The organism is Rhodococcus sp. 06-462-5 (genome assembly GCF_002258315.1).
Lineage (GTDB): Bacteria > Actinomycetota > Actinomycetes > Mycobacteriales > Mycobacteriaceae > Rhodococcoides.
On record NZ_NOYD01000005.1, the window covers coordinates 55,584 to 113,113 of the forward strand.

Consider the following 57,530-nt stretch of genomic DNA (forward strand, 5'->3'; position numbering starts at 1 on the left):
GCCCACACCCTCACCGGTGACGGCATGAGCATCGTGTTCCGCAAGGGTCTTCCCTTGGAGGACATGGAGTTCCACCAGTTCCACCCGACAGGTCTCGCAGGCCTGGGCATCCTCATCTCCGAGGCCGTGCGCGGCGAGGGCGGCATCCTGCGAAACGAGTCGGGTGAACGCTTCATGGAGCGCTACGCACCGACCATCAAGGACCTCGCGCCCCGCGATATCGTGGCGCGTTCGATGGTGCTCGAAGTTCTCGAAGGACGCGGCGGCGGCCCGAACAAGGACTACGTCTACATCGACGTCACGCACATCCCCGAGGAAGTTCTGGACGAGAAGCTCCCGGACATCATGGAGTTCTCGCGCACGTATCTCGGTGTCGACCCCGTCAAGGAGCCGGTGCCCGTGTACCCGACGTGCCACTACGTCATGGGCGGCATCCCCACCAAGATCCGCGGCGAGGTTCTGCGCAACAACGAGGACATCGTCCCCGGCCTCTACGCGGCCGGCGAATGCGCCTGCGTCTCCGTGCACGGAGCCAACCGCCTCGGCACCAACTCGCTGCTCGACATCAACGTCTTCGGACGTCGTGCCGGCATCGCCGCGGCCGAGTACGCGAACTCGGTCGACTTCACCCCGCTCCCCGAGGAGCCGGCGAAGATGGTCCAGGACTGGCTCGAATTGATCCTGTCGGACCACGGCCACGAGCGCGCAGCCGACATCCGCACCGAGATGCAGCAGTCGATGGACAACAACGCATCGGTGTTCCGTACCGAGGAACGTCTCGAGACGGCGCTCAAGGATGTCCGCGCCCTCAAGGAGCGGTACAACAAGATCACCGTCGAGGACAAGGGCAAGCGCTACAACAGCGACCTGCTCGAGGCGATCGAACTCGGCTTCCTGCTCGAAATGGCGGAGGTCACGGTCGTCGGCGCACTCAACCGGAAGGAATCGCGCGGCGGACACGCTCGCGAGGACTACCCCGAGCGCAACGACGCCGAGTACATGAAGCACACCATGGCCTACAAAGAGGGCGAAGGTCTGCTCACCGAGATCCGCTTGGATTACAAGCCGGTAATCCAAACCCGCTACGAGCCGATGGAGCGGAAGTACTGATATGAGCGCACCCACCCTGGACAAGAAGTCCAACGAGTCCGACCTGCCGCCCGTCCCCGAGGGCGCGGTGATGGTCAACCTCAAGATCGCGCGCTTCAATCCCGAGAACGGTGACGGTCAGCGCTGGGACACCTTCCAGGTCCCCACCCTGGCCACCGACCGTCTGCTCAACCTGCTGCTGTACGTGAAGGGCTACCTGGACGGAACGCTGACGTTCCGTCGCTCGTGCGCACACGGTGTCTGTGGCAGTGACGCGATGCGAATCAACGGTGTCAACCGTCTCGCCTGCAAGGTGCTCATGCGCGACATGCTCCCCAAGGACTCGTCGAAGACGCTGAACATCACCATCGAGCCCATCAAGGGTCTGCCGGTGGAGAAGGACCTCATCGTCGACATGGAACCCTTCTTCGACGCGTTCCGCGCCGTGAAGCCGTTCCTGATGACGACGGGCAACGAGCCGACCCGCGAGCGGATCCAGTCCGCAGCGGACCGCGCCCGGTTCGACGACACCACCAAGTGCATCCTGTGCGCGTGCTGCACCACCTCGTGCCCCGTGTTCTGGAGCGACGGCAGCTACTTCGGTCCGGCCGCCATCGTCAACGCGCACCGGTTCATCTTCGACAGCCGTGACGAGGGTGCAACCGAGCGTCTGGACATCCTCAACGATGTCGAGGGTGTGTGGCGTTGCCGCACCACCTTCAACTGCACCGACGCATGCCCTCGCGGCATCCAGGTGACCAAGGCGATCCAGGAAGTCAAGCGCGCGTTGCTGTTCGCACGCTGACAGCCTCTCGCCCCGACGTAAAGCGCCCCTTCGCACACGCGAAGGGGCGCTTTACGTTCTGTGTCAGACGAACGCGCCGAAGCCCGTCACTCCGCGGCCGACGATCAGGTTGTTGATCTGCGCGGTCCCCTCGTAGGAGTACAGGGCCTCGGCGTCGGCGAAGAATCTGATGACGTCGTGCTCGATGAGAATTCCGTTGCCGCCCAGGATCTCTCGGGCCCAGCCGACGACCTCGCGCAGCCGCGTCGTACAGAACGTCTTGGCCAGCGCCGCATGTTCGTCGTGGTGGACGCCATTGCCCTGCAGCTGAGAAACACGAATCGCCATGCCGAGCGAGGCGGTGATGTTCGCCGTCATGCGGGCGATCAGGTCGGAGATCAGCTGGAACGACGCGATCGGGGATCCGAACTGTTCGCGTTCGCGCGCATAGGCCACGGCCCGCTCGTACGCACCCATCATCACGCCCACCGCCTGGAACGCCACTCCTCCGCGGGTCAGACGGAGCACCTTCGCGGTGTCGGCGAACGAGTTGGCCTCGGCCAGCTTGTTGGCGACCGGGACTCGGCAGTTCTCCAGATGGATGTCCGCGTTCTCGACCGCGCGGAGCGAGTACTTGCCCTCGATCTTCTCGGCCCGGAACCCCTCGAATCCCTGCTCGACGACGAAACCCTTGACCTCGCCGTCGGCCTCGTCCTTGGCGAACACGATGGTCAGGTCTGCGAAGGTGGCGTTTCCGATCCAGCGCTTGCTGCCGTTGAGGATCCAGTGATCACCGTCGAGGCGAGCGGTGGTCTCGAGTCCGCCTGCGACGTCGGAGCCACCGTGCGGTTCGGACAGTCCGAACGCGCCGATCGTCTCCATTCGGCGCATGGCGGGCAACCAGCGCTGTCGCTGCTCCTCGGACCCCAGAATCGAGATACTGCTCATCGCCAGCGAACTGTGCACGCTGAACATCGTTCCGGTGGACGGATCGACCCGCGCGAACTCCATTTCGAGCCAGCCGGTGAGCAGCTTGCGCGAGGCCTTGCGATCGTCGAACCCGTAGCCGAGACCGGCGATTTCGAGTTCGGCGATCTTCGGCATCAGGTGCACCGGAGAGGCGGCCTTCTCCCAGAATTCGTTCGCTCGCGGCGCGACCTCGTCCTGCAGGAACCTGCGGGTACGCAGAACGATCTCGGTCTCGGCGTCGTCGAGCATGCTCTGATACCCGTAGAAATCGGATTCGAGGAAGTCCGGCGACAATGGTCCGAGGGGCTCGTGCTCGCTCATGTTCGGCTCCTTCGTCTGGCACCTCCGTCGGGCACCGCTACCGATCTTCTACCCGCCGCGCCCGATTCTCACGCATGCATCGAGGCCCCGAGATGTCAGCGGCGCAGTTCGTCGGACAAGGTCGCCAGTTCGTCGCCGCCTGCCATTTCCTTGGTGAGGTCGTCGAGCGAGATGTCGTCGCGCGCGCAGTCCAATGTCTGACGTCCACGATCGAGGAGGACGAAGTGGTCGCCGACCATGTACGCGTGATGAGGATTGTGGGTGATGAACACGACGCCGAAGCCCTTCTCCCGGGCTGCCGAGATGTACCGGAGAACCATGCCGGACTGCTTGACGCCGAGAGCGGCTGTCGGCTCGTCGAGAATGAGCACTCGGGCACCGAAGAAGATGGCGCGAGCGATGGCCACGCACTGACGTTGGCCACCGGACAGCGAGCCGATGGGGGCATCGACATCCGGCAGATCGATACCCATCTTGCGGAGTTCGTCGATGGTTCTCGCGCGCATCGCTCGGGTGTCGAGGGTCTTGAAGATCTTGCCCTTGCGCAGCTCCTGACCGAGAAAGAAGTTGCGCCACACCGGCCTCAGGGACACGACCGCGAGGTCCTGGTAGACCGTGGAGATGCCCTGATCCACCGCCTGCTTGGGAGAGCCGAACGTGGTCGCCTCGCCGTCGACGAGCAATTCCCCCTCCGACTGCCGATGCAACCCGGACATGATCTTGATCAGAGTGGACTTGCCCGCGCCGTTGTCACCGAGAACGCAGGTGACCTCACCGGCACCGACTCGGAGGTCTATCCCGTGCAGGGCGATGATGTTGCCGTAGCTCTTGCCCACGCCTTTCAGCTCGATCAGGGGCGTGTTCGCGGAAGACGTCATGGTCACCTTTTCGCCGCGTAGTTGCGGAAGGAGCTGTTCGCGATCACTGCGAACAGCAGCATCGCGCCGAGGAAGAACTTGAACCAGTCCGGGTTCCAGCCTGCGTAGACGATGCCCTGGTTGGTCATGCCGAAGATGAACGCTCCGATGAAGGCACCGACGGCCGTGCCGTATCCACCGGTGAGCAGGCATCCGCCGATGACGGCGGCGATGATGTAGAGGAACTCGTTGCCCACGCCCTGGCCGGACTGAACGGTGTCGAACGCGAACAGCAGGTGCATGCCGACGAACCAGGCGCAGAAGCCGACGAACATGAACAAACCGATCTTGACCCGGGTGACCGGTACCCCGACCGCACGCGCCGATTCCTGGTTGCCGCCGACAGCGAAGATCCAGTTGCCGATGCGGGTCTTCATCAGCACCCAGGTCGCGGCGAGGGTGAACACGATCCACCACACCACGGTGATGCGGACCGAGACCCCCAGCACCGAGAACGAGGACGAGAACGCTGCCTTGGCCGAGTCGAAACCCTCCATGTCCGAGATGGACGGGGTGGCGACCTGGCCGGTGACGAGCTTGGTGACGGCGAGATTGATGCCGGTGAGCATCAGGAACGACGCCAACGTGATCAGGAACGACGGAATCTTGGTCGTCATCACCAGGTAGCCGTTGAGAAACCCGACCGCGAGTGCCAGCAGCAGCGCCAGCGCCGAGCCGGCCCAGACGTTCAGGTGCAGGTTGTAGGCCAGCATGGAGGCCATGATCGAGGAGAACGTCACCGCGACCCCGGTGGAGAGGTCGAATTCACCGCCGATCATCAACAGGGAGACACCGATCGCCATGATGCCGATGGTCGAGGACGCGTACAGCACGGTGGCCAGAGCCTCGGGCGATCGAAACGGCGGTGCCACGATGAAGAAGAAGACGAAAATGGCGACCGCGCCGAACAGCGCCCCGACCTCCGGGCGAATCAGCAACCGCTGCAACGGCTTCTGCTTCTTGACCCGCTCGTCTGTGATCACGGTGTGTTCGGACAGAGCCGGATCGGCCTGAGTGGACATGAGATTCCTTCCGCGCCGAGGCGACGCACTCAGCGCGTGCCGTTACGGGCGTACTCGGCGACCGCGTCGATGTTGGTCGTATCGATGAACGCGGGACCGGTCAGCACCGGGGTGCCGCCGCCGATGGTGTTGCCGTTGTTGAGGTAGAGCCACAGCGAATCGATGGCCAGGTAACCCTGCAGGTAGGGCTGCTGATCGATGGCCCACGCCACGTCGCCCGACTCGATCGAATCGACGAGTGCGGCGTTGGTGTCGAACGTGACGATCGTGGCGTCGCTGCCCGCATTGTTCTTGGACTGCACCGCCGTCAGAGCGATCGGAGCGGCCAGTGCGATGACGTGGTCGATGCTCGGATCCTGCTGCAGCTTGGCGGTGATGGTCGACTCGACGGACGGCATGTCCTTGCTGTTGACGTTGAGGATCTCGGTCGAGCCCCCGGTGAAGCCTTGCCTGACACCGGCGCAGCGGGCCTCGAGTGCCACGGCACCCTGCTCCTGAATGATGCACAGGGTCTTGCGTGCACCGTCCTCGGTGAGCCGGGCCCCGGCAGCCTGTCCGGCGATGGTCTCGTCCTGGCCGAAGTACTGCTGCACTCCCATGTCCTTCCAGGAGTCGTAGCCGGAATTGAACGCGACCACCGGAATGCCTGCGGCGGTTGCCGTCTCGACCGAGGGTGCCATCGCGTCGGGCTTGGCCAGGGTGACCGCGATGCCGTCGACCTGGGAATCGATCGCACTCTGGACGAGGTTGGCCTGGTTGGGCGCTTCTGGATCTGCGGAGTAACGCAGTTCGATGTTGTCCTTGGCTGCGGCGGCCTCGGCACCCTTGCGAACCAGATCCCAGAAGGTGTCGCCGGGAACCTCGTGCGTGATCATCGCGATCGTCGCCGACGGCGTATCGGCTACGCCCGCGTTGCTTCCGTCGTCGGACGAGCGAGGGGCACCACCGGTGCTCGAACAGGCAGCGACAGTCAGTGCCGCGACCGCACAGATCGCTCCGACCGCGATCGGCCCGCGCCTTTGCCGAAACCTCATTGCACTTCCCTTTCCAACAACCGGCTCTCGAACACCGACGAATCCGAGCCGCCGACCTGATCACTGTAAGAAACGATGGATACCCGCCACGCATCTTCGACGATTATTCGTCAGGCGACGCAACCGGTATGCGCAGCACCGGACCTCGGACATGAGAGAACTCTCATCTCCGATTCACGTAGCCACAATCCACCGTCGTCAGACTCGTCCGTGTGCGAACCATCATCGTCTCGGCCCTGGGACTGCTCACGCTCGCCGTGCTCGTCGCAGCATTGCTGACGACTCGATCGACGGGCGAGCAGACCCCGTTGCCCGCACCCATCGTCGCACCCGCCGCACCCGTGCAATCCGCCCCGGGTACTCCGGGGCCCGTTCCCCCTGTACCGGGACCTGGTGATCCCGCGCCCACCACCGTGCCCAACACTGCGCCCGCCACCGCCCCGGAGCCGGTGGCACCGGACGGATTCGTGCCCCCGCCGCCGCTGCCGCCTGCCGACTGGGACGATGACTTCGACGACGACTGGGATGACGATGACGACGACTGACCCTGCTGCGAGACCGACCACGTGATGCGGACGCGACTGCTCGCCCTACGCCCGACGAGCGCTCGGAGCCGCATCTTCTCGTGGGTGCTGCTGCTGGTGCTGGCATCTCTCGCGGCCGTCACCGTGACAACCTGGCTGCTCATGATCCGCGCGACCGACAATCGCATGCGCGAATCACTGCGCACCGAGATCGCCGAGTTCACCACCCTCACCGACGCAGGTGTCGATCCAGGAACCGGCGCACCGTTCGACGACATCAACGACGTGCTCCGCGTGGTGATCACCTACAACCTCGCCCGCCCCAACGAGAAGTTCCTGGGTTACGTGGACGGCGCGTTCGCCGTACAGAGCAGGCAGCAGGCGCCGGTACGACTGTCCGACGACACCGGCTTCACCGCCGAGGTCGGCTCCGTCACCGCACCGGTCGAAGGTTCGTATTCGAGCGCGGCAGGCGAAGTGGTGTACCTCGCGGTGCCGGTCTCGCTGGCGGGCGACTCGGTGCCGGGCGTCGTGGTCGCCGCCTACTTCGCCGATCAGGAACGCGCCTCGGCCGACGAGACCGCGACCCTGATGCTCGTCGTCGGCGGCGTCACCTCGGTGCTGGCGGCAGTAGGGGCGTGGTTCGTCGCGGGACGCATCATGTCGCCGATCAGACACATCACCGCCACCGCCAGAACGATCACCGAGACCGACCTGTCCGGCCGAATCACCGACGCCAGAACGACGGGTCGAGGCGACGACATCGGAGACCTCATCGACACCCTGAACTCGATGCTCGACCGAATCGAGTCCGGCGCGGCGAGTCAGCGCCGATTCCTCGACGACGCCGGCCACGAGCTCCGCACTCCCATCACCATCGTCCGAGGTCATCTCGATGTGCTCGACCACGGCGACCCCGCCGACGTTGGGGAGACCGTCGCGCTGGTCGACGACGAACTCGATCGGATGAACCGACTCGTCGCCGACCTGTTGCTGCTCACCCGGGCCGACCAGACGAGCTTCGTCACGCCGGTGGACACCGATGTCGACGCGCTCACTCGAAGCGTGTTCGACAAGGTGACCACCCTCGCCGACCGGGAGTGGGTGCTGGAGGCGAGCGCAACCGTCCACGCGCCGCTCGACGCGCAACGACTGACTCAGGCACTGCTGGCGTTGGCGGACAACGCAACTCACCACACCATGCCCGGCAGTCGCGTCGGCATCGGATCGCAACTGTCCGACGGTGACATCCGGTTCTGGGTCACCGACTCGGGCCCGGGAATCGAGCGCGACGAGCAGGAACGAATCTTCGAGCGCTTCGCCCGCGGTCGCAACGGAACCAGACGCACCGAGGGCGCGGGGCTCGGACTGTCCATCGTCACCGCCATCGCCCAGGCCCACCGTGGACGGGTGAGTGTCGGCAGCGCCCCGGGGCACGGGGCCACCTTCACCATCACGATTCCACTGACCGATTCCCCTCCCCTGCAGAAGGATCGACCATGGCCCGCATCCTGATCGCCGAAGACGAACCCCGCATCGCCTCGTTCGTCCACAAGGGGCTCAGAGCGAGCGGTTTCAGCACGACGACGGTCTCCGACGGCAGATCCGCATACGAACACGCCCGCAGCGGTGACTTCGATCTGGTGGTACTCGACATCGGCCTGCCGATCATGGACGGCTTCGAAGTACTGCAGCGACTGCGCGGGGAACAATGCGAGATACCGGTGATCGTGTTGACCGCACGCGACAGCGTCCAGGACGTGGTGTCCGGTCTCGAAACCGGTGCCGACGACTACATGGCCAAGCCGTTCCGATTCGAGGAACTGCTGGCGCGCATCCGAGTTCGTCTGGGCAGCAAACGAACCGTGGACACCAACCAGCTCACGGTCGCCGACCTCAGTCTCGACCTGCGTACCCGGAGAGCTCTGGTGGGAGACCGTACCGTCGACCTGTCGGCCCGTGAGTTCGCCTTGGCCGAGACCTTCATGCGCCACCCCGGCCAGGTCCTCTCGCGAGAGCAACTCCTGTCGCAGGTGTGGGGCTACGACTTCGACCCGGGCTCCAATGTCGTCGATGTCTACGTCCGCTACCTTCGGGCGAAATTCGGTGCCGCACGAATCGAGACCGTTCGCGGAATGGGATACCGACTGTCCGAGACATGAGTGGCGTCGGCCGATTACCGACGCCACTGCCCGAGTATCAGTCGTCCCAGTCGTTGTCGTCGTTGTCGTCGTTGTCGTCGTCCAGGTCATCGTCGATGTCGTCGTCCAGATCGTCGTTGCGACCGTCCAGATCGTCGTTGCGGTCGTCCCAGTCGTCGTCACGACCGTTCAGATCGTCGTTTCGATCGTCCCAGTCGTCGTTGCGGTCGTCCCAGTCGTCGTCGTAGCGGTCGTCCGGGATCTGGGTCGGCGCGGGCTGCTGAGGAGCTGCCGGCGGGTTCGGAGCCGAATCGGCCTCCGACAGAGGCTGTTCCACCGAGATCGAGGAGGGGCGCTGCTGGGTGGGGTCGTCGTCGGCGATCGCGAGTGCTCCGACGCTTCCGAGGGTGACGACAACGGCTGCTGCACCGACGATCATGAACTTTCCTGGCATTCTCATGTCTGCTCCTTCGATCCGAGTTCTGTGGGCCACCGTTTCGGTGATGACTCAACGATCGCGGTCGAACGTGAGAACCGAAGGAGCACAACATGAGCGAGTTCTCATACTGGTGGCAGATGCCTACCCGTCGACTGGACCGGCCGATTCAGCGGTGCACAGTGATAACGGACCACCGGACGCGCGGTAGCAGTTCGCCGGTGAGTCGTGGCGTCGACCATCCACGGAGCGCCTATGGTGATTCGCGATGAAAAGGATCAGAAGTTCTGCGGCTGTATGTGCGGTATCGATTGCGCTCGTCGGAATCGGTGCTGGACCTGCCCTGGCACAGCCGGCCGCCGAGCCTCCGGTTCCGACGACGACCACACCGCCGTTCACGACGCCCGACACCGACAGCTGCCCGTTCGCCGCGTCACCTCCCCCGGCGATCGACCTGTCCGAGGTACCGGCCCCTGGAAGCACTGCCCCGCAACCGCTCCCGATTCCCGCCGAGGCCGTCGGCGGGGATCGGCTCGCCGAATGTGGGGCGGTGCTGCCGGACGCGGCTCCCCCGTTGCCTGCCGATATCTCGGCCACCGGTTTCGTGGTGGCCGATATGGACTCCGGCTCAGTACTGGCCGCCAAGGATCCGCACGGGCGTCATCGGCCGGCGAGCACGATCAAGGTGCTCCTCGCGATTGTCGCACTCGACGAGCTGAACTTGAATTCCCAGATCACGGCGACCGCAGAGGACGCCGATGCGGAGGGCAGTGCCGTCGGCATCGGCGAGAACGGTGTCTACACCAATCTCCAATTGATGCAGGGCCTGGTGATGGCATCGGGAAACGATGCAGCGCATGCGTTGTCCAGGCAATTGGGTGGGGACGCGGCCACCGTGGACAAGATGAATGCCAAGGCCGCAGAACTGGGTGCGCTCGACACCCGCACCGCCACGCCGTCCGGTCTCGACGGTCCTGGCATGGCGAGCTCTGCCTACGACCTGGCGTTGATCTACCGCGCGGCCATGCGCAATCCGACTTTCGCGCAATTGATTTCGACCGAAACCGTTCAGTTTCCCGGCTACCCGAAGGACCCCACGATCCCGGACGACCAGGACCGGCCCGGGTTCACCCTCTCCAACGACAATCAGCTGCTCTACAACTACGACGGAGCTCTCGGAGGCAAGACCGGGTACACCGACGATGCTCGCCAGACGTTCGTCGCAGGAGCAGAACGGGGCGGCAGGCGTCTGGTCGTGACGATCATGAAGGGTGACGTGCTGCCGATCCGCCCGTGGGAGCAAGCGGCCCGCCTGTTGGACTACGGGTTCGCGCTCGATTCCAGCCGCGGCGTGGGCGAACTCGTGGAGCCGCAGTCGACGTCCGCGGTGACGAGTACGCGCGCGCCCCAGGCCACTCCGACTCTCGCCCAGCCACCCGCATCGGCGTCCGGGTCGAACTCCCGCCAGTCCGAAATGCAGGCCCAAGGCGACACCGTCGTCCGCATCGCGATAGGTGTCATCGGTTCGATCGTGGTGATCGGGCTGCTGTGGGGAGCTCGACGGCTGTCACGCAACCGCTGAACCGGGTCCTCGGATACAGCGATTGCGAGCAATCAGCGGCGTCGGTTGCGCAATCCCGCGACGCCGAGAGCGGCGAGGGCACCGGCACCCACCAGCGCCAGACCCCCCGTCACACCCGGCCCTTCGCTGACCTCGACCCTCGTGTTGATCACCGCCGGCTCCGGGGCCGGGACGTGAGCTTCGGCCAAGCTCTCGCGAGTCGTCGCGGCGAACGACGTGGAGAACAGCACGAGCCGTGACGTCGTGAACACGAACACCAGCAGACCGATGATGGGTCCGAAGACCACGCCTGCGGGACCACTCGTCACCGATCCCAGATAGATGGCACCGAGCTGCTTGAAGATCTCGAACCCGACGGCAGCGAGCAGAGCGCCTTTGGCTGCGCTGTGCCACGAGACCGGCTCGCGCGGCAGACGCGAGATCACCCAGGTGAACAACGCCCAGGTGCCCGCCAGGGCGAGGAGAACCGAGAAGACGCGCAGTGCGACGCCCACTCCTGGGACGGAATCTAGATTGGCCCACTCGAGAATGCTGCGCATCAGCCCACCTCCGGCCAGTGCCGACAACGCCAACGACAGCACCAGCGCGGTCCCCAGCCCCAGCAGCGCGGCGAAATCCTTGGCCTTGGTGGCCAGAAAACCTCCCTGCTCGTGCTGGCTCTCCCACATGGCGGTCAGTGCCTCGCGCAGGTTTGCGATCCAACCGAGACCCGCATACAGGGCACCGAGCAGACCGATGATGCCGACGCTGGTCCGAGACTCGATGGCCGTCTGGATCAACGAATTGATCGTCTCGCCGAAGCTGCCGGGCACGTTCTCGGCAATCTGCGACTGGATCTCGGCAAGCCATTCGGGCTGATTCACCAGCACGAATCCGGCGATCGCGAAGGCGACCATCAGCAGTGGGAACAAGGCCAACACACTGAAGTACGTCATACCTGCCGCGTAGTAATCGCCCTTCTGACCTTGATACCGCTGCGCAGCAACAACAGTATGGTCGAGCCAGGGCCACCGTTTGCGCCGGTCTTCGAGGATCGCCTTGAAATCGGGCATGGCACTCACCTTTTCGCTGTCGTCGCCTGCTGTCGGATCGTGTCGCCGCGGTGCTGCGCCTCGACGTACTCCTTGCCGAAATGCAGCGCGTCCAAACTCGTTGTGCCGTCGATGCTATGCACCGGGCGGCAGGAAACCCACCCTGTCGTAGACCTGAGCGAGTGTTCTACTCGCCACTTCCCTGGCTCGATCCGCACCGGCCGCAAGGATCCGGTCGAGTTCGGCCACATCGGCCATGAACCCGTCCATTCGCTCCCGGAGTGGAACGACGAACTCGGTCAGAACGTCGGCGGTGTCGGACTTGAGGTCGCCGTATCCCTTGCCCACGTACCCGGCCACGAGATCGTCGACAGTCGCGCCCGACAGCGCAGACTGAATGACCAGCAGGTTGCTGACGCCCGCTTTGTTCTCCGGATCGAACACGATGTCGCGCTCGTTGTCCGTCACTGCCGAACGAATCTTCTTCGCCGACACCTTCGGATCGTCGAGAATGTTGACGATGCCCGCTGGATTCGACGAGGACTTGCTCATCTTCGCGGTGGGATCCTGCAGATCGAAGATCTTCGCCGTGCCCTTGATGATGTGCGCATCGGGAACGACGAACGTCTTCTTGAACCGCGTGTTGAAACGCTGCGCCAGATCGCGAGTCAACTCCAGGTGCTGCCGCTGATCCTCACCCACGGGCACCAGATTCGGCCGATAGAGCAGGATGTCGGCGGCCTGCAGAATCGGGTAGGTGAACAGTCCGACACTGGTGTGATCGCGACCCTGCTTGGCGGACTTGTCCTTGAACTGCGTCATCCGCGCAGCTTCACCGAATCCGGTGATGCAGTTCAGAACCCACGCCAACTGCGCATGCTCGGGCACCTGACTCTGCACGAACAGCGTCGACTTGTTCGGATCGATGCCCACCGCGAGCAACTGCGCCGCGGCCACTCGGGTACGGCGACGAAGCTCCTTGGGATCCTGCGGAACGGTGATCGCATGCAGGTCCGGGATGAAGTAGAACGCGTCGAACTCGTCCTGCAACTCCACCCAGTTCCGCACCGCACCCAGGTAGTTACCGAGATGGAACGAATCGGCAGTCGGTTGGATGCCCGAGAGCACCCGCCGACGCGGACCCTGCGGAGTGTCGATGGAGTCGGAAGAAGACATGCCGCAATCTTTTCACGACCCCGTCGACGCCCACTTCCTGCCTGCCGAGATGGTCACTCCGCAGGCTCCGCTCTAGCGGTAGCGCACTGTCACCGGAGCATGATCGGACCATCGCTGGTCGTACGCCTCGGCCCGCTCGGTGATCGCTTCCTTGGCGCGCTCGGCCAGATCACCGGTGGCCAACTGATAGTCGATCCGCCAGCCGGCATCGTTGTCGAAGGCCTTGCCGCGGTAGGACCACCAGCTGTACGGACCTTCGACACCCGGGTGCAGCGCCCGTACGACGTCGGTCCACGGGGCTTTCTCGGCGAGCAACCGCGTCACCCACTCGCGTTCCTCGGGCAGGAAGCCGGAGTTCTTCCGGTTGGTCTTCCACGCCTTGAGGTCGGCCTCGGTATGGGCGATGTTCCAATCGCCGCACACCACCACGTCGCGATTGTCGGACTTCGCGGCCTTGGCCGTCTTCGCCAGATACTTCGCGAACGCCGCCATGAAACGTTCCTTCTCGTCCTGACGCTCGGTACCCACCTCGCCCGACGGCAGATACAGGCTGGCGACGGTGACGTCGCCGAAGTCGCCCTCGATGTAGCGACCGGCATCGGCGAACTCGACGGCCCCGATACCGGTGCGAATCGCATCGGGAGCCGCCTTCGACAACAAGGCCACACCGTTGCGGCCCTTCGCGGACGGCTCGGCCGAAGCCAGATGCCAGCCCACATCGAGGGCCGGGGCCAGCGCCTTCGTCAGTTCCCCGTCGTTGGCGCGGGTTTCCTGCAGGCAGATGACATCGGCATCGGTGGCCTCGAGCCACGGCAGCATGCCCTTGCGAACAGCTGCGCGAATTCCGTTGACGTTGACAGTGGAAACAGTGATCGGCACGCCGACGACGGTAGCGGAGCCCACCGACAGACGGCAGCTGGGCCGTTCATCCATGGTCATTCCTGCAGGCCGGCTATCGACGCCTCGGCTTGGCTCCGGGTTTCGGCGCGGTGACCGCCGATGTCGCCTCCGGCTCGACACTCGGTTCTCGGTCGATGCGTCGGTAGACGAGGTGCTGCTGGGCGTAGGTCCAGATGTTGTTGCTCACCCAGTACAGCAACACCGCAACCGGAAGTACCGGCCCACCGACGAGCACGCCCGCCGGGAACACCCAGAGCACGAGCTTGTTCATGATCGCGGTCTGGGGGTTGGCGAGCGCCGCTGCGTCCTGCCGGGCGACGGACGCCCGCGAGTTCATGTGCGTGGCCCCCGCGGCGACGATCATCAACGGGACCGCGACGAACGCGATGCTCCACACCGACGGCACTCCCCCGAACGGACCGAAGGCCTCGAGCACCTCCCGAGAGCTGTTGACGGCAGCCGAGATCGGCGCGCCGAAGAGCCGTGCGTCGAGAAAGGACTGCACATCGGCGGCGCTGAAGACGTAGTTCGCGGTGTTCGCATTCTCCTGCGCCGTCATACCGAGATGACCGAATCCGGTTCCGGTTCGGTTGAACGAACGCAACACGTGCAGCAGTCCGATGAAGACCGGTCCCTGCGCCAGCAGGGGCAGGCACCCCATCAGGGGGTTGAAACCGTGTTCCTGCTGCAATTTCCGCATCTCGGTTGCCTGGCGAGCGCGGTCCCCGGAGTACTTCTTCTGTACGGCCTCGATCTGTGGTCGGAGCCTTTTCATGGCTAGCTGCGAACGAATCTGGCTGACGAACGGCTTGATCAGCAGCGCACGCAGCGTGAAGACCAGGAATATCACCGCCAGGGCCCAGGCGAATCCGTTGTCGGGGCCGAGCACGGACCCGAAGACTCTGTGCCAGAACCACAGCACCGCGGAAACGGGATAGTAGACGAAATCGAGCATGGTGGAGCACCTCACTGTGAGAGAAGTCGGTCGGTTGGCATCTCGACCGGATCTCGCAGTGGCTCAGGAGAACTGGAGCCACCGGTCCGGTCCATGGACCGGACCGGGCGCTCTGGGCATGGGGCGACCCGGCGCATCGGGTTGCTGTTGCCTGCGGAACGATCCCCGAAGTCGCCGCCCGTCCGCGCCTGCAGCGCACGACGCCGGCGGTGCGATCACTGCGAGGCCGGACGGCGCACCGAGGACGACCAGGGACGCCGCGACCAACGCACCGAACATCGCTATCTGTGCGGCGGGTTGTGCGTCGACGACAGCGAAGACGACGAGCAGGACGGCCAGGACGCCGACCAGTGTCCCGGCGTCGCGTCGAATCGTCGGGTGAAGGGTTCGAGAATCGAGCATTTTCGGTTCCTCGTGACAGCCTTGCGGACAACGGGTTGCCAAGGCGTGGGGGAACTTTCGAGTTAGAGTGCCCCCACCGATGCACCGGGTGCGCGTGGCTGCGGTCGGCCCGGAGCATCCGGGCGATGTTGACGCCGGAACGCACCTCGAAGGTGGCGTTCCTCTGCGGTGGGGCCGACATTCGGTAGTGACCGCAGCAGTGCCGGAACATCGACACGGTGCGCGAGCACCATCAGCGTGGCCAGCGCCGCGACGAGAATCAGAGCCACGTCTGTGGTTGCGGTCGGCATCGTCAGGTACAGCGACACGAGGAGAAGCGAAGTGACGACCATGCTCTGGTATCTCATTCCGCACCTCCCTGGTGTGCCGCTGATCCGAGTCGTTGCTCAGGGTACAGATACGGAGGGGTCCGTGCACAGGTGCCAGGTATCGCCGAGTAACACCGGACCGCGAGCCTGTACACACGGACGCACGTACTCGGGCAGTCGGTCGAGCTCCGCGTCGGCGTCGGCCGACAACCCACCCACGTAGGACGTATCGATGCGTCCGGTCTGCTCGAAGCGATCGACGTTGTGCCGGGCGATGTACGCATCCGGGTTCAGGGCGGCCAGCGCGAGGACGGTCAGAACGGCACCGACGCCCACGGCTCTCGGTAGCCAGCGCCCCGACATCCGCACGCCCGACACCAGAACCAGTACGAACACCGATCCCAGCCACCACTCGACAGCCGTGACGAACAACCTGAGCGTCGTGTAGCCGTACTGCTGCTCGTACAACGACATTCGATGCAGGGCCGACGCAACGATCACCAACGACAGCAGGCACAGCGCTCCGAGCAACGCCCGCAGTGCAATTCGATCTCCCCGGTCTTGTCGACGAGCCTTCGCGACCGTCACAGCGATGACGAGCAGTGTCAGTACCGTGACCGCGAGCAATTGCCAGAAGCCCTGCCGGGCGTATTCGGCGTTGGTCAGCCCCTCGGTGGTGAGGACGTGCCCCTGCCCGCCGAACAGCGTCGGCACCTGGAACCCGACGAACACGACGAACAGGGCCACCACCGCCCCGAGGGGAACCATCCACTCCCACAACTGCACTGTTCGACGCGGCGACGGTGCGAGGCGATCGAACCGAGGCGGATGCAGCGCGACGTAGGCGACGGCGAGCGCACCTGCTGCGGTGAGCACGAAGACGAGAATGCGCCCGACGACGGACGCGGCATCGAACTCGGGTGTCACCGCACTCAGCGCATCCGCAAAACGCTTGTCGGCCGCACCGAACAACGCTGCGAACACGACCAGGAGCGCGATCGTGACAACCGAGACCATGCCGATCCGCACCGGCCGTGGCCCCTCCAGATCGATCGAACCGGCTCCGCGTCGGGTCCACCGAGCCACGCGCAGCGGCAGAAACACCGGCACCAGAGCGCCGAGTGCGATTCCCGTCCACGTCCAGGCACGAGAGAGCACCACCATTGCGACCACGATGGCGAGCGTCGTCGACATCGTCACGATCCACTCGGCCGCTCGCAGCGCAGACACGCTCGCCAATGCCAGCACTCCTGCCACTCCTGCCCATTCCCACGGCGTGAGTCTGCCGCTGCGCGCTGCGAGCACGACGGCCACGAAGGCGAGGGCAGTGATCAGCACACCGAATGTGTTGTCCACCAACGTCACCGAACCGATCAGCGCGGCGACAGCGGATCCGATCAGCGCCGCACGAGGAGCCTGCGCATACCGCAGCACCGGCCAGGTGCGAGGCCCCCAGAAAGAGTGACCGTGCTTCGCTATCGGGTCTACCGGAGTGTCGATCGTGGTCATGGCGCTTCCTTCTTCTGTGTTTCGGGCATGGAAGGTCGGCGGCTGCGGTACGGGGACATGCAGTCGCGTTTCGGGTGGATCGAGAGAGTCAGTGCTCGGGGATGGCCACTCTGATGTGGCAGCCGAATTCGCTGTCGAGGACTTCGATGGTTCCGCCGTGCAGTTCGGTGGCCCAGCGGGCGATGCCGAGGCCCAGACCTGTTCCGCCGTCGGTGGATCCGCCGCGGGTGAATCGGTCGAACACCGCGTGGCGATCGGCGAGCGCGATGCCTGGACCCTGGTCGACGACGTCGAATGCATACGCTCCACCGATCCGATGGGCCCGTACCGTCACGGTGCTCGAATGGGGGGAATGCCGCACGGCGTTGTCGACGAGGTTGGTGATCACCTGTGTCATGCGAGATCGGTCGGCCACCACAGTCGAATCACCGGGCGAGACGACGATCGACACTCGTTCTCGGTGAACGGCTGTCGCATCCTCGAGGAATTGCCGAACCGCGAACTCCTCCGGGGCAATGGTGAGCACACCGCCCTCCACCCGCGACAGGTCGAGCAGTTCGCTGACCAGATCTCCGAGTCTCTCGGTTTGGCGCAACGCCACCGCCAGCGTTGCGGGATCAGCGTCGGTGACCCCGTCGACCACGTTCTCGAGCACTGCACGCAGGGCAGCGATGGGCGTCTTCAACTCGTGCGAGACATTGCCGATGAGTTCGCGGCGGTACTTCTCGGCGGCTTCGAGATCACTTGCCATGGTGTTGAACGCCGTGGCGAGCTCGCCCACCTCGTCCCTGGATGTTGCCCGCACTCGCGTCGAATAATCGCCTCGCGCCATTGCTTTGGCGGCCGATGTCATTTCGCGCAGCGGTGACGTCATCCCGTGGGCGACGAATTGTGTTGCGGCCAAGGACACGACCAGCGCTGCGAGGAGGGTGTAGCGAAACTGCCAACCCGCTCCGATCCAGAAGACGACGCTCGCGAGCACCAGCACGATGCCCACGACGAGTGAGACCTTGAGCTTGAACGACCGCAACGGATCCAACGGGCGCGGCAGCATTCGCGTCATCGCGGCGACTCCACGGCGTAGCCCACGCCGTGCACGGTGCGGATGAGATCGCCACCGAGTTTGCGACGCAACGCTTTCACGTGAGAATCGACCGTCCTGCTGCTGGCCGAATCGTCCCAGCCCCACAGTTCCGACAGCAGCGTTTCGCGCGAGACCGCCGTACGCGGCCGGGCGGCCAAGTAGGCGAGGATATCGAATTCGGTTCTGGTCAAATGGATGTCACCGGAGGGATTGGTCACCCGCCGTTCGCGGTGATCGATCTGCACGTCACCGACTCGAACTGCCTGGGGTTCGGCGGCCACCGTACGCTCGGCACGCCGAACCAGGGCGTGCACGCGAGCGACCAACTCGCGCATACTGAACGGCTTACCCAGGTAGTCGTCGGCGCCGACGCCCAGGCCGACGAGCATGTCCGTCTCGTCGGACTTGGCCGTCAACATCAACACCGGCACCGGGCGGGCCGCCTGGATACGGCGGCACACTTCGAGTCCGTCGAACCCGGGCAGCATCAGATCGAGCACCACTACGTCGGGATCGATCCGGGCGCACGCGTCGACGGCAGACGGGCCGTCGGCGGCCGTGACGACCTCGTACCCTTCGCCGCGCAGCCGAGCAGCAACGGCCTCGGAGATCGTGGGCTCGTCGTCGACGACGAGAACTGTGCGGCTCATGAGAACTGACCCTAGAGGGCGTACATGGAGGAGCCCGTCGGGAAATGTGGAGGTTCGGTGAAGGTTCGAGCAGGGCGTTCGGCGTCGCAGCGGCAACCGAGCGCGGTCACACATCGAAATTAGGGTGGGCTACCCTTCCCGGTGTTAGCCAACCCTCACGAAAGGCGTCTCGATGCACATCCGACCACTTCACCGAACCTTGGCGGTGTGCGCGATCGCGCTGACCACCGCGGGGATGCTGACTGCATGCTCGAACTCCGCCGACGAGGCGTCACCGACGGCCAGTACATCCTCCGATTCGGCGGCCTTCCCGGTCGCCATCGAGCACGCGTTCGGTGAGACCGTCGTCCCGGAAGAGCCCACTCGCATCGTGGTGGCCGGATACACCGAGCAGGACACGGTTCTGGCACTCGGCGTGATACCCGTCGGCGTCACCGAGTGGTACGGCGACCAGCCCTACGCCACCTGGCCCTGGGCCCAGGCCGCGCTGGGCGACGCGCAGCCCGAAGTGCTCTCGAACGACGACGGATTCGAGACGGAGAAGATCGCCGCACTCGAGCCCGATCTGATCATCGCCACCAATGCGGGCCTCACTGCGGAGAGCTACAGCGTGCTCAGCGACATCGCACCGACGCTCGCACAGTCCGACGCATCGACTGCCTACTTCGAGCCCTGGGACGTCCAGGCGGAGAAAATCGGCCGCGCATTGGGCCAGAAGAGCGAGGTCGACGCGTTGATCGACGGCGTGAATCAGAAGTTCGCCGACGCCGCGGCCGCGCACCCCGAATTCGCAGGCAAGAAGGCGATCTTCCTCCAGAACGCGTTCTACGAGGGCAAAGCGATCGCGTACCAGAACGGGTTGAGCACGGACTTCCTGACCAAAATGGGATTTGTCATTCCCGACGACATCGACGCCTACGTTCCGGCGGACGGCGGCGGCCAGGCGAGCATCCCGCTGGAGAATCTGTCGGTTCTCAATGCGGCCGACGTGCTGATCTGGGGAACCGAAGGCCCGGGCGACCGCGCCGAATTGGAGAAGGAAGCGGTGTACGACGCCCTCGAGCCGGTGAAGGACGGCAACCTCGTGTTCACCGACGGCGTGACGGCGGGCGCGATCTACTTCACCAGCGTGCTCAGCCTGCCGTACGTCATCGACAAGCTGACCCCGGCGCTGGACGAAGCCCTCGGTGGATCGGCAGCGACGATCACCGGCTGATCCCGGGCGCTACCGAGCGGCGGAACGCTTGTCCATCCACATGGCGGTGGCCAGTACACCGAGACCGGCCACCGCCAGGCCCGAGCCGACGGCGGCGGGTGCCGTGTAGCCGAATCCTGCGGCGATCACGGCACCACCGACGGCAGCTCCGATGGCGTTGGCCAGGTTGAACGCGGCATGGTTGAGCGATGCGGCGAGCGTCTGGGCGTCCTCGGCCACATCCATCAACCTCGTTTGCAGACCGGGCACCACCGAGGATCCGGACGCGCCGATGAGGAACACCAGCAGTAGGGCGCTGATCGGATTGTGTGCGGCCACGACGAACACCGCAAGGAACACAGCAGTGGCGGCCAGGCCGACGAAGGTGCCCTTGAGCTGGTACCGGTCGGCGAGCCATCCGCCCGCGTAGTTTCCGGCGACCATTCCGAGTCCGTAGATCATCAGGGCCACGGGGACGAGGGCGCGGGCCAGACCGGCCACGTCGGTCAGAGTCGATGCGATGTAGGTGTACACCGCGAACATGCCGCCGAATCCGACGATGCCCACGAACAGGGTCATCCACACCTGGCTGCGACGCAGTGCGCCCAGCTCGGTGATGGGGCTGGTGGTCGGCATCGCGTCGAGTCGTGGCATCCACAGAGCCAGCGCAGCGACGGTGAGCGCACCGATGACCGCCACGAGAGTGAATGCACTGCGCCACCCCAGGGCCTGCCCGATCCACGTCGCCACCGGTACGCCGACGACGTTGGCGACCGAGAGTCCCATCATGACCATCGCCACGGCCTTGGCTCGCTTGCCGGGTTCGGCGAGGTGGGCGGCCACCAGAGCCGCAACACCGAAGTACGCGCCGTGCGGCAGACCGGCAACGAATCGCGAGGCCACCAATTCGTTGAAACTGGGCGCGAAGACCGTACCGAGGTTGCCCAGAGTGAAGGCCACCATCAGCGCCAGCAGCAACATCCGCCGGGGCACACGTGCCGCAAGGGCGGCGATGGTGGGAGCGCCGACGACGACGCCGAGCGCGTACGCGGAGATCATGTGGCCGGCCGAGGGCTCGGAGATCCCCATCGTCGTGGCGATGTCCGGCAACAGACCCATCGATGCGAACTCCGTGGTGCCGATCCCGAAGCCGCCGATGGACAGTGCCAGCATCGCGAGCTTGCGTCGGGTCGAGTGCGGTCGGTGACTGACACTCAGGCCACTCGACACCTTGCCGCGCACAGCGCTGACTCGGGCAAGAGCGGAATCGGTGACAGTCACAGCAGTACAACCTTCGTGTGCGAATCGGGGGCAGAAGAAGCGGCCGGGAGTCGAGCCTGCGATCGGAGGCCGACCGAAGCAGGAACGTCGCTCCGGTCAATTGTCTTCCCGAAGGTGGCTCGTTTTCGCGTCTATGAGCGGTGATAGTCCTCACCCGAGCATCTGCTCGAGTTCCGGCCGAGCCCTTGTTCCGGTTATGTGCCGTCACCCGCTAGGATATTCGCCAGGTCATGAGTGCCAGCATCGAGCCCCGGCTTGCTGGCCGGCAACCCTCCAACCGCGGTGGGGTGCCCCGGGTGAACGACCGGGCCGGTCCGGCATGCGAGTGCCGTATCGACAAGCGCGGGTCCGCAGGAAGCGGACCCACTGAACCTTCGGTCCCCCGGGTCCGAAGCCTGTCAGGAGGTTCTCTCATGTGTTGCTGTACCGATACGCCCCGTAGCGCTCGACTTCTCGAGCTTCATTCGACATTCGATTCGTCTTAGACAGACTCGTCTAAAGAAAACGGAGTATCACCAGCCATGACCGATTCCACCCCCGACGTCGTCGACGCCACCGGAGCGCCCACCGAGGATCCGTTCACCGATCCCGCAGCCGACTGGAGCTTCGAGACCAAGCAGATCCACTCGGGTCAGACCCCGGACGGCACCACCAGGGCTCGCGCTCTGCCCATCTACCAGACCACCTCGTACACGTTCGACAACACCGATCACGCAGCTGCGCTGTTCGGCCTGGCAGAACCCGGCAACATCTACACCCGCATCATCAACCCGACTCAGGATGTCGTCGAGCAGCGCATCGCCGCCCTCGAGGGTGGCGTGGCGGCACTTCTGCTCGCGTCGGGTCAGGCCGCCGAGACGTTCGCGATCCTGAACCTCGCGGAGGCGGGCGACCACATCGTGTCGAGCCCGCGTCTTTACGGCGGCACGTACAACCTGTTCCACTACACGCTCCCCAAGCTGGGCATCACCGTCTCGTTCGTCGACGATCCCGACGATCTCGAGCAGTGGCGTGCGGCGATCACTCCGTCGACCAAGGCGTTCTACGGCGAGTCGATTTCGAACCCGAAGAACGACATCCTCGATATCCCGGGGATCTCGGCAGTGGCCCACGAGAACGGCATCCCGCTGATCGTGGACAACACCGTGGCGACGCCGTACCTGCTGCAGCCGTTGAAGCACGGTGCCGACATCGTGGTGCACTCCGCGACGAAGTACCTCGGCGGACACGGAACGGCCATCGCGGGCGTCATCGTCGACGGCGGGACGTTCGATTGGACGCAGGGCCGGCATCCCAACTTCACCACCGCGGATCCCAGCTACCACGGCGTCGTGTTCGCCGATCTGGGTGCGCCCGCATTCGCACTGAAGGCACGCGTTCAGCTGTTGCGTGACATCGGTGCTGCGGTCTCGCCGTTCAACGCCTTCCTCATCAGCCAGGGTCTGGAAACGTTGAGCCTGCGGATCGAGCGGCACGTGGCGAACGCACAGAAGGTTGCCGCCTTCCTCGCCGGTCGCGACGACGTCGTCTCGATCAACTACGCCGGACTCGAATCGTCGCCGTGGTACCAGCGCGGGCAGGAATTGTTGCCGAAGGGGCAGGGCGCGATCATCGCGTTCGAGCTCAAGGGTGGTGTGGACGCGGGCAAGAAGTTCGTCAACGCACTCACTCTCCACAGCCACGTCGCTAACATCGGAGACGTGCGTTCACTCGTCATCCATCCCGCATCCACCACGCATTCCCAGCTGACTCCGGACGAGCAGCTGGCGTCGGGCGTCACTCCCGGCCTGGTGCGCCTCGCCGTGGGCATCGAGGGAATCGACGACATCATCGCCGATCTCGAGGTCGGATTCAGCGCGGCGGCATCTTGAGTCACAGCTGCGACACAGGCGTTCGTCCGGAGGCGGTTCTTCCGTCTCCGGACGGGCGGTTGGGAACGATCGACATCGGTGGTCTCGATCTCGAGAACGGCTCTCGAATCCCCCAGGTCACCGTCGCGGTGCAGCGGTGGGGCGAACTCGCCACCGACCGCAGCAACGTCGTACTCGTCGAACATGCCCTGACCGGGGACTCACATGTGTCCGGTCCACCGGACGGCGATCACGCTCTGCCCGGTTGGTGGAACGGAATGGTCGGTCCCGGCTGCCCCATCGACACCGACGAGTGGTGCGTGGTGGCGACCAACGTGCTCGGCGGCTGCGGCGGGACCACGGGCCCGAGCAGCGTCTCTCCCGACGGCACGCCGTACGGGTCTCGCTTTCCGGACATCTCCATCCGCGATCAGGTCGCTGCCGAGGCGGCCGTGGCCGACGTGCTCGGAATCGAGCGGTTCGCAGCCGTCGTCGGCGGCTCGATGGGCGGGATGCGCACCCTCGAATGGATCGTGGGCCATCCCGACCGAGTGGCGGCCGCGTTGGTACTCGCGGTGGGTGCCAGGGCAACTGCCGACCAGATCGGTACCCAGACAACGCAGATCGCCGCGATCAAGGCCGATCCGGGGTGGCTCGGCGGCAACTATCACGACACCGGCACCTCGCCGACGGCCGGACTCGGCATCGCGCGGCGCATCGCGCACCTGACGTACCGGACCGAGAGCGAACTCGACATCAGGTTCGGGAACTCACCGCAGAACGACGAAGACCCGTGGGCCGGCGGCAGATACTCCGCACAGAGCTACCTCGAGCATCAGGCTGCCAAGCTCGTCAACCGGTTCGACGCGGCGACGTACGTCCTGCTCAGCGAGGCGATGAACCGTCACGATGTGGGCCGCGGCCGCGGCGGAGTGGCCGAAGCTCTTGCGTCCACACCGGTTCCGACGATCGTCGGCGGAGTCGACTCCGATCGCCTGTACCCGCTTCGACTGCAGAAGGAGATCGCTCGCGAACTCCCCCAGTGCCGCGGACTCGAAGTGATCCAGTCGCGCGACGGACACGACGGCTTCCTCACCGAGGCCGATTCGGTGGCGAAGCTGCTCGCCGAGACGATGGAGCTGGCCCGCCTCGGACGGCGCTGACACCGCCAGGGCCCTGGTCCGGTCGCTCCCGCAGGGTCCGCTCCTGGTGTCAGTCGGTGCCCAGCGGATCGATCGACAAGGACAGAAAGACGATCGCTCCGCCGACGCAGCCCAGCGCCAGCACATCGAACACGCGACTGCGCACTTGCAGTGTGCCGACACGTGTTTCGGGCAGGAACAGCCGCAGGACGGCTGCCAGCAGCGCGGCGCATCCGAAGATGAATGCGCCGCGCCGCCAGCGATCGGCCAGCACCAGAATCAGTGCGGCGAGGACGACGACCGAGACTGCGACGATCGGTAGATTGCGAGCAACTGCCGCGCGAAATCCCGCGTCGGGCTCGCTGCGTGCATCCTCTGCATCGTTCACGTCCGGTTCGCTCAGCTCTCGGCGGCGACGCGTTCGGCGCGCTCGACGACATTGGTGAGCAGGAAGGCCCGCGTCAGCGGTCCGACGCCACCGGGATTGGGCGAGAGGAATCCGGCCACCTCCGCGACACCGTCGGCGACGTCGCCGCGCAGTCCGTCCTCGGTGCGGGTCACCCCGACGTCGAGCACGGCCGCACCGGGCTTGACCATGTCCGCAGTGATCAACCCGGGCACTCCGGCAGCGGCGATGACGATGTCCGCACGTGAGACCTCGGCGGCCAGATCACGAGTTCCGGTGTGGCACAACGTGACTGTCGAGTTCTCCGAACGCCTTGTCAGCAGCAGGCCGATGGGTCGCCCAACAGTCACTCCGCGGCCGATGACCACCGCGTGCGCACCGTCGACAGCAACGTCGTAGCGGCGCAGCAGGTGCACGATCCCGCGAGGTGTACACGGCAGTGCGGCATCCTTGCCCAGCACCAGGCGACCGAGGTTGATCGGGTGCAGACCGTCGGCGTCCTTGTCGGGATCGATCCGCTCGAGCGCAGCGTTCTCGTCGAGATGCTTCGGCAACGGCAGCTGGACGATGTAGCCGGTGCATTCGGGGTTGGCATTGAGTTCGTCGATGACGGCTTCGAGATCTGCCTGGGTGACGTCCGCGGGCAGATCGCGACGAATCGAGGTGATGCCGACCTTGGCACAGTCGTTGTGCTTGCCCCGGACGTACGCGGCCGAACCCGGATCATCGCCCACCAGCACGGTCGCCAGACCTGGGGTGATGCCCTTCTCACGGAGCGTTGCCACGCGGGCGGTGAGATCGACGAATATCTCGTCACGGGTCGCTTTGCCATCGAGAATCGTTGCAGTCACCCGGTCATTGTTCCAGGTTCGGCGTCAGCGGCGGCGCACCGGTCCGATCACCACCGTCAGCCCTCGACGACGAGCCCATGAGCTGCCGCGTAGGCCACCGCCTGCATCAGCTCGATCTTCGCGTTACGCACGCTCGCGCTCACCCACAACGATGCGTCGGCGACGGCTCCTCGCAGATCCGCCTCGTCGAGCTTCGCATCGACGGTGCGGGCACCTGAGAAATCGACCGAGCGCACGGTTGCCTTCCGGAAGTCTGCGGATACGAGGTTCGCTTCCCGCATCCGGCACCCCGTCAGATCGAGGCCGCGAAGGTCCGCGTTGCCCAGCGATGCGAGGGTGAAGTCGACCTCGTCGTAGGTCGCTGGACGCATGCGACTGTCGACGAACATGGAGCCCATCATCGTCGAGTGACGAAAAGTGCTGTGCTGCAAGTTGGTCCGAGTAATGGTGCACGAGCGAAATGCTGAGTTCGTGTGAACCGATTCGGTCAGGTCGGTACCGGTGAAGTCGCATTCGGTGAACACCACCGAGTCGGTTCGAACGCCGCTCATGTCCGCGTCGCGAAAAGTACATCGGACGAACTGCCTGCCGGTCCACTCCTGCCCGTCCAGTCGTGTGTCGGAAAAGTCCTCACCGATTGTCTGTTCGTCGTCCACCTGCCCCATACTTCCCGGGCTCGTGATGGCAGAGTGAACCGGGTGTTTCGACTCATGTTCTTCGAGCCCCGCATCCCACAGAACACCGGCAACGCAATCCGCCTGGTCGCCGGGACAGGCTGCGAGCTGCATCTGGTGGGCCCGCTCGGCTTCGACATGTCCGAGCCGAAGCTCAAGCGGGCAGGCTTGGACTACCACGATCTGGCCTCGGTCACCGTGCACGCGGACCTCCCCTCGGCCTGGTCTGCGCTGGCACCGACTCGTGTGTTCGCCTACACCGCTCACGCTGCCCGGTCCTACGCCGACGTCGCGTACGAACCCGGCGACGTCCTCCTGTTCGGACCGGAACCCACAGGATTGCCCGACGACGTCCTGGACGATCCGCACGTGACCGATCGCCTTCGGATCCCGATGATCCCGGGCCGTCGATCGTTGAACCTGGCGAACGCGGCAGCAGTGACGATGTACGAGGCATGGCGACAACACGGGTACGAAGGCAGCGTCTGACGGGTTTGCGTTCGAGCGCGCTCGAAGTCATAGCGTGCGTTTCATGACTCGAATATCTACTCCACAACGCACTTGGCTCGTCACCGGGGCATCCTCCGGTCTGGGGCGCGCTCTGACCGAGACCGCCTTGGCAGCAGGCGACACCGTGGTCGCGGCGATGCGTCGACCCGAACGCATCGACGACCTGCTCGTCGAACACGCAGGGTCGCTACTGCCGATCGCCTTCGATGTTCGGGACACCCAGTCCGCGCCCGCCGTCGTCGAGGCGGCGATCGACCGGTTCGGACGCGTCGACGTACTCGTCAACAACGGTGGCGTCGGCCAGATCGGTTCCGCCGAGGAGGTCGACGACGCTCGGCTGCGCGACATGCTCGAACAACACGTCGTCGGCCCTGCAGCCCTGACCCGGGCGGTGCTGCCGGGAATGCGAGCGCGGGGCACCGGAACGATAGTGCAGATGAGCAGCCAGGGCGGTCGCATATCGTTCCCCGGAGTCGGCTCCTATTCGGCTGGCAAATTTGCACTCGAAGGTTGGTCGGAAGCGCTGGCCGGCGAGGTCGCACCGTTCGGTATCCGAGTTCTGATCGTCGAGCCCAGCCGATTTCGGACCTGCTTCAACAGCGCCGACGTACTCGAACGCGCCGCACCCGTGGGTGTGTACGCCGACCTCCTCGGCGAGTTCAGGGCCGACATGCTCGCGGCCGACGGTAGACAGGAAGGCGACCCGCACCGAGCGGCTCTCGTCATCCGTCAGTTGGTCGGGGCCGAGTCCGTTCCCCTGCGCCTTCCTCTTGGACGCGAGGCCGTCCGGCGGCTGCGCGAGGCGTACCGCCGCGAACTGGCGTCTCTGGAGACCTATGCCGAATTGTCCTCGAGCGCCGACTTCCCGGGTGTACCCGAATCCGTCCGCCCGGTCTGACGGCTCCACCCGGACTATCTTCTGTACTCATGGCGACGACGGATTTGATGAACAGGGCGCTGGCGGCCGTGGCGGATTCGGACGCACAGTTGACCGTCGAACTGGTGCAAGAGCTGATCGAAACCCGGAGAGCTCGCCGAACCGCTCGGCATCGCCGAGGTTGCCGAACTCCTCGACATCTCTGCGCACACTCTGCGGTACTACGAGCGATGTGGCCTGATCGAGGTTGCGCGTGACCGACTCGACCATCGACGGTACGACGACGCGGCCGTCCGGCGCATCGTGTTCCTTACTCGCATGCGTTTGTCGGGGATGCCCATGCGCGACCTCCAGCATTACGTAGAACTCGTCGACGGCGGAGAACACACCGTTCCGGAACGACTCGACATGCTCGTCCGGCATCGAGACACCGTCCGACGACGCATCCGAGAACTGCAACTCTCGCTCGTGGCAACCGAATACAAGATCGCGACGTATGGCGGTGCCACCGGTCCGTGAAACTCGTGAGGTCAGGTTCCCGGCCGCCGACGGAGGTGGACGGGTTCGTGGGCGGCCGCAGCGATGCCGGCACTTGCGGTAGCGCGGCACCGTAGGCTCGCATTGCGTTCCAGAAGTTGTCCGGGCTAGCCGGTGTGTCGGCGTCGGAGGTGGATCTTGTTGTGAGCGTCGACAAATCGATCGGGCCGGAGAGGTAGTTCTTCTGTGACACCGAACTGTCGAGGTCGCCGTGGCGGCTCGACAGGGCCGATTCCGCTTCGATCCGTCTGCCTGTGGCCGTGACCGTCATCGTCTCCACTGCGCTGCTTCGGCGGCGGTCGAGAGCTGCCCGGTAACGATTTTTCGTCGTTCGCCCCGCACCCAGGATTGCTGCCGTTCGGAGTCCCCGGCCATCTCGAGCAGGAGCACGAGACCTGTTTGATTCACCGAAATATCAAGTGATGGAACAGATTTCGACGTATCGGACACGGAACACGACAGCGACCCGAACGTGCATCGGACGGCCACGACCGCGGCAGCCGGGGTGCGAGAAACCGGACTTCCACGACGATTCATCCCCGGATGCCAGTGGCACCGTTACACAAAGTGCACCGGCCTGCTGCCATGGACTCGCGGGGCGGGGTACCGTGTGCCGCACCGGCCCGTTTCGCTCGTGAAGGAGCTTTCTTTTGTTCTCTGTTTCCCTGCCCCGTCTCTCGTCCCCCAACTCCTCCTCCGCGCGCACGTCCAGTCGGTTCAGTAGTCGAATTGCCCGCACCGCAGCGATATTCGCCATGGGCTCGGGATTGACCGTCGCAGCCCTGTCTGGCACGGCCACTGCGTCGGCAGCCCCCGTCAACTGCGTGTCTCCGCCTTCGGCCAACGACATCCAGGTCGACGACACCGCAAGCTGCGGAGCCACCTCGAACGGCACCGGACGGGCCACCGCAGGTGCTGCCGACAGCGGCACAGCAGTCAGCGTCAACGACGGACCCGGCGCGACGACCACCTACGCCAACGGATACGGCGTCGCCCTCGGAGCGAGCAAGAATGCAGGCACTGCCTACGCACTGGCACTCGGTGGCGGAATCGCTCACTCGTGGGCCGACGCCGGACAGACGACTCTCGCAGTCGCCGGGTGGGGATCCGGCGCTACCTCGGAGGCTCAGGGCGTCGATTGTGTCGGACCCCTGTCACTGGCACTGAACCTCACGAGCGGCCAGTTCTGCGTCCTCGGTAGCTGATTGCCCGGTTCCACAACACGAATTCAGTCGAACGAAGCCGATTACCCCGACACGAACTCGTCGAGGTAATCGGCTCCGCCGACATATACGGTGTGGCCGGACTTCTCGATCGGCGTGACGACTGCCGCTGCCACGGCCGCAGCAAACTCGGCGACGGTCGGGAGCGGACCGTGCGCGGCGCGGGCGGCCACCGCATCGGGATTTCGTCGCTCCAGCAGAGTCACCACGATGGTGCCCTCGATCATGTCGCCGGACACGACGACCAGGTCGATTCCCCGAGAATTCAATTCGGGAATCATTTCGCGCAGCGCATCCTCCCCTGCTCGCTTGCTTGCAGCGATGGGCTCGTACTCGACGGGTACGGGCTTCCTGCCGTAGAAGTGCGCCTGATGACTGGTGAGAAAGACGATTCGTGAGCCTGGTTTCATGCGCTCGGCGACCGCTAGAGCCATCGCCACTTGCGCGTCGCGATTGATGCTCATGGCGTAGCCGGGATCTGCACCGAGTTCGAGCCCACCTGACGCATTGAGAACAAGAACGTCGATTGCGCCGAATTCGGCTCCGACGGCGCTCAGCATCGCGCCGACTGCGTCGGGGTCTATGACGTCGGCACCGACGGCGAGTGCGCGTCCTCCGCCTTCCTCGATCACGCGCACGACAGCATCGGCTCTGCGCTTCTTCTCTCGATAGTTCACGGCAACCATCGCCCCGGCCGCACCCAACTGCACTGCGGTCTCCGCTCCGATGCCACGAGACGCACCGGTGATCAACACCGATTTTCCTACCGCGCGATATTTCACCGACACCCTCCACTTCGATTTTCGAACCACTTCGATTTTCGAACCACTATGATCGAGCGCGATGGAAATGGCAAGCGCACCCCGACAATCGATGATGGCGGTACTCGATCTCCTGGGACAGCGATGGAACATGCGCATCCTCTGGGAGCTGCAGAGCGGGCCGCTCGGCTTCCTCGAACTCAGGCGACGCAGCGACGACATCTCGTCCAGCGTGCTCGCGACGCGACTGCGGACCCTCATCGACGCGCGCGTATTGATCAAGGACTCCGACGGCTCCTATTGCCTCACCGAACTCGGCGATGAGCTGGGGCCTGCACTCGAGCCACTCTGGCAATGGGCACAACGATGGAACGAGGGCACAGGCTCGGCCGACCACCGCCCCTGACCTGACGAGTCGGTCCTCCCGAATCGCCTTTCCATTTCTTGTCGGTGGCCCGGGTTAGTCTTCCTTCAGTTCGAACGCACGTTCTGAATTGTTGCTCACCGGGGGGTGAAAAGATGGGTGCACTGCCAGCTGTGTCACTGGAGGCGTTGACCGCTGCCGCACGTGAGGAGAATCGACAGGCGGCCCGCAAGATCACCGCCTGCTACCGCGTGCACTGCGACTGGATCACCCTCGACACCGAACACAAGCATTACAGCCGCTACGGGCGCACCGAAATGGCGGTCGCGTTGGGCTGTTCGGCGACGGTCGCCGAATCGTGGGTTTCCGTCGGTGTCGCTTTGCACACCCGGCTCCCGCTACTCAAGGTCGCGTTCGAGACCGGTGAAATCGACCTCCCGCGGGTGCGGACGGTGTGCCGGATCCTCGACAACCTGAGCGACGAGATCGTCAAGAAGGTCGAGGACGAGATCGTCGAAGCGGCCCGACGGTCCTCACCGGGTCCGCTCGAGAAGGAGATCTGGGACATCCTGGTGCGCGTCGCACCCGAGGAAGCCGCGGCACTGCGGGAGTTCGCGAAGAAGTTCCGCACCGTCACCTACACCCCGGCCGGGGAACTGGCCCGCATTCGGGCGGAGTTGACCGCACCCGAAGCTGCCGCCGCGTGGCAGCTGCTCGAGGAGATGGCCGACACCCTGTGCCCGAAAGATCCGCGCGGGAAGAAGGGACGCCTGTGCGATGCGTTCATGGCCCGCATGCACGGCGAACCCCGCCTGGAATGCCTGTGCCAACGGGAGAACTGCCCCAAGAAGGATGCGGTGTTGCCGGATCGGCGGGTGCCGTTGACGATGATCACCGTCGACATCGCCACCCTCATCGGACTACTCGCCAACCCTGCGTATCTGGCCGGTCATGGTTCCATCGACCCCGACCTCGCGCAGGAACTTGCACGCAACAGTCAGTGGCAGGTCCTGCTCACCGAAGCGATCACCCTCGCCGAATCCCTCGGACTGGCTGTTCGGAACCCGGAGACCGGGGATTGGGAACGAACACCGAAAGAGCGGAAGCAGGAGTCGGACTCGGGGTCGGATCCGGACGAAGATGCTGATGCGGCGACAACGAACACGAACACGGACACGGACACGGACACGGACGCCGACTCGGCAACGGCAAGGTCATCAACGACGAACATCGACTCGACAACACACGAGGCAACGGACCGCACGATCACCGACACCGGTTCGCCCGAGACGCCGGCCACGGACACCGAGACCGAGACCGAGACCGAGACCGAATTCGGCACGCACACCGACACGTTGACCGACACCGAGTCGACGACCACACCATCGCCGACCACCGTGGCCCCGTCGCCGGCATCAGCCCCGTCGCCGGCGACGGCAGCGGACTCTGCTTCCGGCCCGGACGCCGAAGCCGGCCGTGGCTCCGATTCAGCACCAGAGCGTGCAGCATCGGCCCGAGGTGCAGCGAGAGCTTCTGGTTCGACACCCGATCCGACCGGCGAATCACCTCGAACACCGGATCCAGCACAAGCACCTGCGCCTACGCCTACGCCGACAACTGGACCACCGCCGACAACAATCCCCACTCAGGGAACAGTTCCCGCGCCGGAACCGGGGACAACGCCAGCACCGGATCCGATGGAGGGCCAGACGGACGACGCCCCTGCCCATTCAGCGTCCGATCCAGCTCCACCCGAGACCGCAGGATGCGCAGACAGACCACGACGGACACAGTCACTGACCTCCGCCGCAGCGATGTTCTGCACCCATACCCCCGTCGGCAGGGGCACACGGCACAGCTCTGCCCTCGACCTGGACGCCATCACACATCCCGCCCACAACATGAGGGCACCCGACCTACCCTCGACGATCCGGTCAGGCAACCGGACCCTCCACACACCCTCCGGCATCTACCTCGGCTCGGCGACCCTTGCCGCTGCACTCGAAGCCGCCATCGCCGCCGACCCCACCCTCGGAAAATCCGTCCCCCGCGACCCCCTCACCGACCGCGCCCTGATCTACCGCCCCGACACTCTCACCACCGCAGCGGTCCGACTCCGCGACAAACACTGCCGCTTTCCCGGCTGCCACCGACCCGCCGCCCGCTGCCAACTCGACCACATCAACCCTTTCGACCACACCAACCCCCTCGGCGGCGGCTGGAGCACCGTCAACAATCTGCAGTGCCTCTGCGAATACCACCACACCGTCAAAACCGCCGGCTACTGGAAAGCCGTCATGCTCCCCGGCGGAGCGATCCTGTGGACCTCGACCTCGAAGACCACCCGAATCACCCTGCCCGCCAACGGCACAGCCGTCCCCATCATCGGCAACGACCTCAGACCACACATCCCCACCACACCCCGAAACTCCGGAATCATCGCCTACCCCAACCCACCCGACAACCACGAGCCGGTAATAGAACCAACCGCCGAAGACACCGACGCCCCGCCTTTCTGAAGACCGGACTCTCCGGGGAGGCCAGTTGACCGCGTCGACGTCGGTCCATGCGGCCTGCAGAACGGTCGTCGCTCGTCGACCGGCATACTCGAGAAATGAGCAATCAACGTGCAGCCGCTCGCCCCCGAGCACTGTCGTTGCACGGCCGCATCCGAGTGTTGACGATGAGCGTGGCAGCCCTGGCGGTCGCAGTGAGTGCTCTCGCGATATACCTCGTCGCGGAGCAGGCCCTCCGCTCACAGATCGTGGACCGCGTGCAACGCAACAGCGACGCTCTCATTGCCAGCGCTGCATCCGGCGTTCCGGCAGGTCTCTTCGGGTTCGGTATAGAAGACACCGAGGGCACCGCCGTGAAGGCCGCTCTGGTGACGCCCGACGGCACGTTGGTGACGTCCACGACTGGCACCGAACCGTTCACCAATTCCAACGGGATTCTGGACGACGCAGAGAAATCTGTCGTCGACGGCACCGTCGAGCAGTCGCTGCGCGAGGTACGAGGCTATTACCTGTCGGCAGCACGCACCGGCTCCGGCGGAACGATCATGGTGGCCGAGTCGCTCAGTGAAGCGTCACCGCTACTCGGCAAGCTCACACTCGCCCTCGTCATCGTCGGAGCATTTCTGGTCGCGCTTGCCGGCGTCGCCGGTGCAGCCGTGGCCCGTACCGGACTCAGGCCGGTGCGCCGACTCCGCGCGGGCACCGAACGAGTTGCCAGGACCGGGGATTTCGAGCCCATCGACGTCAACGGAGACGACGAGCTGGCGTCGCTCGCCAACAGCTTCAACGAGATGTTGGCGTCCCTGTCTCGATCGCGCGCACGGCAGGGGCAACTGATCGTCGACGCAGGAGCGGAACTGATGGAGCCGCTGACAGCGTTACGCACCAACATCGACCTGTTGATGTCCCTGGACCGACCGGACACTCCTCATATGCCGGAGGAGCAGCAGGACCGATTACGCGTCGAAGTCATCGCTCAAATGGACGTCATCATCGGGTTGGTTCACGACCTTGTCGACCATGCCCGGGAGCCAGCACCCAACCCGCAGTGACGGCCGAGCACCGTCGAGAACCATTGTCGTTCAGGACGAGAGCCGCACACCGGTCAGCTGTTCCGAGGCCTCCCACAAGCGACGCGCATCGTCCATGCTGGACATCGGCTTCCACATGTCGACCTCGGTCGGTGGCCCGCCGATGAGTCGCTTCGGGCCGAAGAACTGATCCCCACCCGCGTCACTACACGCGGCTGCAATCAATCCCGGCTGCGCTGCGCTGTCCACAGTGCCCGCAATGCCGACACGGGCAAGAACGCCGATCAATCGTCTGCTGCCCGAATCCTTCGGCCGCCCCAATCCCGGTTGTGCTGCAAGCAGATTGGTCGGCGACACTCCCGGGTGGGCGATGTTGCTGGTGATCCCCCAGCCGCCTGCCCTGCTGCGTGCCTCGAGTTCGCGTGCGAACAGAGCCACCGCGAGCTTCGATTGGCTGTAGGCCTTCATGACGTCGTAGGAACGCTCCCAGTTGAGGTCGTCCCAGTTGATGGTCCCCGACCGTGCCGCGATGCTCGTCTGATGCGTGACCCGCGCATGACCTTTCCGCAGCAGCGGCAGCAGACCGAGCGTGAGCGCGAAGTGGCCGAGGTGATTGGTGCCGAACTGCAGCTCGAATCCATCCTGGGTGACCTGACGCGCAGGTGGCTGCATGACACCGGCATTGTTGACGAGTATGTCGATCGCCCGGCCATCGGATGAGAAATCGTTCACCAGAGCGGAAACGGATTGCAAGGACGACAGATCCAGCGCCCGGGTGGTGACCTTCGCTCCCGGTACCGCGACTCGGATCGATTCGGCTGCCCGCTCCCCCTTGGTAGCCGAGCGCACCGGCATGACGACCTCGGCACCGGAGCGGGCGAGCTGCGTGGCGATGACCGTTCCGATCCCGTCGCTCGCTCCCGTGACGACGGCGATCTTTCCCGTCAGATCGGGAATGGATGTGTGTGCTGTACGGCCCATGACAAGCTCCTGTGCTGGTGTTGATCGTGCGGTTTCGACCTGCAGAACCCATGTTGGACGATTGCCACAGGCTCATCCAGGACTTCCCGATCCACTGATACGACCGCCACCGTTGAATCGTGTCAGGACAGAACCTGAGTTCCCACCACCGCGAGCAGTTCCAATTTGGCGTAGCTCTCGCTGCCGGGCACTGCCGTGTACACCAGCAGTCGATGCGCTTGCTCGGAGTCCAGCAGGGTCTGGCAGTTCAGTTGCAGCAGGCCGACCGTCGGGTGCAGAAACCGCTTGGACTCGGGTGGGTGAACTCCCACTTCACGCTTCCCCCACAGGGTTCGGAATTCCTCGCTGACTTCGAGCAGCTCTGTGGACAGGTGCGCCGCTCTCGAGTCGGGTCCGCGAAGAGTGACGATTTCACGCAGCCCCGACGCATACACCCGAGACAGAACAGCGCGCTCTTCGGGCGGATACGACAGCCGGGCCTCGGGGTCGGTGAACCATCGGTATCCCAGACTCCGGTTCGGCCCAGTGCGTAACGACGCATCACCGGTCAGTGCTGCACCCAGCGGCGTCTGGCGGAGCGTCTCTCCGATTTCGGACACGATCTCGGCTGGTGTGTCGTTCAGGCGGTCCAGAATGCGTAGCATTCCTGGGCTGACGTGCTCGCTCGACGTACCGCGGGCAGGAGGATTGTGCCCGGCGAGTCGAAACACGTGGTCACGCTCACCGAGCGACAGATGCAGTCCCTGTGCGATGGAGGCGATCATCTGCGCCGACGGAGCGGGTCCTGTAGCCCGTTCGAGTCGCGCGTAGTAGTCGGTCGACATGTGGCACAACTCAGCGACCTCCTCACGGCGGAGACCCTGTGTGCGTCTGCGCTGCCCACGTGGCAACCCCACGTCCTCCGGTTGGAGCGACTGCCGTCGCTGCCGGAGAAACGCTGCCAATTCCGATCGATCGATCACGTCGGCTCCTTCTTTCCCGTGCGTGCGGATCGCGCCTGCAGTGAATTGTGCCTGCTGCGCGGTGGCTATTGTCGAGAGATGAGCGCTCCCTTGACCGTCGTCACCGGCGGAAGTCGCGGAATCGGCGGTGCGGTGTCCAGGCGGCTGGTGTCCGACGGGCACGATGTGGTGATCGGCTACCGGACCGATTCTGCTACCGCTCGAGCAGTGGCGAGCGAGTTGTCGACCGACGGCCGAACGGTGATCGCCGTACGAGCCGACACCACCGACGAGCAGTCGGTGGTCGATCTCTTCACCGCAGCCGCCCGTGTCGGCACCGTCACCGGTCTGGTGAACAACGCCGGCTCGGCGCGCGCCGTCGGGGCGCTGGTGGACAACGACATCGAGACCATCAGAGCGGACCTCGACGTCAACCTCGTCGGGGTACTCACCTGCTGCAAATACGCGATCTCGGCGATGGCCGAATCGGGTGGCTCTATCGTCAACATCTCCTCCGCTGCCGCCACCCTGGGCAGTCCGGGAATGTACGTCCACTACGCGGCAGCGAAGGCCGCCGTCGATACGCTGACGGTCGGACTGTCGAAAGAAGTTGCTGCGCAGAACATCCGCGTCAACGCAGTGGCGCCCGGGATCATCGAGACCGACTTTCACCGAGATCGGGACCGGCCACGGAAGATGGCGTCGAGCATCCCACTCGGCCGCCCCGGTGTGCCGGACGAGATCGCCGGGGCGGTGTCGTGGTTGTTGTCCGAGGATGCGCGATACGCGACCGGAACCGTCGTCAGAGTGGCCGGCGGAATGTGAGTACCTCGCATCGCCGCTATCGAGGGGCGATGCGATGCAGCTCCACGTTCGTCAGCGCACCGCCTTCGGCTGTGGCCGTCATGTACGTACAGAACGGCTGCCGACGCCGATCCGTCGGCGATCCCGGGTTGAGAAGCCGAAGACCGTTGTCTGCGACCGTGTCCCACGGTATGTGACTGTGACCGAACACGAGCACGTCCGTCTCCGGGTACGCCGCCGCCATACGTCGTTCCCGTCCCGTCGCGGCACCGGTCTCGTGGGTCACGGTGAACCGCACCCCGCCGAGTACGACGTCGGCGCGTTCGGGCATCACAGCTCGCAGTTCCTCGCCGTCGTTGTTGCCCCAGCACGCGACCAGTCGACGCGACCGCTGCGAAAGTTGCTCGAACGCAGCCAGGTTCACCCAGTCGCCGGCATGGATCACCACATCCGCGTCGTCCACGGCCGCCCACACCTCGTCGGGCGGGTCGCGAGCACGCTTCGGGAGATGAGTGTCGGCGATCAGCAGCAACTTCACCCCTCGATTGTGCACGTCGCCGATCGACTACCGCACATAGACGGCAGTGCGGTGTCCCTCGACGACGTGGACGCGAACCGGGGTGTCGAACACCTCGCTCAGCACGTCGTCCTGCATCATCTCCTCAGCAGTGCCCGTGTTGACGATGATGCCGTCGCGCATGGCGACGATACTGTCGGAGTAGGCGGCGGCGAAGTTGATGTCGTGCACGATGAGCACGATGGTCTTGCCCAGTTCGTCTGCAGCACGGCGCAATTGCTTCATCATCAGCACCGAATGCTTGAGATCGAGATTGTTCAAGGGCTCGTCGAGCAGAAGATACTCGGTGTCCTGGGCCAGCACCATCGCCACGAACGCTCGCTGCCGTTGCCCGCCGGAGAGTTGATCCAGAAATCGCCCTTCGAGGGCAGCCAGATTCAAGAATTCGAGGGCCTCGTCGACGTGCGCTTCGTCCTCGGGACCGAGCCTTCCCTTCGAGTGCGGGAACCGGCCGAACCCGACCAGCTCACGGACCGTCAACCGCGCGGTGATGTGGTTTTCCTGACGCAGGATCGACAGGTGCTTGGCAAGTTCCCGAGACTTCGCGACGCGAACGTCCATCCCGCCCACGGTGATCGTGCCCGTGGTCGGGTCGAGTAATCGCCCGATGACCGTCAGCAAGGTGGATTTCCCTGCTCCGTTCGGCCCGACGAGAGAGGTGATCCCTCCCTTTGCAATAGCACCGGTGACGGGACCGAGAACGGTGGTGTCCTGATAGGACTTGGTCACATCACGAAAGTCGATCACAGCGTCCCCTTACGAAGAATCATGATGAGGAACAAGATGCCACCGGCGAATTCGATGATGACGGTGAGGAACCCGCCGGCATAGAAGATGTGCTGCATGACGAACTGCCCCAGTAGCAATGTCAGGAAGCCCAGCAGGAACGCCATCGGGAGGACGTAGATGTGCTTGTAACTGCCGGTAACCTGGTAGGCCAGCGTCGCGACGATGAAACCGAAGAATGTCATCGGTCCCACGAGAGCCGTCGAGAACGCCACCAGCAGCGCAATGAGCATCAGCATCGACATCAGTTCGCGCTTGTAGGACACCCCGATCCCCATGGCTGCCTCCCGTCCGAGCAGCAGAGCGTCCAGGTGGCGTCGGCGCTTCCACAGCACTACCGCGGCGAACAGGCACACCCCGAACGCCAACGGCAGGTAATCGCCCTTCACAGCGCTGAGTCGGCCGAACAGTTCGACCGACAGCATGTCGTATTCGGTGGGTGAGAGGAGGCGTTGCAGAAACGTCGAGATGCTGTCGAATGCCAGCCCGAGCACAACTCCGACGAGCAGCATCAGGAACAGGCTGCCGAGCTTGCCGGAGAACAACCAGCCGTACAGAACGGTCGCGAGCGCGACCATCAATGCCGTCTGGGCCAACAGCTTCGGGATGCCTTCGGTGTTGGCGATGACGGTGCCACCGAAGACGAACACCATGATCGTCTGCATCAGCGTGTAGAGCGAATCGAACCCGATGATCGACGGCGTCAGAATGCGGTTGTTGGTGACGGTGTGAAAGACCACCGTGCCGAGGCCGTGCGTGAACGCCGCAACGGCCATGGCTCCCACCATGTTCAGCCGCCGGGGAAACGCGAAGGCGAACGATCCGCGCACGAACAGGAACAGGAAACACACGACGGCGATAGCCACGATCACCGACAGCACCGCCAACCGCATCCTCGGCGTGAAGCGCGACGCCTTCGGTCCGCGCGGCATCGGTCCGGTGATGCGCGGGCCCACACGAGAACTAAGCACTGACATACCGACGCTGCCTCACGATCAGAACGACGAACATGATTGCCCCCAGAACTCCGAGTACAACCGAAGCGGGAATTTCCATGGGTGCCACGACCGTTCGCCCGACGAGATCACATGCCAACAGGAGACCTGCACCGACGAGCGCCACCCAGGGAAGGTTCTTGCGAACGTCGTCGCCGAGCATCATCGACACCAGGTTGGGCACGATGAGTCCGAGAAACGGAATGAACCCGACGACCACCGTGGTGACGCCGGTGGCCACGGCGACCATCGCGACGCCGACCAGAACGATCTGCTCATACCTCATCCCGACGTTCGTGGCGAGCTCCTTACCGAGTCCGGCAACGGTAAAGCGATGCGCCAGCAGGTATGCCAGCACCGCGATGACGATCACTGCCCACATCGGTTCGTAGAACCCTCGCACGATGCCGCTGAATCCGCCGGACCGCCAGGCCGACATCGCCTGCAGGAGATCGAAAGTCCCGGCGAGGAACGTGGTGACGGCCCCGACGACGGCACCCAGCATGATGCCGACGAGCGGGACCACCAATGTGGTCCGGACCGACAGCCGCCGGAGCACGCCGACGAACAGCAGCGTGCCGACCAGAGCGAACACCGTGGCGACGAGCATCTTGGTCATCGGCGGTGCGTCGGGCAGCACAATCAATGTGGCCAGGACGCCGAGTCCGGCCCACTGCGCCGTGCCGGCGGTGGTGGGTTCGACGAACTTGTTCTGGGTGATCATCTGCATGATCACCCCGGAGATGCTCATGGCCATGGCTGCGAAGATCAAAGCCAGAGTGCGCGGAACCCGCGAGATCAAGAACATGTTTCTGGCCGCGGGATCGTCGATCATCGTGGCGACGGTGATGTCGTATCCACCGACGAGTAGTGACGCGGCGGTCAGCAGGGTCACTACCCCCATGATCGCGGCAAGCAACAGTCTCTTGTTCGTCATGTCGGTGATCCGACCTACGGTGTTCGTCCGGCCTACGCGGCGTTCTCGAACGCATCCGAGATCGACTGGAACGCTTCGGTGTACGCCTGGATTCCCTCGCGGGTGTAGAAGAACGGATCGAGGTAGATGATCTGGTCCTCGGTGGTGAAGGTGGTCCCGGCGAACGCTTCCTGTGCGTCGAACACGGCCTTGGCCGGGGACGAACCGGGCTCACCGGCTGCGGCGTCGCGGTCCAGAACGATGACCCAATCGGGGTTGGCCTGAGCGATGGTTTCCGGTGCCAGACCCGAGTCACCGTGGACATCGCCTGCCTCACCTGCGAAGACGTCGGTCAGGGTCAGGGGTTCGAGCAGACGACCGATGCGCGCAGCACCATTGTCGATCTTGCCGCCGTTGACGTTGGCGAGAAATACTGTCTGTCCGGTGGTCTGCGCCGCAGCAGAAGCCTCTGCAGCGTCGAGCGCCGCGATGATCTCGGCCGCTCTGTCCTGCAGGCCGAAGATGACGCCGAGAGTTTCGGTCTGAGTCTTCAGCGTCTCGACGAAGTTCTCGTCGTCGGGCGAGATGTCGATGGTCGGCGCGATCTGGCCGAGCTCCTCGGTGTATTCCTGGAATCGATAGCCGCCGATGATGAGATCCGGTTCTGCTTCGCTGATCACTTCGAGGTTCGGTTCACGATGGGTGCCGACGTCCAGGATGGCGTCGTTGTCGATCCACTCCTCGAAGCCCGTCGACGGCATGATGGGTTTGGGCAGAGCAACCGGCTCGACACCGAACGCCCGAAGCGTCTCGAACGAGGTGTTGTCCAGTGCTGCCACGCGCACCGGATTTGCCGGAACCTCCATGCTGCCGTTGTTGGTCTCGATGGTGACGGTTGCGGCGTCGGCAGATTCGCCCGTGGTCGAATCGGTGCTGCACGCACCGAGTACGAGCATCGAGGTCGCGGCGGCTGCGATGAGTAGACGGGGGGCGCGGAACGTTCTCACTTCGGTGTACTCCATTGCTCGATGTTTACCGGGGCTTTGGTTGAGCAGTAAAGTATCACTTAGGCAAGGCTATGCAAATTCAGGCTGCTTGGTCAGCGAAAATCCCTCGATCTGGACCCGACTCGTAGATCCATCAGTTGCAGATGATCGGCCACCACGGTCACCGCACCCTCGGCATTCTGCACTTTGCCTCGAATCAGCAACGCTGGAGCCGTGATCGCCAGCTTGCGATACTTTGCCCACAACCCGACCGAGCACACCACGTTGACCATGCCGGTCTCGTCCTCGAGGTTGATGAACGTGACGCCTCCGGCAGTTGCCGGCCGCTGACGATGCGTCACCGCTCCGCCGACGAGCACTCGGTCGCCGTCCGGAATCTGCAGCAGCCGGTTCGCGGGAATCACGCCGAGCGAATCGAGCCGATCCCGAAAGAACTGGGTGGGATAGGAATCCGGCGACACTCCGGTTGCCCAGACGTCGGCCGAGGCCAGATCGAGATCCGACATTCCAGGTAGTGCAGGCGCTTTCGTCGACGCTCCGATGCCGGGGAGCAGACCCGGCCGCTCCCCCGCCGCAGCACCCGCAGCCCACAGCGCCTCTCGACGGGTGATGCCGAAACACCCGAGTGCGCCTGCCGTTGCCAGCGCTTCCGCCTGCGCCACCGACAGTTCGACGCGTCCCGTCAGGTCCAGGAACGAGGTGTACGGCCCGTGCGCGTCTCGCGCGTCGACGATCTTCTGGGCCACTGCGGTACCGATGAATTTCACATCCGCCAAACCCATGCGGATCTCGAGGCCGTTTCCCTCCAGGTTCGCGTGGCCGAGACTGGCATTGACGTCGGCACCGTGGACGAGCACCCCGTGCCGCCTGGCGTCGGCGACCAGGGATTGCGGTGAGTAGAAACCCATCGGTTGGGCGCGCAGCAGTCCGGCACAGAATGCCGCCGGGTGATGCAACTTGAACCAGGAGGAGTAGAACACCAGTGAGGCGAAGCTCTGCGAATGGCTCTCGGGGAAGCCGAAATTGGCGAAGGCCGACAGCTTTTCGTAGATTCGGTCCGCTGCCGCGCCGGTGATGCCGTGCAGATCGCGCATCCCGTCGTAGAACCGACCACGCAGCAGTTCCATCTTCTCCGGTGATCGCTTCGACCCCATGGCACGGCGCAGTTGATCGGCGTCGGCAGCACTGAAACCCGCGACATCGATGGCCATCTGCATCAGCTGTTCCTGGAACAGCGGCACCCCGAGAGTTCGATCGAGCGCCTTCTTGAGTGACGGGTGCTCGAAGATCACCGGCTCTAGTCCGTTGCGGCGCTTGATGTACGGGTGCACCGAACCACCCTGGATCGGACCGGGACGGATCAGCGCGACCTCGACCACCAGATCGTAGAAGTTCCGCGGCTTGAGCCGCGGCAGAGTGGCCATCTGCGCGCGGGACTCGACCTGGAACACTCCCACCGAGTCGGCTCGCTGCAGCATCTCGTACACCTCGGGCTCGGACAGGTCGATCGAGGCGAGGTCGATGTCGATGCCCTTGTGCTCGGCGATCAGGTCCATCATGTAGTGCAATGCCGAGAGCATGCCGAGCCCGAGCATGTCGAACTTCACCAAACCCACTGCGGCACAGTCGTCCTTGTCCCACTGGAGCACACTGCGGTTCTCCATCGTCGCCCATTCCACCGGGCAGACGTCGGCGATCGGCCGATCGCAGATCACCATGCCCCCGGAGTGAATGCCGAGGTGCCGAGGGAAGCCCTCGATCTGCCGCGCGAGTTCGAGAACGGACTCGGGAATACCGTCGCCCTCCTGATCACCGATTCCGGACCAGCGGGTGATCTGCTTGCTCCATGCGTCCTGCTGCCCCTGCGAAAAGCCGAGCGCGCGGGCCATGTCTCGCACCGAGGACTTGCCGCGATAGGTGATGACGTTGGCCACCTGAGCGGCATGGGTGCGGCCGTACTTGGCGTAGACGTGCTGGATCGCCTCTTCTCGACGATCGGATTCGATGTCGATGTCGATGTCGGGCGGCCCATCGCGTTCGGGTGCGAGGAACCGCTCGAACAGCAGCTTGTTCGCCACCGGATCGACGTTGGTGATGCCGATCGCGAAGCAGACAGCCGAGTTTGCCGCCGAACCTCTTCCCTGACAGAGGATGTCGTGTGTCTTGCAGAAGTGGACGATGTCGTGGACCACCAGGAAGTAGCCGGGGAATTCGAGCCTCTCGATGATGTCGAGCTCGTACTCGAGCTGCGAATAGGCGGCCGGGTTCGCCGACTGCGAGCCGTACCGGCGGGCGGCTCCCTCGAACGTGAGTCGACGCAAATAGCTGATCTCGGTGTATCCGTCGGGCACATCGAAGGGTGGCAGACGCGGCGCGATCAGGTTCAGATCGAACGAACACTCACGACCGAGCTCGACGGCACCGCGCACCGCGCCCGGATAGTGCTGGAACAGTTCGGCCATTTCCGCCCCGGACCGTAGATGTCCACCGCCGGTCGGTGCCAACCACCCGGCAGCCTCGTCCAAGCTGCTCCGTGCGCGCACAGCCGCCATCGCCATGGCCAATCTCCTGCTACGCGGCCCGGCGTAGTGCGCGGCCGTGGTGGCGATCGTCGGAAGTCCGTACCGCCGAGCCAGCGTCGCGAGAGCGTCGTTGCGCTCGTCATCGTCTGCGACGCCGTGCCGGGTGAGTTCGACGGTGACACGATCGGATCCGAACCGATCGACGAGAGTGCGCAGCGCGGCCTCTGCTGCCTCCGGACCACCACGCGAGAGCGCCTGGCGAACATGCCCCTTCCGGCAACCGGTGAGAATCTGCCAGTGACCGCCCGCCGATTCGGTGAGTTCGTCGATGTCGTACTGCGGCTTACCTTTGACCCCGCCCGCCAGGTGTGCAGCGGCGATCCGACGCGAGAGCCGGCGATACCCCTCCTGTCCGCGAGCGAGCACCAGTAGGTGGGTGCCGTCGGGATCGGTCTCTCCGGCTCGGGATCGATGGGTGTCCAACGAGAGTTCGGCACCGAACACGGTTCCGATACCGAGAGCTCTGGCTGCCTCGGCGAACCGCACGACCCCGTAGAAACCGTCGTGGTCGGTGATGGCGATGGACTCGAGGCCGAGGCGTACCGCTTCCTCGACCATTTCCTCGGGCTGCGAGGCACCGTCGAGAAAACTGAACGCCGAGTGCGCGTGCAATTCCGCGTAGGGAGTCACCGACAGAGTGGGCTTGTCGATGGTGCGGTCGTAGACGTCCCTCTTTCGTGACCAGGCCGGGCTGTCGCCGCCGTCGCCCTCGGCCACCGGCTTGGGGCGCCCGGACAGAACTCGTTCCATCTCCGACCACGTGGGTGGTCCGTCGTTCCATCCCATCGAGCCCACCCACCTTCACACTGCCGTCTCATCGAACACTTGTTCTAATCAGAACACGAGGGTCCGACACGGATCAACTAGAGTCGAATCGCCATCGATCCCTTTCACCGAATCCCCTTCACAGAGCCGGAGCACAGACGTGACGCGTTGGGCATCGTTCGTCGTATCGCACAAACGATGGGCACTCGCTGTTGTCGTCGCCGTCGTAGCCGTCGGCGGGATCTTCGGACTCGGCGTCTTCTCGAAACTGAGCGAGGGCGGTTACGCCGACGCAGGCAGCGAATCGTCCGAAGTCGCGCGACTGGTGCAGGGCATCGGCCAACCGACCCCCGACATCGTCGCGATCTACACCGCCCCCGAGGGCGAGTCGATCGACGACATCGGACCACAGGTGCAGGCGACGCTCGACGAGTTCAGCAGTCGATACACCCTCGGCAACGTCAGCTCGTACTGGAGCGCAGACCCGATCAGCAAGGAATTCCTGGTCTCCAAGGACCGAACCAAGGCGTTGGCCACGGTGTACCTCGGTGCGAACTCGGGCGTCACGTTCAACACCTTCGGCGAGCTTCCACCACAGCTCGAAGTGCCCGGCATCGAATCGCAGTTCGCCGGCGCTACGGTGGTGGGAGTCTCGCTCAGCGAAACCCTCGAACGCGACCTGATCCGCTCCGAGATCATCGCTGTTCCCATCACCCTGCTGCTGCTGATCTTCATCTTCGGCGGCGTGATCGCAGCAGCGGTTCCGGTGTTCGTCGGCATTCTGAGCGTGCTCAGCTCCCTGGCAATCCTGCGAGTGCTCACCGAATTCACCGAAGTCAGCTCGTTCTCCATCAACGTCGCGTCGTTGCTGGGACTGGGCCTGGCCATCGACTACGGACTGTTCATCGTCAGCAGGTTCCGCGAGGAACTACGCGGTGGACTGACGCCGATCGACGCGACCATCCGTACCGTCGCCACCGCAGGCAAGACCGTCGTCTTCTCCGGACTGCTGCTGATCTGTGCATTCGCCGGGATGCTCGTCTTCCCGCAGGCAGTGATCCGATCTCTCGGGTTCGGGGCCATGGCCGCAGTGGCGAGTGCAGCCGTCCTGTCCCTGACCGCCGTTCCCGCCCTGCTCGCCATTCTCGGTACCCGCATCAACTCCTGGACGTGGTCGCGCACCGCGTCCGATCGAAGTGACGCACGCGCACACAGGTTCTGGGGCGGCATCGTCACCCGCGTCATGAAGCATCCCGGCATCGTCGCTGCCGTCATCGTCGCCGGGTTGCTGATCATCGCCACCCCGATCCTGAAGGTATCGCTCGGAGAGGTCGACTACACGGCGCTGCCGAAGGACAACCCTGCGCGCATGGCATTCGAGACACTCGGCTCCGACTTCGAGTCCACCGGCGAGGGCGCAACGGTGGTTCTGCGCGGCCTGGACGGCGTCAAGCCCCAGGGCGCACCGATTGCAGCGCTCACCTCCGCCGTGGAATCCACGCCCGGTATCGCCCGAGCCGAATTCCTGGGCTCGAAGGACGATTTCGTGACGCTGCAGGCGTCCTACAGCGAACCGGCCGACGGACTCAGCGAGGCCGAATCCCAATCCGAGGCAGTGGCGGCGCTGCGCTCGATCACTCCCCCGGACGGCACCGAGATCCTCGTCGGCGGCGGACGAGCCAATGTCGACGACGGCAATGCGGCGATCGCGAAATGGCTACCGGTGATGATCGCGATCATGGTCGTCTCGACGCTGGTGTTGCTCTTCCTCGCGTTCGGATCGATCGTGCTGCCGATCAAGGCGGTCCTGATGGCCGGACTGAGCCTGGCTGCCACCTTCGGCGCACTCACGTGGGTGTTTCAGGAAGGCCACGGAGCCGACCTGCTCGGCGTCACCCCCGGACCACTCGAGTCGACGTTCGTGGTCCTCATTCTCGCGGTCATCTTCGGCTTGTCGACCGACTACGAGGTGTTCCTGATGTCGCGCATGGTCGAGGCTCGCGCGGCTGGAGCGAGCACCGAGGAAGCGGTGATCTTCGGCGCTCAACGCACCGGACGCATCGTCACTGCCGCAGCGCTGATTCTGATCGTCGTCACCGGGGCCTTCACCATCTCGGGTCTGTCGATCATGAGATTCCTCGGCGTCGGAGTGATTCTGGCGCTGATCATCGACGCCACCATCATCCGCATGCTGTTGGTTCCGTCCTTGGTCAAACTCATGGGCGAGGCCAACTGGTGGGCACCGGCCTGGATGAAGAAAGTGCACGAAAAGGCCGGTATGGGGCACTAGCACCGGAACTTACTTAAGAGTAAGGTCGGCTCGCATGGCGAACTACATCGTAACCGGCGGTACCGGGTTTCTCGGGAAGAACGTTGTGCCCCGATTGCTCGAACGTGATGCGCTCGCTGCGATCCACGTGCTGGTGCGTCCGAACTCGGTGGCTCGTCTCGAGCGACTCGCACAGCACCTCGACGGCGGCGACCGAATTCACCCGCTGGTCGGCGATCTCACCGAGCCGGAGCTCGGACTCCGAGACGTGCCTGCCGACATCGACCACATCCTCCATCTCGGAGCCGTCTACGACCTGACCGCAGGCGACGAGCAGACCCCGACCAACGTCGCCGGAACTGCCTCGGTGATCGGCCTCGCCGAGAAGACCGGGGCCCGCCTGCACCACATCTCGTCGATCGCCGTTGCGGGCGACTATCGAGGAACGTTCTCCGAGAACGACTTCGACCTCGGCCAGAAATTTCCGACTGCCTATCACCGCACCAAGTTCGAGTCCGAGAAGTTGGTGCGCGACAGTGCTGCGGACTGGCGGGTGTATCGGCCGGCCGCGATCATCGGACACTCGGAGACCGGTGCGATCGACAAGGTGGACGGACCGTACTACTTCTTCCCGTTCTTCGCGGAGCTGGCCAAGCTGCCCTCCGTCGTACCGATCACGGTGCCGAAGATGGGCGCCACCAACCTGGTTCCGGTCGACTACGTCGCCGACGCCATCGTCGAGCTCGTGCATCGAAACACCGCACCCGGCAGCGTGTTCCATCTGGTCAATCCGACGCCTCAGTCGATGGCAGAGGTCTACGCCGCGTTCTCGTCGGCAGCCGGATCTCGCGCGAGAATCGTCGACGTGCCAGGAGCGCTGGTCGCTCCCGTGGTCTCCCCCAAGTCCAAGGCCGTGCGCAAGCAACGCGACGCCGCCCTTCGTGATCTCGGAGTACCTCCGGTGATGCTCGAACACCTGACTCTGCCCACCGTGTTCGAGTCGGAATCGACACAGAAAGCGTTGCAGGGCAGCTCGATCACACCGCCACCGCTGCGCACGTACGCCGATCGCGTGTGGACGCACTGGCGGGAGAACTTCGATCCCAAGCGCAATCGCCGAAACGACCCACGCGGGCCGCTGTTCGGCCGTCACATCGTCATCACCGGTGGCTCGTCCGGAATCGGCCGAGCCAGCGCCGAAGCAGCTGCCCGCAAGGGCGCGGTGGTCATTCTGCTCGCGCGTGGCCAGGATCAACTCGACGAGGTGGTCGAGCACATCCGCGAATCGGGCGGCACCGCCTACGGCTACTCGTGCGACGTCACCGACAGCGAATCGGTTGACCAGACCGTGAAAACCGTTCTGAGCGAACATGATCACGTCGACATGCTGGTGAACAGCGCCGGCCGATCCATCCGCCGCGCACTCTATCGATCCACCGATCGATTGCACGACTACGAGCGCACCATGGCCGTCAACTACTTCGGGGCGATCCGTTTGGTGCTGACACTGTTGCCACACATGCGTGAACGTCAGTTCGGGCACGTCGTCAACCTCTCCAGCGCTGCCGTTCTGGGGCACCCTCCCCGCTTCTCGGCCTATGTTGCCAGCAAGGCAGCACTGGACGGCTTCACCGATGTGGCTGCCGCAGAGACACTCTCGGACGGAATCACCTACACCACCATTCACATGCCGCTGGTGGACACACCGATGATCACCCCGACGGGCGACAAGAACGTCGGCCCGGTCTTCTCACCGGAGAAGGCTGCCGCCATCGTGATTCGCGCACTGAGCGACAAACCGAAGCGAATCGACACTCCGCTGGGAACACTCGGGCAATTCGGTGCCATGTTCGCCCCCAAGGGCAAAGACCGCACGATGCACCAGCACTACCGCAAATTTCCCGAATCCGCTGCAGCCAAGGGTGAAACGCCGGTGATGATCGAGAACGGGAAAGTGCCCTACCGAGTCCGCCGGTACGATCCGAAAACTCCGACCGCACGCATCGGCAAAGTGATCCGACGAGTCGGAAGACTGGTCCCCGGCACCAGTTGGTGACCGGCAGAACTCAGCGCAACAGAGCCTTTGCCCAGACTCGCAGGAATCCCTGACTCAGGTATGTCAGAGTGCCGATGGCCAGAACCCATTTGACGGTACTGACCACGGTGGTGGTGCGAACGACGGTGTCGGTGATCTGTTCGCGGTTGTCGACCAGTATCAATCCGACGATGTTCTCGATGTAGTCGCCGGCAGCGGAGGCCACGGGCGCAACGGCCAATGCCGTCGTCGCCGCGGGGCTGAGCGAGGTCTTCGCCGCCAGGCTCCTCGCGCCTGCACGTAGTGCGATGGCGTAGATCGCCGGATGCACGAAGTCGGGCAGATAGTGGCTGCGGAACCGAACGATCTCGGTCTCGTCCATGCTCGCCAGGATCTGCCGATAACGCTGGGCGGACCACGCCGTCTGCACGGCAAGCACTTTCGGGGCTGCAGGACCGAGCAGTCGGGCAATGTTGGCCTGGGATACGACGAACAGTGCCGACCAGCCCAGCATCCGACGATCCAGCGCACCGAGAGTCATGCCTGCAGACCCTAGCGCGTCAGGAACGGGAGAACGGCGGCCTCGAACGCCGAGTACCCGTCGCGATGGATGCTGTGCCCGGTGCGGAATGCCTCGACACGGCAGGTCGGAATCTCGGAGACCATCGCCTCCAGCCGAATCGGATCGACCATGCCGCCGGGACCGCCCCGAAGCACCAGCGTCGGAGCAGTGATGTCGGCCAACGACTCCCACCACTGCGGATTCGGCCGACGGAACTGTTCGAGAGCAGTGGTGGTCATCGAGCGATCGAAGGCGAGTACCGCGCGGGGATGCAGAAAGACGCTGGTCGCTGCGTGCCAGAGTTCGGTGATCGACGGCATCTTGCCGGTCAGTGTCGGCGGGGCATCCCCCGGCCGAATCGGTATCGGGAGCTCTTCGAGGACCAGACGGCGAACGAGCTGCGGGCGACGCTGAGCGACGAGTGAGACCGCGTATCCGCCGAGGGAATGGCCGACGAGATCGACTTCGTCGAGCCCGAGGTGGTCGATCAACGCCAGCAGGTCTGCCCCGAAGGAATCGAACTCGTACGTGGACGTGTGCGCACTCTTGCCGTGTCCGCGCAGATCGACGGTGATCACCCGGCTGCCCTGCGCGGTGAGTGCACGGGTGAACCGATCCCAGGTCGTGCTGTCGCCGCCCATGCCGTGCACCAGCATCACCGGTGCCGAGTTCGAGTTCGCATGCCCCCGCGGGGTGAACGAGCGATACGCGATATCGACGCCATCGAGGTCGACCGTCTCCGACATCATCTGCATTCCCTCGACGGTAGCGGTGCCGCTATTCGTAGATTCCCTCCACCCGCCACCGACCCTCGTCGAACACCAGCAGCAGAGCCCTTTCGTCGTCGAGTACCACCTGGGCTCGCGCCGTCGGACCCGTCGACGCGTGGCCACTGTCCCACCATCGCTCGTCCACCGGCCACGGTCCGGCCAGACCCGTCAACTCCCATTCCTTGGTCCCCCAGCGCAATCTCGACGGCGGCGCATCGAACACACCACGATCTGTGACGCCGATTCCGGTCCCCGCCCGATTCATCAGCGTCACCGTCGGACGTGTCTCGATCACTGCCGCCGGGGCAGGCTCCGGTAGCCGCCCCGGCCAGGGATCCGACGGATCGGACATCGGCACCAGTTCGTCGCCGAGCGGACGCAGGGTGATCCGCTCGGCCGGCCCGCGGCCACCGCTGAGCACACCACCGAGCACCGATTCGCCGCCGAGCAGCCCCTGCACGCGCACCAACGCCCGACGCGCCCTCTCGTCCTCGTCCCCGACACTGCCCCACAAACCCAGCTGCAGCTCACCGGCTGCCACCACTTCGATCGGTTCGAGCCGCAGCACGGTGATCGCGGACGTCGGCTTGTTCTCGCTGCGCCCGGTGATCCAGCCGTCGAGTTGCCACCGCACGCGGTCGGCTGTTCCCTCCGGCGTCAACGGCTCCGCGCAGCGCCAGATCCGCGACAGATTCTCGCCGTTACCGGTACTGGCATGCACCAACAATCGAGTGCATGCAACGGCAGCGGCAGCGAGCTTGGTGTGCAACTGCTCGGCCAACCCACGCCCGGCGAACGCAGCTGCGTCGACCCGATCGATCGGTGGATCGCACTGGTACTCCACATCCAGGTCCGGCGGTAGAGCTCTGGCCGACGGCGGACGTTCGGGCTCACCTCGAGCACTGCGATGCGCCAAGACGGCATCGGTACCGAAGCGCGACGCCACATCCCCGGGAGACAGTGCCGCGAAGTCACCGATGGTCCGTAAACCCAAGCGGCGCAACAAGTCCACCAATTCACCGCGATCGGCAGCGGACATGCTCGGTTCCGCCGAGAGTTCGGCCACCGGCAACGGTGCGAGAAAGCCTGCACCCCCGCCGCGCGGCACCACCTGCGCATACCGCGCGGCGACGACCGCGGTGGACAGCTCGTCGGCGATACCGATCTGACATTCCACACCGGCAGCCGACGCTTCGTCGATCAACCGTTCCGCTGCCCGATGCTCGGTACCGAAATACCGTCCGACGCCGCGGGCAGAGAGAACCAGCAGGCCCGGCCTGAGCACTTCGACTCCCGGCGCGATGGCGGCGACGGCCGAGACCACGGGCTCGAACAGTCGCGCATCACGATCGGTATCGGCAAGAGCGACATGCACATCCGGGCACCGTGCCTGCGCTTCCCGACGCCGCAGTCCGCGCTTGATACCCGACGCCCGTGCCGTCGCCGAGCAGGCAACGACCCGATTGGCCGAGGTGACGACCACCGGATGCGTCGCAGGCAGATCGGCCTGAGCCGCTGCTGCAACAGCAGGCCAATCGGGACACCACAGTGCAAGAACACGGCTGGCAAGAACACGGCTGGGACGGTCGATGCTCATGTGGAAACCGCGATCGACAACGGATTCTGTTCGAGCTTCTCGGCATGCCACTCGATGCGACCGTTCTCCGAACGCAGGTCGAGTCGAACGGTGCGGGGCCGCATCGCCTTGCCGCGAGCGCACACCGACAATCGGACGCCGCGCAGTCGGCCGCGGCCCAGCTCCCGGCCCGTGCCGAGGCCGTCGTATCCGTGCACCGATGCGTCCAGTCGTAGCTCTGCCCCGTCCCAGTGCCCATCGGTCACCAGCAGCGTCGACCCCTTGCTCCGCGCTCTGGCCACCACGGCCCTGGCCCGAGTGGGCGATACCGACAGACCGCCGAGACCGAGTACCACCAGGTCGACGCCGTCGAGCAGAATGGCCGCCACTTCCACCGGGTCGGGACCGGGATCGGGAATCAGGGCCAGCTTGCTCAACTGCGCGCCCATCTCCACCGCGGCCAGAATCCCGAAACGGGGCTGCCCGATGACGGCGACATGCCCACCGGCACCGGTCACCGCAGCGACCAACCCGATCAGGAGCGAGCCTGCACCGGACACCGAGGCCACCGTTCCACGCACCAGTCCGCCGTGCGGTAGCACCTCGATCAGCGCAGACGGCACCGGAAGAACGGGCCGTTGACGGGTTGGACGCTGTGTCGACGGTCCCGGGTGCACGGGCTCGACGGGGTCCGAATTCTCGATGCGCACCGACGCCGTTTCGCCCCGGGAAGGCACGGCAGCCATCCGGCTACGCAGCAACGCCACGCGCTCCGGCAGCGACAACCCGTCGAGCGCATCCGGCGTGACGGAAGCTCCCGATACAGTCATGTCACTCCCCTTCGCGGCGTGGAAAATCGAGCCGAAACGTCGGTGTTCGACGAACGCGGGAAGTGGCGTATTCGAACACAATTTCGATCTGCACTCAGTAAAGCCGCTCGGACGGCAACTCGTCAAGGCGATGCCGAAGCCCCTGGTAGATGCCTCCGTTCCTCGGCTGCAGGCACGTCCCGCCATCGTCAACTAACCTGTGGGCGTGACGGATCAGCAGCGTGTTCGACGGGGCGTCGGGCCCGACTACCTCCTGGCAGGCAGATACCGCCTGGCCGGCAAACTCGGCGGCGGAGGCATGGGCGCGGTATGGCTCGCCACCGACACACTTCTGCACCGTCAGGTGGCCGTCAAGCAGGTCACGTCCACCACTCGGTTGACCCCACAGCAGGCCGTGGAAGTGCGCAACCGGGCCATGCGCGAGGGTCGCATCGCCGCCCGACTCTCCAGCCCCCACGCCATCGCGATGCACGACGTCGCTCTTGTCGACGGTGAGCCGTGGTTGGTCATGGAGTACCTGTCCTCGCGCAGTCTCGCGCAGGCACTCGGCACCACCGATTCGCTACCACCGTTCGAGGTCGCTCAGATCGGCGCGCAGATCGCCGACGCCCTGACCGAAGCGCACGAGGCCGGGATCGTGCACCGAGACATCAAGCCGGGCAACATTCTGATCGCCGATCGCGGCAAGGATCTGGGCATCGTCAAGATCAGCGACTTCGGCATCTCCCGCGCCAAAGGCGACGTCGAAGCGGCCGACGACAGCGTGATCACCGGCACCCCGGCATATTTCGCACCCGAGGTCGCACGCGGACAGGATCCCACCGCGGCCAGCGACGTGTTCTCCCTCGGCGCAACGCTGTACACGGCCATCGAAGGAAAACCACCGTTCGACATCGATCACGATTCGATCGCGCTGCTGCACCGAGTTGCCAAGGGGCAGATCATCGCTCCCACCCGCAGCGGTGATCTCACGGGTCCGTTGCTGCACATGCTAGAGCCCGATCCTGCCCGACGTCCCACCATGGCGCAGGCCCGCGACGAGATCATCGTCGCCGCGATCAGTAAGCGCGGCACCATAGCTCAGCTGCGCGGGGTACCCCTGACGTCTGCGGACGGCGTGGTGCCGGCGTGGGCGAGACGCTCGACGCCGGTCTCCGAATCTCGCCGGCCGTCGAGGGAGTTCGGAAGAACAATTGCGGGCCTACCGGCCGTGCAACCCGGTGAGAGCCAAGCCAATCCGGTCCCGTCGACGTATTCGCCACCGCCGTTCGACCTGCCGAAAAAGAAGAAGAACCCGATCGACGACATCCTGATGCGCATCGAGGACGTCATCGGCGACCGAACGTCGATTCCGTCGACTGCCGTCCTCGCCGCACTCGTGCTGGCCGTCGTCATCGTTGTCGTACTGCTGATCACACTCGTGGTGTAGCTCGGCTGCCGAGTCGCGAGATGGCGTCGGTGAGCACCGATGGCGCAAGCCTGCGGTGCACCGCGGACAACGGCACCCACACCCACCTCCCGAGACCGCGGTCGTATCGAACGAACGTCGTCAATTCGAGCCGTCCGTTTGCTGCGTGGATCACCAGATGCACAGTCAGAGAATGCGATCGGGTTTCCAGGCGAATCCACTGCGAGGTAGCTTCTGCGATGCGCCATCCTGCCACCGAAGTCGGCGTCCATCCTCCGATCAGCTTCAACTGCAACAAACCCTGCCAGATGAATCGTTCCGCGGCGGTAGGAACATCGCCGAACATGGCCCTTGCCCACCGCTCCGGCGTGGCCGCTACAGCGACGTCCACGAAGAAGTGGTCGACGTAGTCAGCGTGCATGGTCGAGCGAGCGAGTACGTCCTCGGTCATCTCACCGGCTCCGACCAGACTCTTCACTCGATACCGGTCCTGCTCTTCGGTCTTCGACACACTCGACTCCCCTCAGGTATACGGTGGCGTACAACGTGATCGTATCCCTTTTATACGGTGCCGTATAGATCGATTTCGTCGACGCTCAGGAGGGCACCTTGCCTCGTGCACGCACCCCACGTGACAGGTGGATCGAGGAAGGCTTGGCCCTCCTCGTCGAAGGCGGTCCCGATGCTGTCCGCGTGGAGGTTCTCGCCACACGCATCGGAGTGACCAAAGGCGGCTTCTACGGCCACTTCTCGGACCGTCAGGCCCTCCTCGATGCCATGCTCGACCGGTGGCGCACAGACAGCGTCGACGAAGTACTCGCTGCCGTCGAGCGAGTCGGCGGGGCTCCGGCGGACCGGGCCGTCCTCGCCGGCCACCTGACATTCGACGGCGGACACCTGCCGACGGACATGGCCGTGCGCGAATGGGCGCGCCGAGACTCGGGCGTCGCCGAGCGGCTACGAGAAGTGGACAACCGACGAATGGAGCTGTTGCGCACATCGTTCGCGGGCAACGGCACCGAGGGGGTCGAACTCGAAGCTCGCTGCCTGATTGCCTTCTGTGTCGCAATCGGCAGCCGACTGCTCGACGCCGATCATCCCGGCTTCACCCGTCGGCAGGTTCTCGACGCTGCCACCGAATTGGTGATCGCCCCCGTCAGCGCGCCTCGTGCACGATGATCGCAATCTGAACCCTGTTGCTGCACTCCAGTTTCGTCAGAATCCGTGAGACGTAGGTCTTCACAGTAGCGACACTCATGTACAGCTCCGCACTGATCTCCGCGTTGGACTTTCCCGATCCGACGGCGACGGCCACCTCACGTTCGCGATCGGTCAGCGCATCGAGCAGTGTCCTAGCTCGTTCGGTGGCAGCATCATGCGATCGGGCATCCTGCTCGCGCCAGTGCGCAACCAAGCGTCCGACGGCCGTCGGCGACAGCATCGACTCCCCGGTTCCGACGCGATGCACCGCGTCGATGATGTCCCGTGGCGGAGTGTCCTTGAGCAAGAACCCATTGGCACCCGCCCGCAGTGCTCGCAGCAGATACTCGTCGGTGTCGAAGGTGGTCAACACCAGGATCGCGGCTGTAACTCCCTCTGCTCGAAGCATTTCGGTGGCCGCAAGGCCGTCGACGACCGGCATCCGCACATCCATCAGAACCACGTCGGGAGACAGCGCGTGCACCGCCTCGATACCGTTGCGCCCGTCGGACGCCTCGCCGACCACAGTGATACGCGGATCCGAACTCAGGATCAGCGACAAACCGGCCCGGACCAACGCATCGTCGTCGACCAGCAATACTTCGAGTGCATCGGCCTCGGGAACATCGGTCAGTTCGGGCACGGTAACCACGCTTCCAAACGGTAGACCACACCGACACTGCTACGGGCGATACCGTACTCGATTCGTCCGCCAGCCAGCTCGATTCGCTCGGTGAGACCGATCATCCCCGAGCGAGAACCGGGCACTGTCGCGAAACGCTCTGCACTGATCCCGTTTTCGAGCCACACCCTGATCTCGTTGCCCGTCGGAGCGATTCCGCAGCGAACCGGCACACCCGGCGCATGCTTTCTGGCGTTGGTGAGCCCCTCCTGGATGACACGGTGAACGGTGCGAGAGGCCGAGGCAGGCAGTGAGAAGCTCGCGGGCATCTCGTCGACGAACGTCACCTGCGTACCGGCCTTCTCCGAATCCTCGATCAGCGCAGCTATGTCGCCCACACCCGGTTGTGGACGCGGCACATTCGCGTCGCCCGATCGCAGAACTCCCAATATCTCTCGCAAGTCCTCCAATGCACCGTGCGCGTTGGATCTGATGGTCGACGCGAGCGCTTCGACCTCGCGCGCACCGACATCCGGCCGGACCTCGAGCGCACCCGCATGGAGACTGACCAACGAGATCCGATGTGCGAGAGCGTCATGCATCTCCCGCGCGATCCGCTCACGTTCGAGTCCGCGAACGGTCTCGGCTCGCAGATTCGATTCGGATTCTGCTCGCTCGGCCCGTTCACGTAGCGAGTCGATCACTTCTTCACGCGCTTTGACGACCAGCCCCCATGCTGCCGGGATACTGAGCAACGCGGCACTGAGTATCCCGATGTACAGGACGGTCTGCTCGGTCCACGCAGTTGCCCACATTATCGACGCCAGCACATGTAGAACGACCACTGCAGTGGTCACCCGCCACGACTTCCGGGAGGCCACGGTGAAGATGGCCACCAGTTCGGCCCCACCGACCGCATCGGTGAGGATCGTGCAGACAGCCAAAGCCACGGCGATCTCGATCGGCCACCGTCGACGCCACCACAACAGCACGGCACCGAGAACGCCCACGACGATCGAGACGACCGTGCGGGTGGTGGTCATGCCCTCGGTGCCCGCCGCCACCGACAACACCAACAACAGCGCGAACGCGATCGCGGCGACATCCCATGCGCGTTCTCGATGCCGTCGCAGCACGGTCATGATCCGACCGTCACGATCGAACCAGGGGGCGCCAGTATTGGCTGGTCTTCTTGTCGCGCACTACTACGCCGAGTCTGTCCAGCTCCGAACGCAATTCGCGTGCATCGGCACCCGCCTTCTTCTTCAGCGCCATGTCCCGAGCTTTGAGCACCGCATTCACCTCCGGTGCCAGACCCGGGGTCTCGGGCACCCACAGGTGATACAGGTCGTCGTAGGGATCACCGGGCGCAACCGAGTAACCCCGCTGCTCGAACACCGCCTCGATCGCCTCACGCTTCTCCTCGCTCGGCACTCGAACCAACTGACGCGACGCCGCGTCCAGCAACACCAGTTCCTTGCCGTCGACGAACGCCGTGCCTACCTGCGATCTGGACACGGTGACGGTCTCGCCCTTCTCGGTGATGCGTACGTCCGCCTCCGACACCGCAACCCGCGCGGTGTCGTAGAACGCGGCGGCCACCAGTGCCAGCCCGAGCAGTACCCCCACCCCGATGCAGACGTACCGCACCCACCACTGCGACCACGATGCGATCAATTCCAACGGACCCTGGAACGGTATCCAGGTGAGCGACGCACCCCATTCCGCCACATACGGGACCGCCAATCCCAGCAACCCACCGATCACCACGGCACCGGCGATCAGGAAGAACCGATCACCACGGGAGAACCACAGCACCGCCGGTGGCGCATCCCCGAGCATCTTCTCGTCC

The 57,530-nt window shown here is 64.6% G+C and carries 55 protein-coding genes, 1 pseudogene and 1 riboswitch (1 of these 57 only partly in view); of the genes and pseudogenes, 21 read left to right on the forward strand and 35 right to left on the reverse strand.

Features of this window, described 5'->3' with window-relative positions; translation table 11 throughout:
- On the forward strand, positions 1–1,110 hold a 1,110-nt coding region (locus tag CH251_RS02645), incomplete at its 5' end, for an FAD-binding protein (RefSeq protein ID WP_143544960.1).
- A 1-nt stretch (position 1,111) separates the two neighbouring features.
- Entirely contained in the window at positions 1,112–1,894 is a 783-nt protein-coding gene (locus CH251_RS02650; protein WP_037188150.1) for a succinate dehydrogenase iron-sulfur subunit, read from the forward strand.
- 63 nt (positions 1,895–1,957) lie between these two features.
- Here the strand turns inward: CH251_RS02650 and CH251_RS02655 are convergent, their stop codons facing one another.
- From CH251_RS02655 to CH251_RS02670, 4 genes are all read right to left on the reverse strand, one after another.
- The gene (locus CH251_RS02655; RefSeq protein WP_094611728.1) at positions 1,958–3,163 is read right to left on the reverse strand and encodes an acyl-CoA dehydrogenase family protein; all 1,206 of its coding nucleotides are present in this window, start codon (positions 3,161–3,163) and stop codon (positions 1,958–1,960) included.
- Between the two features lie 95 nt (positions 3,164–3,258).
- The gene (locus CH251_RS02660; protein WP_094611924.1) at positions 3,259–4,041 is read right to left on the reverse strand and encodes an ATP-binding cassette domain-containing protein; all 783 of its coding nucleotides are present in this window, start codon (positions 4,039–4,041) and stop codon (positions 3,259–3,261) included.
- Positions 4,042–4,043: 2 nt separating this feature from the next.
- Positions 4,044–5,102, reverse strand: coding sequence for an ABC transporter permease (locus CH251_RS02665; protein ID WP_094611729.1), 1,059 nt, complete (start codon positions 5,100–5,102; stop codon positions 4,044–4,046).
- 29 nt (positions 5,103–5,131) lie between these two features.
- Positions 5,132–6,136, reverse strand: coding sequence for a substrate-binding domain-containing protein (locus tag CH251_RS02670; RefSeq protein WP_094611730.1), 1,005 nt, complete (start codon positions 6,134–6,136; stop codon positions 5,132–5,134).
- A gap of 212 nt (positions 6,137–6,348) precedes the next feature.
- On the opposite strand from CH251_RS02670, the gene CH251_RS02675 reads away from it, so the two are divergent.
- Genes CH251_RS02675 through CH251_RS02685 form a run of 3 tightly spaced genes read left to right on the forward strand, consistent with a single transcriptional unit; the run spans position 6,349 to position 8,822 of the window.
- Positions 6,349–6,681, forward strand: a complete 333-nt coding sequence (locus CH251_RS02675) for a hypothetical protein (RefSeq protein ID WP_094611731.1) — start codon at positions 6,349–6,351, stop codon at positions 6,679–6,681.
- A 24-nt stretch (positions 6,682–6,705) separates the two neighbouring features.
- Positions 6,706–8,175: a cell wall metabolism sensor histidine kinase WalK gene (locus CH251_RS02680; protein WP_094611732.1), complete on the forward strand. Its 1,470-nt coding sequence runs from the start codon at positions 6,706–6,708 to the stop codon at positions 8,173–8,175.
- Positions 8,160–8,822, forward strand: coding sequence for a response regulator transcription factor (locus CH251_RS02685; RefSeq protein WP_094611733.1), 663 nt, complete (start codon positions 8,160–8,162; stop codon positions 8,820–8,822). The genes CH251_RS02680 and CH251_RS02685 overlap by 16 nt, the downstream gene beginning before the upstream one ends.
- Positions 8,823–8,859: 37 nt before the next feature.
- On the opposite strand, the gene CH251_RS02690 is transcribed toward CH251_RS02685, so the two are convergent.
- The gene (locus CH251_RS02690; RefSeq protein WP_094611734.1) at positions 8,860–9,261 is read right to left on the reverse strand and encodes a hypothetical protein; all 402 of its coding nucleotides are present in this window, start codon (positions 9,259–9,261) and stop codon (positions 8,860–8,862) included.
- Between the two features lie 244 nt (positions 9,262–9,505).
- Here CH251_RS02690 and CH251_RS02695 point away from each other — a divergent pair, with 244 nt between their 5' ends.
- Positions 9,506–10,819, forward strand: a complete 1,314-nt coding sequence (locus CH251_RS02695) for a D-alanyl-D-alanine carboxypeptidase family protein (RefSeq protein ID WP_094611735.1) — start codon at positions 9,506–9,508, stop codon at positions 10,817–10,819.
- 32 nt (positions 10,820–10,851) lie between these two features.
- Here the strand turns inward: CH251_RS02695 and yhjD are convergent, their stop codons facing one another.
- The 9 genes from yhjD to CH251_RS02740 all read right to left on the reverse strand — a co-directional run bounded on the left by yhjD (position 10,852) and on the right by CH251_RS02740 (position 18,834).
- On the reverse strand, positions 10,852–11,871 hold the full coding sequence (gene yhjD, locus CH251_RS02700) for an inner membrane protein YhjD (RefSeq protein ID WP_179273569.1): 1,020 nt from the start codon (positions 11,869–11,871) through the stop codon (positions 10,852–10,854).
- A 114-nt stretch (positions 11,872–11,985) separates the two neighbouring features.
- Positions 11,986–13,026, reverse strand: a complete 1,041-nt coding sequence (gene trpS / locus CH251_RS02705; RefSeq protein WP_094611737.1) for a tryptophan--tRNA ligase — start codon at positions 13,024–13,026, stop codon at positions 11,986–11,988.
- A 72-nt stretch (positions 13,027–13,098) separates the two neighbouring features.
- Entirely contained in the window at positions 13,099–13,959 is an 861-nt protein-coding gene (locus CH251_RS02710) for an exodeoxyribonuclease III (RefSeq protein WP_373454904.1), read from the reverse strand.
- 19 nt (positions 13,960–13,978) lie between these two features.
- Complete coding sequence (gene yidC, locus CH251_RS02715) at positions 13,979–14,881, reverse strand: membrane protein insertase YidC (RefSeq protein WP_094611738.1); 903 nt, start codon at positions 14,879–14,881, stop codon at positions 13,979–13,981.
- A gap of 63 nt (positions 14,882–14,944) precedes the next feature.
- Positions 14,945–15,283 (reverse strand): DUF6412 domain-containing protein, encoded by a 339-nt coding sequence (locus CH251_RS02720; protein WP_094611739.1) that lies wholly within the window; start codon positions 15,281–15,283, stop codon positions 14,945–14,947.
- Between the two features lie 62 nt (positions 15,284–15,345).
- On the reverse strand, positions 15,346–15,630 hold the full coding sequence (locus tag CH251_RS02725; protein ID WP_094611740.1) for a DUF6412 domain-containing protein: 285 nt from the start codon (positions 15,628–15,630) through the stop codon (positions 15,346–15,348).
- 39 nt (positions 15,631–15,669) lie between these two features.
- Entirely contained in the window at positions 15,670–17,100 is a 1,431-nt protein-coding gene (locus tag CH251_RS02730) for a DUF4153 domain-containing protein (RefSeq protein ID WP_094611741.1), read from the reverse strand.
- 88 nt (positions 17,101–17,188) lie between these two features.
- On the reverse strand, positions 17,189–18,163 hold the full coding sequence (locus CH251_RS02735; RefSeq protein WP_094611742.1) for an ATP-binding protein: 975 nt from the start codon (positions 18,161–18,163) through the stop codon (positions 17,189–17,191).
- Positions 18,160–18,834, reverse strand: coding sequence for a response regulator transcription factor (locus tag CH251_RS02740; RefSeq protein ID WP_094611743.1), 675 nt, complete (start codon positions 18,832–18,834; stop codon positions 18,160–18,162). The genes CH251_RS02735 and CH251_RS02740 overlap by 4 nt, the downstream gene beginning before the upstream one ends.
- Before the next feature lie 172 nt (positions 18,835–19,006).
- Here CH251_RS02740 and CH251_RS02745 point away from each other — a divergent pair, with 172 nt between their 5' ends.
- The gene (locus CH251_RS02745; protein ID WP_094611744.1) at positions 19,007–20,050 is read left to right on the forward strand and encodes an ABC transporter substrate-binding protein; all 1,044 of its coding nucleotides are present in this window, start codon (positions 19,007–19,009) and stop codon (positions 20,048–20,050) included.
- 9 nt (positions 20,051–20,059) lie between these two features.
- Here CH251_RS02745 and CH251_RS02750 read toward each other — a convergent pair whose 3' ends face one another.
- Positions 20,060–21,202 (reverse strand): MFS transporter, encoded by a 1,143-nt coding sequence (locus CH251_RS02750; RefSeq protein ID WP_094611926.1) that lies wholly within the window; start codon positions 21,200–21,202, stop codon positions 20,060–20,062.
- 334 nt (positions 21,203–21,536) lie between these two features.
- Positions 21,537–21,659, forward strand: a riboswitch (SAM riboswitch).
- Between the two features lie 172 nt (positions 21,660–21,831).
- On the opposite strand from CH251_RS02750, the gene CH251_RS02755 reads away from it, so the two are divergent.
- Both CH251_RS02755 and CH251_RS02760 read left to right on the forward strand, forming a co-directional pair.
- On the forward strand, positions 21,832–23,181 hold the full coding sequence (locus tag CH251_RS02755) for a bifunctional o-acetylhomoserine/o-acetylserine sulfhydrylase (RefSeq protein WP_094611745.1): 1,350 nt from the start codon (positions 21,832–21,834) through the stop codon (positions 23,179–23,181).
- Positions 23,175–24,323 (forward strand): homoserine O-acetyltransferase, encoded by a 1,149-nt coding sequence (locus tag CH251_RS02760; RefSeq protein WP_373454908.1) that lies wholly within the window; start codon positions 23,175–23,177, stop codon positions 24,321–24,323. Before CH251_RS02755 ends, CH251_RS02760 begins: the two co-directional genes overlap by 7 nt.
- 49 nt (positions 24,324–24,372) lie before the next feature.
- On the opposite strand, the gene CH251_RS02765 is transcribed toward CH251_RS02760, so the two are convergent.
- The 3 genes from CH251_RS02765 to CH251_RS02775 are packed head-to-tail and all read right to left on the reverse strand — an operon-like array spanning position 24,373 to position 26,224.
- A complete protein-coding gene (locus CH251_RS02765) occupies positions 24,373–24,690 on the reverse strand; it encodes a DUF3017 domain-containing protein (RefSeq protein ID WP_094611747.1) in 318 nt (105 codons plus the stop codon).
- 11 nt (positions 24,691–24,701) lie between these two features.
- Entirely contained in the window at positions 24,702–25,559 is an 858-nt protein-coding gene (locus CH251_RS02770) for a bifunctional methylenetetrahydrofolate dehydrogenase/methenyltetrahydrofolate cyclohydrolase (RefSeq protein WP_094611748.1), read from the reverse strand.
- A gap of 56 nt (positions 25,560–25,615) precedes the next feature.
- On the reverse strand, positions 25,616–26,224 hold the full coding sequence (locus tag CH251_RS02775) for a pentapeptide repeat-containing protein (protein WP_094611749.1): 609 nt from the start codon (positions 26,222–26,224) through the stop codon (positions 25,616–25,618).
- Positions 26,225–26,257: 33 nt separating this feature from the next.
- On the opposite strand from CH251_RS02775, the gene CH251_RS02780 reads away from it, so the two are divergent.
- The 4 genes and pseudogenes from CH251_RS02780 to CH251_RS02795 all read left to right on the forward strand — a co-directional run bounded on the left by CH251_RS02780 (position 26,258) and on the right by CH251_RS02795 (position 29,362).
- Positions 26,258–26,722: a tRNA (cytidine(34)-2'-O)-methyltransferase gene (locus CH251_RS02780; RefSeq protein ID WP_179273570.1), complete on the forward strand. Its 465-nt coding sequence runs from the start codon at positions 26,258–26,260 to the stop codon at positions 26,720–26,722.
- 43 nt (positions 26,723–26,765) lie between these two features.
- Positions 26,766–27,641 carry an SDR family NAD(P)-dependent oxidoreductase gene (locus CH251_RS02785; RefSeq protein ID WP_094611751.1) on the forward strand — a complete coding sequence of 292 codons (876 nt, stop codon included), beginning with the start codon at positions 26,766–26,768 and terminating at the stop codon, positions 27,639–27,641.
- Positions 27,642–27,670: 29 nt separating this feature from the next.
- A pseudogene (locus CH251_RS02790) lies at positions 27,671–28,139 on the forward strand (MerR family transcriptional regulator).
- A gap of 668 nt (positions 28,140–28,807) precedes the next feature.
- Complete coding sequence (locus tag CH251_RS02795; RefSeq protein ID WP_179273571.1) at positions 28,808–29,362, forward strand: DUF6764 family protein; 555 nt, start codon at positions 28,808–28,810, stop codon at positions 29,360–29,362.
- 41 nt (positions 29,363–29,403) lie between these two features.
- Here CH251_RS02795 and CH251_RS02800 read toward each other — a convergent pair whose 3' ends face one another.
- Positions 29,404–30,162 carry an SDR family oxidoreductase gene (locus CH251_RS02800; RefSeq protein WP_256978768.1) on the reverse strand — a complete coding sequence of 253 codons (759 nt, stop codon included), beginning with the start codon at positions 30,160–30,162 and terminating at the stop codon, positions 29,404–29,406.
- Between the two features lie 61 nt (positions 30,163–30,223).
- Here CH251_RS02800 and CH251_RS02805 point away from each other — a divergent pair, with 61 nt between their 5' ends.
- The 3 genes from CH251_RS02805 to CH251_RS02815 all read left to right on the forward strand — a co-directional run bounded on the left by CH251_RS02805 (position 30,224) and on the right by CH251_RS02815 (position 34,073).
- Entirely contained in the window at positions 30,224–30,547 is a 324-nt protein-coding gene (locus tag CH251_RS02805; RefSeq protein ID WP_256978769.1) for a helix-turn-helix domain-containing protein, read from the forward strand.
- Positions 30,548–30,660: 113 nt separating this feature from the next.
- Positions 30,661–33,024, forward strand: coding sequence for an HNH endonuclease signature motif containing protein (locus CH251_RS02810; RefSeq protein WP_094611754.1), 2,364 nt, complete (start codon positions 30,661–30,663; stop codon positions 33,022–33,024).
- Positions 33,025–33,119: 95 nt separating this feature from the next.
- Positions 33,120–34,073 (forward strand): HAMP domain-containing protein, encoded by a 954-nt coding sequence (locus CH251_RS02815; RefSeq protein ID WP_094611755.1) that lies wholly within the window; start codon positions 33,120–33,122, stop codon positions 34,071–34,073.
- 30 nt (positions 34,074–34,103) lie between these two features.
- Here CH251_RS02815 and CH251_RS02820 read toward each other — a convergent pair whose 3' ends face one another.
- Together CH251_RS02820 and CH251_RS02825 are read right to left on the reverse strand one after the other, a co-directional pair.
- A complete protein-coding gene (locus tag CH251_RS02820) occupies positions 34,104–35,033 on the reverse strand; it encodes an SDR family oxidoreductase (RefSeq protein WP_094611756.1) in 930 nt (309 codons plus the stop codon).
- A 122-nt stretch (positions 35,034–35,155) separates the two neighbouring features.
- Positions 35,156–35,995: a helix-turn-helix transcriptional regulator gene (locus tag CH251_RS02825; RefSeq protein ID WP_094611757.1), complete on the reverse strand. Its 840-nt coding sequence runs from the start codon at positions 35,993–35,995 to the stop codon at positions 35,156–35,158.
- 78 nt (positions 35,996–36,073) lie between these two features.
- Between CH251_RS02825 and CH251_RS02830 the strand changes: the two genes are divergently transcribed.
- On the forward strand, positions 36,074–36,799 hold the full coding sequence (locus tag CH251_RS02830; RefSeq protein WP_094611928.1) for an SDR family NAD(P)-dependent oxidoreductase: 726 nt from the start codon (positions 36,074–36,076) through the stop codon (positions 36,797–36,799).
- A gap of 16 nt (positions 36,800–36,815) precedes the next feature.
- Here the strand turns inward: CH251_RS02830 and CH251_RS02835 are convergent, their stop codons facing one another.
- From CH251_RS02835 to CH251_RS02860, 6 genes are all read right to left on the reverse strand, one after another.
- Positions 36,816–37,316, reverse strand: a complete 501-nt coding sequence (locus CH251_RS02835) for a metallophosphoesterase (RefSeq protein ID WP_094611758.1) — start codon at positions 37,314–37,316, stop codon at positions 36,816–36,818.
- 27 nt (positions 37,317–37,343) lie between these two features.
- Entirely contained in the window at positions 37,344–38,102 is a 759-nt protein-coding gene (locus tag CH251_RS02840; protein ID WP_094611759.1) for an ABC transporter ATP-binding protein, read from the reverse strand.
- On the reverse strand, positions 38,099–39,118 hold the full coding sequence (locus tag CH251_RS02845) for an iron chelate uptake ABC transporter family permease subunit (RefSeq protein ID WP_256978771.1): 1,020 nt from the start codon (positions 39,116–39,118) through the stop codon (positions 38,099–38,101). The genes CH251_RS02840 and CH251_RS02845 overlap by 4 nt, the downstream gene beginning before the upstream one ends.
- Positions 39,105–40,073 (reverse strand): ABC transporter permease, encoded by a 969-nt coding sequence (locus tag CH251_RS02850; protein ID WP_094611760.1) that lies wholly within the window; start codon positions 40,071–40,073, stop codon positions 39,105–39,107. The genes CH251_RS02845 and CH251_RS02850 overlap by 14 nt, the downstream gene beginning before the upstream one ends.
- A 32-nt stretch (positions 40,074–40,105) precedes the next feature.
- Positions 40,106–41,074, reverse strand: coding sequence for a siderophore ABC transporter substrate-binding protein (locus CH251_RS02855; RefSeq protein WP_094611761.1), 969 nt, complete (start codon positions 41,072–41,074; stop codon positions 40,106–40,108).
- A gap of 77 nt (positions 41,075–41,151) precedes the next feature.
- A complete protein-coding gene (locus tag CH251_RS02860) occupies positions 41,152–44,427 on the reverse strand; it encodes an error-prone DNA polymerase (RefSeq protein WP_094611762.1) in 3,276 nt (1,091 codons plus the stop codon).
- Positions 44,428–44,566: 139 nt separating this feature from the next.
- On the opposite strand from CH251_RS02860, the gene CH251_RS02865 reads away from it, so the two are divergent.
- Positions 44,567–46,696 (forward strand): MMPL family transporter, encoded by a 2,130-nt coding sequence (locus CH251_RS02865; protein ID WP_094611763.1) that lies wholly within the window; start codon positions 44,567–44,569, stop codon positions 46,694–46,696.
- 34 nt (positions 46,697–46,730) lie between these two features.
- Complete coding sequence (locus CH251_RS02870; RefSeq protein WP_094611764.1) at positions 46,731–48,731, forward strand: SDR family oxidoreductase; 2,001 nt, start codon at positions 46,731–46,733, stop codon at positions 48,729–48,731.
- 10 nt (positions 48,732–48,741) lie between these two features.
- On the opposite strand, the gene CH251_RS02875 is transcribed toward CH251_RS02870, so the two are convergent.
- From CH251_RS02875 to CH251_RS02890, 4 genes are read right to left on the reverse strand one after another with little or no spacing between them, the layout of a single operon-like run.
- Positions 48,742–49,251, reverse strand: coding sequence for a hypothetical protein (locus CH251_RS02875; RefSeq protein ID WP_094611765.1), 510 nt, complete (start codon positions 49,249–49,251; stop codon positions 48,742–48,744).
- Positions 49,252–49,262: 11 nt separating this feature from the next.
- A complete protein-coding gene (locus tag CH251_RS02880; RefSeq protein ID WP_373454905.1) occupies positions 49,263–50,027 on the reverse strand; it encodes an alpha/beta fold hydrolase in 765 nt (254 codons plus the stop codon).
- Between the two features lie 22 nt (positions 50,028–50,049).
- Positions 50,050–51,639, reverse strand: a complete 1,590-nt coding sequence (locus CH251_RS02885; RefSeq protein ID WP_094611766.1) for a DNA polymerase Y family protein — start codon at positions 51,637–51,639, stop codon at positions 50,050–50,052.
- Positions 51,636–52,448: a hypothetical protein gene (locus CH251_RS02890; protein ID WP_179273624.1), complete on the reverse strand. Its 813-nt coding sequence runs from the start codon at positions 52,446–52,448 to the stop codon at positions 51,636–51,638. The genes CH251_RS02885 and CH251_RS02890 overlap by 4 nt, the downstream gene beginning before the upstream one ends.
- Positions 52,449–52,653: 205 nt before the next feature.
- Here CH251_RS02890 and CH251_RS02900 point away from each other — a divergent pair, with 205 nt between their 5' ends.
- Positions 52,654–53,877 carry a serine/threonine-protein kinase gene (locus tag CH251_RS02900; RefSeq protein ID WP_256978772.1) on the forward strand — a complete coding sequence of 408 codons (1,224 nt, stop codon included), beginning with the start codon at positions 52,654–52,656 and terminating at the stop codon, positions 53,875–53,877.
- On the opposite strand, the gene CH251_RS02905 is transcribed toward CH251_RS02900, so the two are convergent.
- Positions 53,861–54,367 (reverse strand): hypothetical protein, encoded by a 507-nt coding sequence (locus tag CH251_RS02905; protein WP_094611769.1) that lies wholly within the window; start codon positions 54,365–54,367, stop codon positions 53,861–53,863. The genes CH251_RS02900 and CH251_RS02905 overlap by 17 nt on opposite strands.
- 98 nt (positions 54,368–54,465) lie before the next feature.
- On the opposite strand from CH251_RS02905, the gene CH251_RS02910 reads away from it, so the two are divergent.
- The gene (locus tag CH251_RS02910) at positions 54,466–55,035 is read left to right on the forward strand and encodes a TetR/AcrR family transcriptional regulator (protein ID WP_094611770.1); all 570 of its coding nucleotides are present in this window, start codon (positions 54,466–54,468) and stop codon (positions 55,033–55,035) included.
- Here the strand turns inward: CH251_RS02910 and CH251_RS02915 are convergent.
- The 3 genes in view from CH251_RS02915 to CH251_RS02925 are tightly spaced (at most 10 nt apart) and all read right to left on the reverse strand, a layout consistent with a single transcriptional unit that may run on beyond the window.
- Complete coding sequence (locus CH251_RS02915; protein ID WP_256978773.1) at positions 55,013–55,699, reverse strand: response regulator transcription factor; 687 nt, start codon at positions 55,697–55,699, stop codon at positions 55,013–55,015. The genes CH251_RS02910 and CH251_RS02915 overlap by 23 nt on opposite strands.
- Complete coding sequence (locus tag CH251_RS02920; protein WP_094611771.1) at positions 55,687–56,820, reverse strand: sensor histidine kinase; 1,134 nt, start codon at positions 56,818–56,820, stop codon at positions 55,687–55,689. Before CH251_RS02920 ends, CH251_RS02915 begins: the two co-directional genes overlap by 13 nt.
- Before the next feature lie 10 nt (positions 56,821–56,830).
- A protein-coding gene (locus CH251_RS02925) for a hypothetical protein (protein WP_094611772.1) crosses the window boundary here: on the reverse strand, positions 56,831–57,530 show its 3' portion. Its footprint extends 2 nt past the window's final position; only the last 700 of its 702 coding nucleotides appear in the window; the start codon is cut by the window's right edge — 1 of its three bases falls inside, at position 57,530; it ends in the stop codon at positions 56,831–56,833.

Coding starts and splice junctions, on each gene's coding strand:
- CH251_RS02650 (WP_037188150.1), top strand. CDS start 1,112: ATGAGCGCACCCACCCTGGACAAGAAGTCCAACGAGTCCGACCTGCCG.
- CH251_RS02655 (WP_094611728.1), bottom strand. CDS start 3,163: ATGAGCGAGCACGAGCCCCTCGGACCATTGTCGCCGGACTTCCTCGAA.
- CH251_RS02660 (WP_094611924.1), bottom strand. CDS start 4,041: ATGACGTCTTCCGCGAACACGCCCCTGATCGAGCTGAAAGGCGTGGGC.
- CH251_RS02665 (WP_094611729.1), bottom strand. CDS start 5,102: ATGTCCACTCAGGCCGATCCGGCTCTGTCCGAACACACCGTGATCACA.
- CH251_RS02670 (WP_094611730.1), bottom strand. CDS start 6,136: ATGAGGTTTCGGCAAAGGCGCGGGCCGATCGCGGTCGGAGCGATCTGT.
- CH251_RS02680 (WP_094611732.1), top strand. CDS start 6,706: ATGCGGACGCGACTGCTCGCCCTACGCCCGACGAGCGCTCGGAGCCGC.
- CH251_RS02685 (WP_094611733.1), top strand. CDS start 8,160: ATGGCCCGCATCCTGATCGCCGAAGACGAACCCCGCATCGCCTCGTTC.
- CH251_RS02690 (WP_094611734.1), bottom strand. CDS start 9,261: ATGAGAATGCCAGGAAAGTTCATGATCGTCGGTGCAGCAGCCGTTGTC.
- CH251_RS02695 (WP_094611735.1), top strand. CDS start 9,506: ATGAAAAGGATCAGAAGTTCTGCGGCTGTATGTGCGGTATCGATTGCG.
- yhjD (WP_179273569.1), bottom strand. CDS start 11,871: ATGCCCGATTTCAAGGCGATCCTCGAAGACCGGCGCAAACGGTGGCCC.
- trpS (WP_094611737.1), bottom strand. CDS start 13,026: ATGTCTTCTTCCGACTCCATCGACACTCCGCAGGGTCCGCGTCGGCGG.
- CH251_RS02710 (WP_373454904.1), bottom strand. CDS start 13,959: ATGGATGAACGGCCCAGCTGCCGTCTGTCGGTGGGCTCCGCTACCGTC.
- yidC (WP_094611738.1), bottom strand. CDS start 14,881: ATGCTCGATTTCGTCTACTATCCCGTTTCCGCGGTGCTGTGGTTCTGG.
- CH251_RS02720 (WP_094611739.1), bottom strand. CDS start 15,283: ATGCTCGATTCTCGAACCCTTCACCCGACGATTCGACGCGACGCCGGG.
- CH251_RS02725 (WP_094611740.1), bottom strand. CDS start 15,630: ATGAGATACCAGAGCATGGTCGTCACTTCGCTTCTCCTCGTGTCGCTG.
- CH251_RS02730 (WP_094611741.1), bottom strand. CDS start 17,100: ATGACCACGATCGACACTCCGGTAGACCCGATAGCGAAGCACGGTCAC.
- CH251_RS02735 (WP_094611742.1), bottom strand. CDS start 18,163: ATGACGCGAATGCTGCCGCGCCCGTTGGATCCGTTGCGGTCGTTCAAG.
- CH251_RS02740 (WP_094611743.1), bottom strand. CDS start 18,834: ATGAGCCGCACAGTTCTCGTCGTCGACGACGAGCCCACGATCTCCGAG.
- CH251_RS02745 (WP_094611744.1), top strand. CDS start 19,007: ATGCACATCCGACCACTTCACCGAACCTTGGCGGTGTGCGCGATCGCG.
- CH251_RS02750 (WP_094611926.1), bottom strand. CDS start 21,202: ATGCTGGCACTGTCCATCGGCGGCTTCGGGATCGGCACCACGGAGTTC.
- CH251_RS02755 (WP_094611745.1), top strand. CDS start 21,832: ATGACCGATTCCACCCCCGACGTCGTCGACGCCACCGGAGCGCCCACC.
- CH251_RS02775 (WP_094611749.1), bottom strand. CDS start 26,224: ATGGGGCAGGTGGACGACGAACAGACAATCGGTGAGGACTTTTCCGAC.
- CH251_RS02785 (WP_094611751.1), top strand. CDS start 26,766: ATGACTCGAATATCTACTCCACAACGCACTTGGCTCGTCACCGGGGCA.
- CH251_RS02805 (WP_256978769.1), top strand. CDS start 30,224: ATGGAAATGGCAAGCGCACCCCGACAATCGATGATGGCGGTACTCGAT.
- CH251_RS02810 (WP_094611754.1), top strand. CDS start 30,661: ATGGGTGCACTGCCAGCTGTGTCACTGGAGGCGTTGACCGCTGCCGCA.
- CH251_RS02815 (WP_094611755.1), top strand. CDS start 33,120: ATGAGCAATCAACGTGCAGCCGCTCGCCCCCGAGCACTGTCGTTGCAC.
- CH251_RS02820 (WP_094611756.1), bottom strand. CDS start 35,033: ATGGGCCGTACAGCACACACATCCATTCCCGATCTGACGGGAAAGATC.
- CH251_RS02830 (WP_094611928.1), top strand. CDS start 36,074: ATGAGCGCTCCCTTGACCGTCGTCACCGGCGGAAGTCGCGGAATCGGC.
- CH251_RS02845 (WP_256978771.1), bottom strand. CDS start 39,118: ATGTCAGTGCTTAGTTCTCGTGTGGGCCCGCGCATCACCGGACCGATG.
- CH251_RS02850 (WP_094611760.1), bottom strand. CDS start 40,073: ATGACGAACAAGAGACTGTTGCTTGCCGCGATCATGGGGGTAGTGACC.
- CH251_RS02855 (WP_094611761.1), bottom strand. CDS start 41,074: ATGGAGTACACCGAAGTGAGAACGTTCCGCGCCCCCCGTCTACTCATC.
- CH251_RS02860 (WP_094611762.1), bottom strand. CDS start 44,427: ATGGGATGGAACGACGGACCACCCACGTGGTCGGAGATGGAACGAGTT.
- CH251_RS02870 (WP_094611764.1), top strand. CDS start 46,731: ATGGCGAACTACATCGTAACCGGCGGTACCGGGTTTCTCGGGAAGAAC.
- CH251_RS02875 (WP_094611765.1), bottom strand. CDS start 49,251: ATGACTCTCGGTGCGCTGGATCGTCGGATGCTGGGCTGGTCGGCACTG.
- CH251_RS02880 (WP_373454905.1), bottom strand. CDS start 50,027: ATGCAGATGATGTCGGAGACGGTCGACCTCGATGGCGTCGATATCGCG.
- CH251_RS02885 (WP_094611766.1), bottom strand. CDS start 51,639: ATGAGCATCGACCGTCCCAGCCGTGTTCTTGCCAGCCGTGTTCTTGCA.
- CH251_RS02890 (WP_179273624.1), bottom strand. CDS start 52,448: ATGACTGTATCGGGAGCTTCCGTCACGCCGGATGCGCTCGACGGGTTG.
- CH251_RS02920 (WP_094611771.1), bottom strand. CDS start 56,820: ATGACCGTGCTGCGACGGCATCGAGAACGCGCATGGGATGTCGCCGCG.